The sequence below is a fragment of the Mediterraneibacter agrestimuris genome, assembly GCF_943193195.1.
Taxonomy (GTDB): domain Bacteria; phylum Bacillota; class Clostridia; order Lachnospirales; family Lachnospiraceae; genus Schaedlerella; species Schaedlerella agrestimuris.
In genome coordinates this window covers 1-53,131 of record NZ_CALPDG010000027.1, presented here as the reverse complement: position 1 = coordinate 53,131, position 53,131 = coordinate 1, and the positions used below count along the sequence as shown (strand labels likewise).

At 41.6% G+C, this 53,131-nt stretch carries 49 protein-coding genes, 1 rRNA gene and 1 pseudogene; 7 read left to right on the top strand and 44 right to left on the bottom strand.

The features are described 5' to 3' along the window. The 6 genes from NFS18_RS12840 to NFS18_RS12815 form a co-directional block, all read right to left on the bottom strand. Positions 1-153, bottom strand: a 16S ribosomal RNA gene (locus NFS18_RS12840); the annotation flags it as partial. Between the two features lie 420 nt (positions 154-573). After that, positions 574-747: a hypothetical protein gene (locus tag NFS18_RS12835; protein ID WP_251390729.1), complete on the bottom strand. Its 174-nt coding sequence runs from the start codon at positions 745-747 to the stop codon at positions 574-576. A gap of 122 nt (positions 748-869) precedes the next feature. Beyond that, positions 870-3,293: a glycoside hydrolase family 2 protein gene (locus NFS18_RS12830; protein ID WP_251390727.1), complete on the bottom strand. Its 2,424-nt coding sequence runs from the start codon at positions 3,291-3,293 to the stop codon at positions 870-872. A gap of 13 nt (positions 3,294-3,306) precedes the next feature. Next, positions 3,307-4,674, bottom strand: a complete 1,368-nt coding sequence (locus NFS18_RS12825) for an MFS transporter (RefSeq protein WP_251390725.1) — start codon at positions 4,672-4,674, stop codon at positions 3,307-3,309. Between the two features lie 55 nt (positions 4,675-4,729). After that, positions 4,730-6,103: an alpha-glucosidase/alpha-galactosidase gene (melA, locus tag NFS18_RS12820; RefSeq protein WP_251390723.1), complete on the bottom strand. Its 1,374-nt coding sequence runs from the start codon at positions 6,101-6,103 to the stop codon at positions 4,730-4,732. A gap of 154 nt (positions 6,104-6,257) precedes the next feature. Further along, positions 6,258-7,295: a helix-turn-helix domain-containing protein gene (locus NFS18_RS12815; RefSeq protein WP_251390721.1), complete on the bottom strand. Its 1,038-nt coding sequence runs from the start codon at positions 7,293-7,295 to the stop codon at positions 6,258-6,260. Between the two features lie 215 nt (positions 7,296-7,510). Between NFS18_RS12815 and NFS18_RS12810 the strand changes: the two genes are divergently transcribed. Then, on the top strand, positions 7,511-8,800 hold the full coding sequence (locus tag NFS18_RS12810; RefSeq protein ID WP_251390719.1) for a dihydroorotase: 1,290 nt from the start codon (positions 7,511-7,513) through the stop codon (positions 8,798-8,800). Positions 8,801-8,931: 131 nt separating this feature from the next. On the opposite strand, the gene NFS18_RS12805 is transcribed toward NFS18_RS12810, so the two are convergent. The 8 genes from NFS18_RS12805 to NFS18_RS12770 form a co-directional block, all read right to left on the bottom strand. Further along, complete coding sequence (locus NFS18_RS12805) at positions 8,932-12,591, bottom strand: chitobiase/beta-hexosaminidase C-terminal domain-containing protein (protein WP_251390717.1); 3,660 nt, start codon at positions 12,589-12,591, stop codon at positions 8,932-8,934. Between the two features lie 323 nt (positions 12,592-12,914). Continuing rightward, positions 12,915-13,622, bottom strand: coding sequence for a hypothetical protein (locus tag NFS18_RS12800; protein ID WP_251390715.1), 708 nt, complete (start codon positions 13,620-13,622; stop codon positions 12,915-12,917). After that, positions 13,582-14,397 (bottom strand): ImmA/IrrE family metallo-endopeptidase, encoded by an 816-nt coding sequence (locus NFS18_RS12795; protein ID WP_251390713.1) that lies wholly within the window; start codon positions 14,395-14,397, stop codon positions 13,582-13,584. Before NFS18_RS12795 ends, NFS18_RS12800 begins: the two co-directional genes overlap by 41 nt. A gap of 12 nt (positions 14,398-14,409) precedes the next feature. After that, on the bottom strand, positions 14,410-14,778 hold the full coding sequence (locus tag NFS18_RS12790; RefSeq protein ID WP_251390711.1) for a helix-turn-helix domain-containing protein: 369 nt from the start codon (positions 14,776-14,778) through the stop codon (positions 14,410-14,412). Between the two features lie 206 nt (positions 14,779-14,984). Further along, on the bottom strand, positions 14,985-15,170 hold the full coding sequence (locus tag NFS18_RS12785; protein WP_251390709.1) for a hypothetical protein: 186 nt from the start codon (positions 15,168-15,170) through the stop codon (positions 14,985-14,987). A gap of 199 nt (positions 15,171-15,369) precedes the next feature. Continuing rightward, positions 15,370-15,525 carry a hypothetical protein gene (locus NFS18_RS12780; RefSeq protein WP_251390737.1) on the bottom strand — a complete coding sequence of 52 codons (156 nt, stop codon included), beginning with the start codon at positions 15,523-15,525 and terminating at the stop codon, positions 15,370-15,372. Between the two features lies 1 nt (position 15,526). Next, a complete protein-coding gene (locus NFS18_RS12775; RefSeq protein ID WP_251390707.1) occupies positions 15,527-15,814 on the bottom strand; it encodes a hypothetical protein in 288 nt (95 codons plus the stop codon). 15 nt (positions 15,815-15,829) lie between these two features. Beyond that, positions 15,830-16,282, bottom strand: coding sequence for a hypothetical protein (locus tag NFS18_RS12770; protein ID WP_251390735.1), 453 nt, complete (start codon positions 16,280-16,282; stop codon positions 15,830-15,832). On the opposite strand from NFS18_RS12770, the pseudogene NFS18_RS19755 reads away from it, so the two are divergent. Further along, positions 16,224-16,478, top strand: a pseudogene (locus NFS18_RS19755) (GNAT family N-acetyltransferase); the annotation flags it as partial. The gene NFS18_RS12770 and the pseudogene NFS18_RS19755 sit on opposite strands and share 59 nt — an antisense overlap. Positions 16,479-16,540: 62 nt before the next feature. Here NFS18_RS19755 and NFS18_RS12760 read toward each other — a convergent pair. The 4 genes from NFS18_RS12760 to nudC form a co-directional block, all read right to left on the bottom strand. Next, positions 16,541-17,395 (bottom strand): YitT family protein, encoded by an 855-nt coding sequence (locus tag NFS18_RS12760; RefSeq protein ID WP_251390705.1) that lies wholly within the window; start codon positions 17,393-17,395, stop codon positions 16,541-16,543. A 596-nt stretch (positions 17,396-17,991) separates the two neighbouring features. After that, the gene (locus NFS18_RS12755) at positions 17,992-18,414 is read right to left on the bottom strand and encodes a bacteriohemerythrin (protein ID WP_251390703.1); all 423 of its coding nucleotides are present in this window, start codon (positions 18,412-18,414) and stop codon (positions 17,992-17,994) included. Between the two features lie 321 nt (positions 18,415-18,735). Further along, on the bottom strand, positions 18,736-19,359 hold the full coding sequence (locus NFS18_RS12750; RefSeq protein ID WP_251390701.1) for an alpha/beta fold hydrolase: 624 nt from the start codon (positions 19,357-19,359) through the stop codon (positions 18,736-18,738). Further along, the gene (gene nudC, locus NFS18_RS12745; protein WP_251390699.1) at positions 19,359-20,198 is read right to left on the bottom strand and encodes an NAD(+) diphosphatase; all 840 of its coding nucleotides are present in this window, start codon (positions 20,196-20,198) and stop codon (positions 19,359-19,361) included. Before nudC ends, NFS18_RS12750 begins: the two co-directional genes overlap by 1 nt. A 77-nt stretch (positions 20,199-20,275) precedes the next feature. Here nudC and NFS18_RS12740 point away from each other — a divergent pair, with 77 nt between their 5' ends. Continuing rightward, positions 20,276-21,211, top strand: a complete 936-nt coding sequence (locus NFS18_RS12740; RefSeq protein ID WP_251390697.1) for a D-2-hydroxyacid dehydrogenase — start codon at positions 20,276-20,278, stop codon at positions 21,209-21,211. A gap of 123 nt (positions 21,212-21,334) precedes the next feature. Here NFS18_RS12740 and NFS18_RS12735 read toward each other — a convergent pair whose 3' ends face one another. After that, positions 21,335-21,808: a signal peptidase II gene (locus NFS18_RS12735; protein ID WP_251390695.1), complete on the bottom strand. Its 474-nt coding sequence runs from the start codon at positions 21,806-21,808 to the stop codon at positions 21,335-21,337. Positions 21,809-21,830: 22 nt separating this feature from the next. Then, entirely contained in the window at positions 21,831-22,415 is a 585-nt protein-coding gene (locus tag NFS18_RS12730; RefSeq protein ID WP_251390693.1) for a zinc ribbon domain-containing protein, read from the bottom strand. A gap of 153 nt (positions 22,416-22,568) precedes the next feature. On the opposite strand from NFS18_RS12730, the gene NFS18_RS12725 reads away from it, so the two are divergent. After that, on the top strand, positions 22,569-24,275 hold the full coding sequence (locus tag NFS18_RS12725) for a S8 family peptidase (RefSeq protein ID WP_251390691.1): 1,707 nt from the start codon (positions 22,569-22,571) through the stop codon (positions 24,273-24,275). 11 nt (positions 24,276-24,286) lie between these two features. On the opposite strand, the gene NFS18_RS12720 is transcribed toward NFS18_RS12725, so the two are convergent. The 8 genes from NFS18_RS12720 to NFS18_RS12685 all read right to left on the bottom strand — a co-directional run bounded on the left by NFS18_RS12720 (position 24,287) and on the right by NFS18_RS12685 (position 33,857). Beyond that, entirely contained in the window at positions 24,287-25,384 is a 1,098-nt protein-coding gene (locus NFS18_RS12720) for an aldo/keto reductase (protein ID WP_251390689.1), read from the bottom strand. Positions 25,385-25,434: 50 nt separating this feature from the next. Continuing rightward, positions 25,435-26,862, bottom strand: a complete 1,428-nt coding sequence (gene clpX, locus NFS18_RS12715) for an ATP-dependent Clp protease ATP-binding subunit ClpX (RefSeq protein ID WP_408631558.1) — start codon at positions 26,860-26,862, stop codon at positions 25,435-25,437. A 374-nt stretch (positions 26,863-27,236) separates the two neighbouring features. Then, positions 27,237-29,189, bottom strand: coding sequence for an NAD-dependent DNA ligase LigA (ligA, locus tag NFS18_RS12710; protein ID WP_251390686.1), 1,953 nt, complete (start codon positions 29,187-29,189; stop codon positions 27,237-27,239). A gap of 3 nt (positions 29,190-29,192) precedes the next feature. After that, positions 29,193-29,975, bottom strand: coding sequence for a pseudouridine synthase (locus tag NFS18_RS12705; RefSeq protein WP_251390684.1), 783 nt, complete (start codon positions 29,973-29,975; stop codon positions 29,193-29,195). Then, the gene (locus NFS18_RS12700) at positions 29,965-31,146 is read right to left on the bottom strand and encodes a DHHW family protein (RefSeq protein WP_251390682.1); all 1,182 of its coding nucleotides are present in this window, start codon (positions 31,144-31,146) and stop codon (positions 29,965-29,967) included. The genes NFS18_RS12705 and NFS18_RS12700 overlap by 11 nt, the downstream gene beginning before the upstream one ends. A gap of 14 nt (positions 31,147-31,160) precedes the next feature. Beyond that, a complete protein-coding gene (locus NFS18_RS12695) occupies positions 31,161-32,573 on the bottom strand; it encodes an MBOAT family O-acyltransferase (protein WP_251390679.1) in 1,413 nt (470 codons plus the stop codon). A 13-nt stretch (positions 32,574-32,586) separates the two neighbouring features. Then, entirely contained in the window at positions 32,587-33,117 is a 531-nt protein-coding gene (locus tag NFS18_RS12690; protein ID WP_251390677.1) for a DUF4358 domain-containing protein, read from the bottom strand. Next, a complete protein-coding gene (locus NFS18_RS12685; RefSeq protein WP_251390675.1) occupies positions 33,114-33,857 on the bottom strand; it encodes a GDSL-type esterase/lipase family protein in 744 nt (247 codons plus the stop codon). Before NFS18_RS12685 ends, NFS18_RS12690 begins: the two co-directional genes overlap by 4 nt. A gap of 223 nt (positions 33,858-34,080) precedes the next feature. On the opposite strand from NFS18_RS12685, the gene NFS18_RS12680 reads away from it, so the two are divergent. After that, the gene (locus NFS18_RS12680; RefSeq protein ID WP_251390673.1) at positions 34,081-34,407 is read left to right on the top strand and encodes a PadR family transcriptional regulator; all 327 of its coding nucleotides are present in this window, start codon (positions 34,081-34,083) and stop codon (positions 34,405-34,407) included. Continuing rightward, the gene (locus NFS18_RS12675; RefSeq protein WP_251390671.1) at positions 34,404-34,895 is read left to right on the top strand and encodes a DUF5721 family protein; all 492 of its coding nucleotides are present in this window, start codon (positions 34,404-34,406) and stop codon (positions 34,893-34,895) included. Before NFS18_RS12680 ends, NFS18_RS12675 begins: the two co-directional genes overlap by 4 nt. 68 nt (positions 34,896-34,963) lie before the next feature. Here NFS18_RS12675 and NFS18_RS12670 read toward each other — a convergent pair whose 3' ends face one another. From NFS18_RS12670 to NFS18_RS12635, 8 genes are all read right to left on the bottom strand, one after another. Next, the gene (locus NFS18_RS12670; protein WP_251390669.1) at positions 34,964-36,619 is read right to left on the bottom strand and encodes a methyl-accepting chemotaxis protein; all 1,656 of its coding nucleotides are present in this window, start codon (positions 36,617-36,619) and stop codon (positions 34,964-34,966) included. Between the two features lie 189 nt (positions 36,620-36,808). Continuing rightward, complete coding sequence (locus tag NFS18_RS12665; protein WP_251390667.1) at positions 36,809-38,218, bottom strand: ABC transporter permease; 1,410 nt, start codon at positions 38,216-38,218, stop codon at positions 36,809-36,811. Then, a complete protein-coding gene (locus tag NFS18_RS12660; RefSeq protein WP_251390664.1) occupies positions 38,187-39,803 on the bottom strand; it encodes a COG1361 S-layer family protein in 1,617 nt (538 codons plus the stop codon). The genes NFS18_RS12665 and NFS18_RS12660 overlap by 32 nt, the downstream gene beginning before the upstream one ends. Before the next feature lie 2 nt (positions 39,804-39,805). After that, positions 39,806-40,588, bottom strand: a complete 783-nt coding sequence (locus NFS18_RS12655; protein WP_251390662.1) for an ABC transporter ATP-binding protein — start codon at positions 40,586-40,588, stop codon at positions 39,806-39,808. A gap of 312 nt (positions 40,589-40,900) precedes the next feature. After that, entirely contained in the window at positions 40,901-41,812 is a 912-nt protein-coding gene (locus NFS18_RS12650) for an N-acetylmuramoyl-L-alanine amidase (protein ID WP_251390660.1), read from the bottom strand. Positions 41,813-41,904: 92 nt separating this feature from the next. Beyond that, a complete protein-coding gene (locus NFS18_RS12645; RefSeq protein ID WP_251390658.1) occupies positions 41,905-42,240 on the bottom strand; it encodes a hypothetical protein in 336 nt (111 codons plus the stop codon). Between the two features lies 1 nt (position 42,241). Next, positions 42,242-43,060, bottom strand: a complete 819-nt coding sequence (locus NFS18_RS12640; RefSeq protein WP_251390656.1) for a BRO-N domain-containing protein — start codon at positions 43,058-43,060, stop codon at positions 42,242-42,244. Positions 43,061-43,187: 127 nt separating this feature from the next. After that, positions 43,188-43,307: a toxin-antitoxin system HicB family antitoxin gene (locus tag NFS18_RS12635; RefSeq protein ID WP_277613624.1), complete on the bottom strand. Its 120-nt coding sequence runs from the start codon at positions 43,305-43,307 to the stop codon at positions 43,188-43,190. Between the two features lie 199 nt (positions 43,308-43,506). On the opposite strand from NFS18_RS12635, the gene NFS18_RS12630 reads away from it, so the two are divergent. Further along, positions 43,507-43,953, top strand: a complete 447-nt coding sequence (locus tag NFS18_RS12630) for a helix-turn-helix domain-containing protein (protein ID WP_251390654.1) — start codon at positions 43,507-43,509, stop codon at positions 43,951-43,953. Positions 43,954-44,172: 219 nt separating this feature from the next. Here the strand turns inward: NFS18_RS12630 and NFS18_RS12625 are convergent, their stop codons facing one another. The 8 genes from NFS18_RS12625 to NFS18_RS12590 form a co-directional block, all read right to left on the bottom strand. Next, complete coding sequence (locus NFS18_RS12625; protein ID WP_331477690.1) at positions 44,173-44,607, bottom strand: phage holin family protein; 435 nt, start codon at positions 44,605-44,607, stop codon at positions 44,173-44,175. Positions 44,608-44,612: 5 nt separating this feature from the next. Beyond that, positions 44,613-44,726 carry a CD1375 family protein gene (locus NFS18_RS12620; protein ID WP_251390652.1) on the bottom strand — a complete coding sequence of 38 codons (114 nt, stop codon included), beginning with the start codon at positions 44,724-44,726 and terminating at the stop codon, positions 44,613-44,615. A gap of 1 nt (position 44,727) precedes the next feature. Further along, positions 44,728-45,138: a hypothetical protein gene (locus tag NFS18_RS12615; RefSeq protein ID WP_251390650.1), complete on the bottom strand. Its 411-nt coding sequence runs from the start codon at positions 45,136-45,138 to the stop codon at positions 44,728-44,730. 205 nt (positions 45,139-45,343) lie between these two features. Continuing rightward, positions 45,344-46,357: a hypothetical protein gene (locus NFS18_RS12610; protein ID WP_251390648.1), complete on the bottom strand. Its 1,014-nt coding sequence runs from the start codon at positions 46,355-46,357 to the stop codon at positions 45,344-45,346. 1 nt (position 46,358) lies between these two features. Beyond that, positions 46,359-47,396: a siphovirus ReqiPepy6 Gp37-like family protein gene (locus tag NFS18_RS12605; protein ID WP_251390646.1), complete on the bottom strand. Its 1,038-nt coding sequence runs from the start codon at positions 47,394-47,396 to the stop codon at positions 46,359-46,361. After that, on the bottom strand, positions 47,372-48,205 hold the full coding sequence (locus tag NFS18_RS12600; RefSeq protein ID WP_251390644.1) for a hypothetical protein: 834 nt from the start codon (positions 48,203-48,205) through the stop codon (positions 47,372-47,374). The genes NFS18_RS12605 and NFS18_RS12600 overlap by 25 nt, the downstream gene beginning before the upstream one ends. Further along, positions 48,202-52,371 (bottom strand): phage tail tape measure protein, encoded by a 4,170-nt coding sequence (locus tag NFS18_RS12595; RefSeq protein WP_251390642.1) that lies wholly within the window; start codon positions 52,369-52,371, stop codon positions 48,202-48,204. Before NFS18_RS12595 ends, NFS18_RS12600 begins: the two co-directional genes overlap by 4 nt. Before the next feature lie 47 nt (positions 52,372-52,418). Then, positions 52,419-53,033: a bacteriophage Gp15 family protein gene (locus NFS18_RS12590; RefSeq protein ID WP_251390640.1), complete on the bottom strand. Its 615-nt coding sequence runs from the start codon at positions 53,031-53,033 to the stop codon at positions 52,419-52,421. Positions 53,034-53,131: the final 98 nt, after the last annotated feature.

The window sequence follows — 53,131 nt, the reverse complement described above, 5'->3', positions numbered from 1 at the left end:
TATGAGGCAGGTTACCCACGCGTTACTCACCCGTCCGCCGCTCAGTCACAATACTTTCCTTCCGAAGAATTCAAGTATAGCGCTTCGCTCGACTTGCATGTGTTAGGCACGCCGCCAGCGTTCATCCTGAGCCAGGATCAAACTCTCGCATAAAGAACTTGGATTTGGTCTTTTCAAATCCTATGTTCGTTTGCGCTTCGTGTGTTCTTGGTGAGGTTCTTCCGAACCCAGAACCATCGAAGCTTCTTTGTTTGTCCAGTCAAGAATCACTGCTAGCAATTCTTTTCCTTTTTACTGTTTGGCATTGAACACTTAATGAGGTCTTTCACGAATTTAGTGTAAAAACCATTCGACATTGTCGAATATCATCTTGTGCCAATGTAGTTCTTAAAAATTTTCTCATAAGAAATTTTCAAGGGTTGTTGTCTATTGTTCAGTTATCAATGTTCTTGTCGTTCTCTTCATGCGACAGCTTTAAAATTTTATCAAAAAGCTTTTTCATTGTCAAGAACTTTTTTATTTTTCTTTGCTGTCTGTTCAAGCGACAGCTTATTTAGATTATCACACCGCTTCTTATTTGTCAACAACTTTTTTCAAGTTTTTTCGACATATTTTCAACAGTTCTTTCGGCAAGATTCCCGGATGCTCTCCAATCCCCTGCGGCTTCCGCTCGTCTGTACCAGCCTTCGTAAGACTGCCGTTTTCAGCGACAAAGACTATATTAACATTGTCGAATGAAATTGTCAACGTTTTTTCTACTTTTTACATATTTCGCACAATTCAGACAATTTTCAGCTAAAGAGAGTATCCTCTGACATCTGTTTTATCAAAAGATACTCTCAATGTTATAATACTATATCTTCTTTTACTTACTGTTTCTTCATGGAAATTCTGCACACGCCTTTATGGTACATGCCCTTTACTTCAATTTCCGCATCCTGTTCTTCTCCTAATGTCCGAACCCAAAAGGCTGACGTTCCCCCTGAGAGTACAAACCTAGAAGGTCCCATAAGCTGCATTGCTCCATGAATTTCCACTTCCACACACTCCTGTACAAACGGCATGATATTTCCGTTTTCATCTAATGCACTTACAGCAACTCTTGTTGCATCATATGTTTCCCCATCTACTATCAACTGAAGATCGTCCGGCTGCACCACAAGTTTTTCATAATGTTTGTCTTCGCCGATTCTGCGGGTACATACACATTTCCCCTGGACATATCCTTCCAGTTCAAAGTTATTCGCAATTTCTCCCCAGCCGCCGGCTGCCTTCACAGCTTCACCATATAACGCTTTCACATTGAGGTTATATTTCTGAGCTTTTTCATTAATAAACATGAGATCCTGCGGAGACATATCCAAAAGTTTTCTTGTCACCACCTTCTGCAGCAAGAACTGTCTAAACTCCCGAGCATCCTCCTGATCCATACCAAAGTCCAGACTCTGTTCCATCAGATGTGACACAATAACTGGCGGGTGCTGCAAATATGGAAACATTTCTCTTTCCGGATAAAAATCATCAATATGCTCTCCGTTTTTATATACTCTGACATAATCACAGTTTGTCAATATATAGAAAGGAACTGTTCCTCCTTTATCTCTTTCGCCCCTGCTCGCCGCAGTAATCGGTTCCAACACTGCTCCGTCTTCAAAAGGTTTTTGGGAGCTATATGAAAATGCCGCAAATTTGGGATTACGAAACATATCATATACTCCATGATAACAGACCTTGTCCCCAGATCCAAAGCAGCTATGTGTATTATAATCAAACGCACACCAACTGATTCCGCCGGATATATCCTCTCGTTTCATAACTTCATTGATTACTTTCAAGTGTCTCATGGCATGCTCAACCACTCTCGACTCCTGATCGAATTTTTTAGTGGGATACATATGGCCATTGCTCTCGGTTACCAATAGCGGAACATCTTTTTCAAGTCCTGTTGTTTCTTTTTGCGGACGGAACACATCGCCGCTTCCGTCATATGTGAAATCATTATATGTATATACATCCTCGAGAAATTCACTTCTTTGAATATAACGTGTACCACCGGTCTGCCTGTATGGATCCATTTCCTTTGCAATTTGATTCGTCCTCGTATAGAAGTCATGATGATCTTGAGATTCGTTGATTCGCACGCCCCATAAAACCACGGATGGACGATTGAAGTCTCTTTGAATCATTCCCTTAAGTTCTTCACAGGAATGTTCCTGCCACAGTTCATCCCCAATGTGCTGCCACCCTGCAATCTCTTCCATTACAAGCAGTCCCATTTCATCACATGCGTCAAGAAAATGTCTGGATTGCGGATAATGACTTGTTCTCACAATATTGCATCCCATATTCTTTCTTATAAGCTCCGCATCCTTCTTCTGGATGCGTTTCGGCATGGCATATCCATTATACGGCCAGCTCTGATGCCGGTTCAGTCCGATCAGTTGTACATGTTTTTCATTTAAGAAAAATCCATCTTCTTTAAATTCTGCTTTCCGAAAACCAAACCGTTCTCTTAGAACATCTCTTTTCTTCTCTAGTTCAACAACTGCTTCTATTATATAAAGCTGAGGATTCTCTATATCCCAAAGTTGAATTTCCCGTAATCCGCCCAGATAAATTTCACAGGAAGATTTCCCCTTTTGTACATTAATTTCTTGGCACACTTCCTCTATAACTACCTCAGGCCTTTTTGTATCTATGCAGGAAATCCTCAAGGTTCCCTTCGCTTCTTCATCTGACCGCAGGTCACAAACACACTTTAATGTCTTTTCCTGCTCTAACGGATTTTCACAACTAATCCACAATTTTTCCAATTTTAACCCATCTGATATGTTCAGCCAGACCTCTCTGTAAATCCCTCCGTATGTAAGATAATCCACTACATTTCCAAACGGCGGAATATCCTTTCTCTCTGTGGAATCAACCTTTACCACCACTACATTTTCCGCGTCATATTTGACATACGGAGTTAATTCTACTGTAAATGGTAAATATCCGCCTTCATGCTTTCCTGCCAAAGAACCATTGCAGTATATTTCACAGGCAATCATTACTCCCTCAAATTCCAGAGATATCTCTTTGTTTTCTGCAAGGTCAGACAGTTCAAATTTCTTCTTATAGCAACTGATAAACTGATATTCCTGCTCACAAAATCCATTGAACGGAAGTTCCTTATTGGTATGCGGAAGTTCTATTTTCTGAAACCCTTCTACTGTGTTATCACAGCTTTTATCTTCATCTTTAAATCTCGGTTTATAGAACCAGTCCCTATTCCACGCAATTTTTTTTTGCATTGTCACCCTTCCTTTATTTTTCTTCTTTCTCTCTTCTCTTTGCCAGTTCTTCCATAATTTCTTCATGCTTACTTTCTGTCAGACTATAGAAGAAAATCGGAACTGCACCGATCATCATTACGATTCCCGGGAGGAAAGAAATTACAAAATGAAATGCACCCATAGTTTCTGCGCTCTGTTCTACATTTGGAACGTATCCGGTCATCGTAAGCACCACCGCAACTGCAACGCCTACCAATGCAGATGCTATTTTTGTGATCAGCGTTCTTGTTGATGTAATGATTCCTTCATTACGCTGTCCTGTCTTCCACTCTCCATATTCGATTGTATCTGCTGTCATAGATGTCAGCATTACAAATGCCGCACCAACACACAGAATCTGAAGCGCGCCCATAACCAGCACGAACGGTACGCTTGAATATCCTCCAACAAAAAAGATTCCGCTAATGATCAGGTTGGCGATCATTAATGCAAGAAGCGTTCTTTTTTTCCCTAATTTTTTTGCTAACAACGGAGCAATGCAGGTACCTAAAATAATACTCGGCAAGGTAACAAGACTCATTACCGACATCAGTTTTACATTTCCCAATGTATAAGTTGTATAATAATAATTTAATGTCATTTTCATAATAAATGCAAGATTAATGACCAGATTTGTAATCATAACACAGAATAACGGTTTATTGACTACTAATGACTTCAATGCCAGACGGAAGCTGAACTCCTGTGTCGGCGGCTGTACATGTTCCTTTGTCAGTGCAAAGCATGTAAAATATAATGTAGCTCCTATGATCGCAAATATTACTGCTGTCATAAAATATGCATGCGCACTGTTCGTTCCTCCAAAATTCACAAGTAAAATCGGGATCAGCATATTTCCAACTGTGCTTGCAATATTGGTTCCCAAATTAGCCGTCGTAAATATTTTTGTCCGTTCTCCCGGATCACTTGTCATAGCTGCCGGCATACTCCAATACGGAATGTCCACGCTTGTGAACGCCATGCCCATTAATATATAGGTTACTGCCGCATAAACTGTATTGCCGACACTGCCAAAACCAGGAACTGTAAAGTTCAATATAAGACATGTTGCCACAACTGCCGGCATCCTCAGCAGCCAACAGCGGTATCTTCCGAATTTGCTTTTTGACCTGTCTGCCAATATTCCCATCATCGGATCATTAAATGCATCCCACACACGCGCAATCACAAAAATAGTTGCCATAACTGCCGGATTCATCCCAAAAATATCTGTATAAAATGCAGTAATAAATCCACTCCACAATGCATATACCATGTTCTGTCCCACACCGCCAAGTGCATGTCCGAAGATTTCTATTCCCCGTACCTGTTGAGACTGTACTTTATTTTTTTCGCTCATTTTCCATTCCTCCTTGATTACCTATCGTTTTTCTTTTGCACATTTCCAGATGTAATTAATGATATTTCGGCAGCCATGTTCCATGTGCTTCTATCATCTCATCAACCATGCTGCGGATTTCATCAATTGTTAATTCTGAAGATGTATGCGGATCCAGCATTGCAGCCTGATAAATGTACTCTTTCTTTCCAGTCAAAGCTGCATCTACTGTCAACTGCTGCATTCCAATATTTCCCATATTTAATGCCGCAAGCTGATGCGGAAGGCTTCCGACAACACATGGCTGAATCTTTCCCTGATCCGCTACGCATGTAACCTCAACACAACAATCCTGCGGAAGATTATCTATTAAACCGTGATTCATTACATTTCCCGCAAATGTAAATGGTTTTCCTGTTTCCAGTGCTTCCAGAATATAAGACGGATACTCATGTGTGCGCCCATGCGTCAGATTCACATCACATACAAGCTTATCTCTTAACGAATTCCAGTGTTCGATCTGTATTTTGCACCGGCGCAGATACTCATTGAGCGGAATCTGATATTTCTCGATTAATTCCGGATGATTTTTCTTAATAAAATACGGCATAAATTCAGCATTATGTTCACTGGATTCTGTCACATAGTATCCAAACTGTTTCATAATCTCAAACCGAACCAAATCATCATGTTTTTCTGGTGTAAATTCATATTCCGGGTAAAGAAGCTGTGGATAATCTTTCAGCATATCTTTTGTATATGGTTTGATAATTGGTCCTGTTTCTGCCCGTTTCTTAATTTCCGGATAATAATCTTCCCCGTTCCTTGTAACTTCAAGCAGCCAAGCCATATGATTGATCCCCGCAATCTTGTAGCGGACCCCATCCTGCGGAAGTCCCAGGCGATATAGAAGCTGCGGTACACATACCTGTACAGAATGACAAATTCCTATGGTACGGACAGGTGACGATTTCAGCATCGCCATAGTCAGCATTGCCATCGGATTCGTATAGTTTAAAAACAATGCATCCGGACAAACCTTTTCCATATCTCTGACAAATTCTAACATAACCGGAATCGTTCTCAACGCTCTGAAAATTCCGCCGATCCCCACTGTGTCTCCGATTGTCTGGCGCAAGCCATATTTCTCGGGAATTTTAAAATCTGTGATGGTACATGGATCATACCCGCCGACCTGAATCGCATTAATTACATACTTTGCGCCGCGCAATGCCTCTATCCGGTCTGTGTATTTTTTAATCTTTGCCTTTCCTGAATTTATATTCTTATTCAGAATAGACAGCATTTGGTATGACTCATCCAGGCGTATTTCGTCAATATCATACAATGCATACTCAAATTCTCTCAAAGCATCTGTCTGCATGCAATCTCCCAATACATTCTTTGCAAAGACTGTACTTCCTGCACCTAAAAACGTGATTTTGTCCATTTTTTCTCTTCTTCCTTTCTCCTTTTTATTTATTTTGCACAACTCTTGTGGTTAGTATAGCAAATACACATACACACATCAGTTACCCATTTCGATAAAAAAACAGCAGTTGGTTACCATTTCCGACCTTTGGTTCCAACTACTGTCTTTGATACTATCTTAATTTTTGATTTCTATATTCCCCGGGTAACATCCCATAATATTTTTTAAACATTTTATTAAAATGTCCTTTATTGGAAAATCCCAGCTTCTGTATAACTGAATTGACGCTTTCCCCCTCATACAGTAATTCAACTGCCCGTTTCATTCTCATATTGTTCAGATTTTCACTATATGTATTACCTGTCTTTCTTAAGAGAAAACGACCTAAGTAATCCGCATTAAAATGAAAATATTCTCCCAATTGATTTTTTGTCACCGTGGTTAAATGCTGTTCCATATAGCACAGAATTTCTTTTGTCAAATTGTCCTCCGTCTCTTCATGGGACTGTTTAAAGCAATTCCATTCAGTATTGCTGCTTAATTCCTTGATCAGCCGAATAAGATATCCTTTTATTACCATATGATGCCCAGACTCTTTGAGCTTATCTTCTTCCATAATATTGAGCAGTACTGTTTGTATTTTTTTGTTATCTTTTATAGAGAACACAAAAAACTGATGATCGTACTGGCTCTTCTTTTTAGAATACAGTATTTCCAGCAATAGTTTGTTTATCCTTGAGTACAATTCGTTTTCAAAAAAATCTGTATTGATACCAATGAACAGAATCCGGTCTTCCCACCCCTGTAATTCCTCTCTATGTAAAGTTCCCGGCGGCAGCAGGCACACTTGTCCTTCTTCATGTTCATAGCAGCTTCCATTGACAAACTGTTTATACCTTCCTCTAAGTACAACTACTAATTCATAGTGATCATGCGCATGATATCCTGACGCATATATTGGAGCTGCCCCATCTGTTCCCATTTTACAAGGAACTGCCGGATTCAGAAAATAATCCCCTCTCATAGTACTTACCCAATTGCTGCCACGTTCTGTGCTCGGTAATTTCTGAAATGTACGGATATTTTTCAAGTATGACAGATGTGCAATATTATTTATTATGCTCTCCCTTTCTTCGTCTGCTGCCATCTTCAATTTCCACAAAGCTTCCCCAAATTCTAATGCATCAACAAAATATTCCTCAACTTCCATCTCTCGTTCCGCCTTCCACCCAATGCAAAACCACCTTTTGAATAATTTCAGAATAGCATAATCAGCTAAAAATCACAACCTTCTGTCTAGTCTTTGGTGTGTTTTCTATTCTCTTTCTTTTCTATCTATGCTATCTATGCTAAAATAAATACACACGATTCCGGTTACTAAATAATAAAACAAATCTATCAATACAATATCAGGAGGTTTTACTCATGCTTATCAAAAACGGAACACTTATTGACCCCAAAACAAAAACATCAAAAAAAACAGATATTTATATAGAAGAAGGAATCATTCAAAAGATTGCCCCCGAACTGTCCACTGCTGCCGAATACACCAATAAAACTGTTATCGATGCCGAAGGTCTGATTATTGCACCGGGACTGATTGACACTCATATTCATTTTCGCGACCCGGGCTTTACTTATAAAGAAGATCTGCATACTGGCTCACTTGCCGCCGCAAAAGGCGGCGTCACTTCTGTCATCTGTATGGCGAACACATCCCCAAGCGTAGATTCTGTTTCCGTATTAGAAGATATTTTAGCCCGCTCTAAAAAAGAGGATATCCGAATCTTTCAGGCAGCAGCAATTTCCCATTCTTTAAAAGGGGAAGAGATGACTGACATGCATGAATTAAAAGAAGCTGGTGCCTGTGGATTTACAGATGATGGTATCCCATTGAAAAATGCGGCTTTCTGTTTTGAAGCAATGCAGAAAGCGGCGGAGCTTGATATGCCAGTCAGTCTTCATGAAGAAGATCCTGCTTTTATCCAGAATAATGGCATCAATCACGGAGCTGTTTCAGAAAAATGCGGCATCTATGGCTCTCCTTCTATCGCAGAAGAATCCCTTGTTGCCCGTGATTGCATGCTCGCACTACGTTCCGGCGCTCATGTAGTAATTCAACACATCAGTTCCGGCGTCTCCGTTGATCTGGTACGAATGTTTAAGGCATGCGGAGCAAACCTACACGCCGAGGCAACACCACATCACTTCACATTGACAGAAGACGCAGTGCTTGAACATGGAACTCTGGCAAAAATGAATCCCCCTCTTCGTACCGAATCAGACCGCATGGCAATTATTAAAGGACTAAAAGACGGCACCATCGATTTGATCGCGACAGACCATGCACCGCATAGCATAGAAGAAAAAGCAAAATCACTGACTGAAGCTCCAAGTGGAATCATCGGGCTTGAAACGTCTCTTGCACTGGGTATTACCTCTCTTGTGCGCCCAGGGCACTTGACTATGATGGAACTTCTGGAAAAGATGACGATCAATCCGGCAGAACTTTATCATCTTCCTTGTGGCAAAATTATAGAAAATGCTCCGGCTGATCTGGTTATTTTCAATCCTGACGAGATATGGACACCTACAGAATATTTGTCCAAATCCTGCAATTCACCGTTTACCGGACAGAATCTTTATGGAAAAGTAAAATTCACTATCTGCCGCGGTAAGATTATTTATGCAGATACAGACATTTTAGAATATTGATATGCTAATAGAGCAGGAGACGGTTAACCACCGCCTCCTGCTTGATTAAATATAGACATCAACAGTTAAGTCTTTCCATTAATGCTTCAAACACAACCGCCATATTTTTAGTCTTTTAGTTCATTTTTAATTTAGCGGCGTTTCTTTATAACTACTGTAATTATAGCAGCCACACTTATTGCGATTAATACAATCCACGGAATAAATGATGCAGGATCTCCGGTTTTCGGCATAATAGATGAAAGCAGGTTCTGAGCTTTGGATTGAGTTCCGGTTCCATTAGCATCTGTTCCATTTGTTCCGGTTGCGTTCGTTCCATTATTATTGGTTCCGTTCGTTCCATTATTATTGGTTCCGTTCGCTCCATTGTTATTATTTCCGTTATTATCGGTTCCATTGCTATTATTTCCGTTATTATTGTTTCCGTTATTATCGGTCCCATCGTTATTATTGTTTCCGTTATTACCGGTTCCGTTGTTGTCTCCACCCCCGGTTCCATTGTTTGCGGCAACTTCTTTCCATGCAATTGCGATCGGAGATGTACTTTTCACCGTAAATTTAGCCCCTTCTTCCGTTTTTGTCACTGGCGGCTCTTCTGTATCGCCTGCTGTTACCCCAAGTCTTTCCGAGGATTCTGTAAACATATGGCTCACAACAAAGTCATGGGTTTTTGCCCCTGTTCCTTCTGGATACGGCAGTGTGATTGATACTCCGTTTTTCGGGAAATTATCTATAGTTGCCGGCTCCCATGTCTCCCCGTCAAGACTGATCTCCAGAGTAACATCGTAGTATGCTATATTGTCATAGGTGTAACCTTTCTGCGATGTCAGTATACGGCTTAACTGGACCATAATATTTTCCGGAGTATTAAATTCTGTGTCTTTCAGTCCTTCCGGTACCTCCGACTCCTCCGTAAATTCTACAATATCAAGCTTTGACTTCACTGAATCGCCCGATGCTTTTACAAATTGAGCGGCTGCCATTGCGCTGTCCTTCATTCCGTCCTTCACTGCAATCGCTTTCACTGTTGTCGTGGCATCAATAGTAAATGGTTTCTCATATCTCATACTTGATGTAGTAGGATTCTTCCCGTCTGTCGTATAGTAAATAACTGCATCAGTTGTTTCACAACTAATCTTCACTTCCTGAGAGCTGATAAACTGACCGCCGTCTGGTGTGATAACAGGAAGTTCAACAGTCGCCATCGGTGTTGCCTGTGTATCTGAAACTGGTTCACTTGCTTCATAAACAGCAGTTTCTGCAAACCGCACATATCCGGTATACTCTGTATTCGGTACACAGTTTTCTTTTATATTATTTGTTGTATATTCTTCGCCCGCGCTAAACTTGTACTCACCGTTTACAAGTATCGGAATAATTGCGGTATATGTCACTTTATCCTCGTTCAACGTATATTTCATCGTAAAACTTTTCGGAGGATCCTGGGGCAGTTTTTTGAAGATAATCTTTCCTGTACTTCCTATTTCACCAGTATCTACATTCTCTGTCCACTTCGTGCGTGCCTCAAATGTATGCTCGCTCTCCGGGATAATGCCGTCAAAGATATTATTATCCGTCCACGCTCCATCATCCATTCTGTATTCGTACTGTACGTCTTCTATCTTATCTTCAATTTCGACAGTATACACAAATGTATTGCCATCATTCAGACTTACTTTGTATACATCAACATCCTTAAACTGGGGAGCCGCCGGTCCTTTCGCCTGTATGATCTCTACACTTTCTTTCAGTGTCACTTTTCCTTCCGGCATCGTTAAGATATAATTGCCCGCCTTAGCTCCGGTAAGTGTCAGATTTTCAAAAGAAACATCTGCATAAGTACCAATATTCGGGCTGTCAACGATACCTTGCAGATCCGCCGTATCTACCTGAACATCTTGTTCATCGCCAGTCAAAATTCCTGACAGGTTTACCGTTGAAACAGATACTCTGTCTGTGCCGTCATATTCTCGTTTAAGAGGATCAGCCTCTGCTCCGGTCACTGTTAACGGTAAGGCTTGAATATCATATTCTATGTCTACCTTTCCACCATAATTACCCTTCCCAGTCACCGTTATAATCTTCTTTCCAGCGCTTGTCGAGTCCCCAGGATATACCAGATCGTAATTTGTTCCCTCTACCAGTGTTGTTCCTTCTATACTCACAGTAACGACAGGTTTATGTTCCGCTCCATCATATGTATAAGTGTCCTGATCTATTGCTACATCGTCCCGTCCAATCAATGCCGGAACGATGGTAAATGTTACAGTCTTTTTTTTGTCAACATCAAACTTGATGTTTCCGCCTACCACTCCCTGTACATTCACCGTTGCCGATCCCGGAATAATATTATTTTCATACATTACTATATAGTCTTCGCCCTTAGTCTGTACAACATTACCAACCTTTACTGTAATAGTCGGTTCGATTGATTTACCTGTATATGTCTGATTTGGAATATTCTGAATTGTAATAGCCGAATCTAAAATATCAATTGGATTCACTGTTACCTTCTTCGTTATAGGTTGATGTATTGGATGGTTATATGTTATCGTGTATTCCCCCGCATCTATGATACGCCCAGCTTCCCATGGTGTTCCATCAATTGTTTTCGTCCACCCAATTTGCGCATCAACGCTATCTGAATTGGTAATTGTTAATGCAAGTTCTTTCAAATCTATACCCTTATAAGGCAATGTATTAGTTGTAATGTCCGTTTCTTTTAAAACACTTTTCTTGGTAACTCCTTCAATACCTTGAAGATTTGATAGTGCCTCATCAGCTATAAGCGTACCCCCTACTATTACATCGCCTGGCTTTGTTTCTCCTTTTATTGTTCCACGCATATCAGTATATCCCAACAAACTACTAGGTTTTAATGTCAATGAACTGTTTTCCGGAATCACCATTGTCTGGTTTTCTGCTAATTTAAATGTGTCTCCAATCACTGCATTTCCGTACACCTTACACTGGTTTGTACCTTGATTCCATACAACACCATTGAAATTTTCTGCATTTTGCAAATTCCCCTTAGTAGTAACTACAACTTCTTCCCCATATTCTGAAGAAAGCTCACCCACAATTCCGGCTCCTGCACCTGTTCCCGGAGTGGCTGTGATATCTCCGCCGTTAAGCTGAATCTTGGCGCCTTTTCCTCCGATTCCAGGCGCTTTGTTTCCCCCTGTCGCTACAATGGTTCCGCTCTCAACGATAATCTCGCCTGCCTGCCCATCACTGGTGCTATATGCATCTCCGCCGATTCCGGCCCCATTGTCCTTGGAAGCAGCTATTAACTTACCTTCCTCTCCGGAAATAGTTAACTTAGCTCCCTCTGAAACATGAATCCCCGCTCTGTTTGTCGCACTAGTCAACTTATTATCTGACTTTCCCTCTAATGTCAGCTCCACCTCTGCACCCTTCGCAATATCAAATGCACACTCAGCTGTACCGTAGCTTGAAAAATCAATATCAACACCATCAAAAATAATCTTATGCTTACCACTTACTACTTTTATCCCATTTTCCTCAGACTTTCCTCTAATCGTATGCCCCTGACAATTGTCTTTACATCCGTTATCCCCATCATATGACAGCGTTATAGGACTCTTCGAAATATCCATATTATAAAACGTTCCTTCTCCTTCCGCCCCCACAGTCATCGGCGCCGTACATAACATCGCAAGTGTGCCTAATACTGTCGTCCATCTTTTCATGATTTTCATTCTCGTTTTTTTCATAGCAGTCCCTTCTTTTACAACTTTCGTCTCTATGTTATCTATATAACCTGCCATAGAGTTTCCTATTATATTTTATCGTCATTTTATATATATAGATTAAGTATATCACACGAATTAATTTATCGTAAAGACAATTTTCAAGTTAGTACTGCTGTTGTAACAATTCAGCATAGGAGTTTGCACTTGCTGCAAACTCCGTAAAAATGCATGATGGGAAAATAGAACCCGCCCTTTCACCGCAGGTGAACTTAAAATAGGGCGGATTCAGAGTTCATCGGTAGCTACGCCTAAGTGGACTTTCACCACAGAACACGGGCATGCCCGTCATACCAAAAAAAGCACCAGTTTCCTGATGCTTTAAAAACTATGTGTATTTACTAAAAAATAATATGAACCGATGTATCCTGAATTAGCTCTAAAAACAGATCATTATCAACCACTTCCGTTACTAAAATCACGGAATGATCATCCTGTACCTTACTGTAAGTAATCTTACGAATATCCTTCCTGTAATCTCCCAGATTTTCAATGCTTATTTTTCCATCACGGAAAAGCTGGCAAAGAATAGCATCATTGCTCTTATACGAAACCGGTACCGGTGTCCTTGAAGTAAACATTTCTCTTAAACTGGCCTCGGCTTTGCGCTGGAACTCATAAGTATCACTATCTTGTGAATATATAGTCAGCGCCTCTGTTTCCAGATAATACCAAGAAACCACTTCTGCCAAAATTGTGATAGAAACCTCTCCTGCATTCTTCTTTTTTATTCTGCCCGAAGATAACATTTGACCTGGTATCGGCCACTCGTCATAAAGCTTATTAATCCAGTCTTTATATGCATCCATATCAAGTACATCTGACTTTTCCACAAATCGACGCAAATAACTTTTAATTCTTCCAATCTGATATGTTGAAGCAAGAACAATCTGATAAAGATTACCTTCCTCATTATTTGTAAGATTCGAGTAATCTTCTTCTGCGATACTATGTATCGGATATCCAAGCTCGATCAGTTTTTGCAAATAATTTGCTCTGCCTTCAGCATCATTGATTTCCACCAGTACCCATTCTGGAATAAGAATCACCCTTCCTCGTAATCATTGAAATTTCTTTCATAATATTTTTCAAAAACGCTTCATTATCTTTATGGTAATTAAGTTCCGGATTCGTGGCTTTGCTTCTTCTTATCCGTTCCTGCAAGGACGATGCGTTGACTACATAAGATGGTTTTACCAGACTATCGTCCAAACCAAGGTTCTGAAATCTCTGTGGCATATCTTCAAATTCCAAGTCAAAAACTTCCTCTATTCTTTTCGCCAGTGTTTCATTTTCGCTCTGAATTGCATATTCATAAAGAGAAACCAACACAGCTTTATACGGAGCCTGAAATGCTGACATACAGAGAAATATTTTTGAAACAAAATCCATCTCAGGAAGTTCTATAAAATATCTGTCAATGCCCGCTAACAACATACTTGCTGCAAAGCATTCAGCCTTTCGTTCCTCCATCGTATTATCTCTTTCAATAAAATGATCAAATGACACTTTATCAAAAATAAGATGATAGATTTCATGCCATGCTGCAAAATATTGATTTGCACGTGGCAGTGCTGTATTAAGGACGGGAATTATTTTCCCGTTTTTTACAAAAATTGCTCCACTCCAAAATTTGTCTTCAATAGGCATCTGAATCAAACCAAATCCCTGTAAAATCAGCAAAGCAAGCTGCGGTCTTGATGCAACCTTCATAATTGCAGGATTCATCTGCAATTTCATTGTCTGCGCCAACACTTCATCTCTAATTTCATTATTCTTTTTTATAACTAAATGTATATTCGCAGCAGTTATTAATTCACTCATACATGCACATCCTTAATAATATATTTCACACAAATCAATAACATCAAGAAGCAGGTTATACTGTTTTTTCGCTGTTTCGCTCATTTCATGTTCCAAAGGGGCATTCTGTGAAAACACTGTTGCGGTAACCAGCTTAGCAGATACAGAATGGTAAAACAACAACTCTTCTACTGACATATTCAACACTTTCAAAATCTTCTGCAGATGACGATCAAATGTACTTTTGTTATCAACAGCACCATTTAACAATCTATCTAGGGTCGGACGTGATATATCCGCCTTACCGGCAAAGGACACTTTCGTGTAACCTTTATCTCTGATACACTCTTTTAACTTTGAAGCCACCAGACTTCTTTGTTCAAATAATTCATCAAACCTCATTATGATGACCTCCTTCTATTTTCTCACCATTATTATATGCCAAAATGAAGGATTTATCAATATGATTGTAAAATATTTTTTTACATTTTAACACTTTCTATATTGCCAATTCATCCTGCATCGTTCTTCCGTCTTCTTTGGCTTGATTATTCAATCTGTCCCTTACTGATATTGCACTTATCATACAAGTACCTCCAGATATGTTTTCATAACTTCTCCGCACTTAAGCAACTCCGCATAACGCAGCAATCTGTTGAGATTTCTATTGCATAATAATACACAGACAGTGTTGGCCAATCTGGCATAGTAGAAATCTTAGCTTTTCTCTGAATAGCCACATCTATAGAATCTGGTCTGTAGGTCGTCAGATTATAATAAGATGCTGCACTCATAAGACAAACTACACCTTGTGGAGCATATGCCGGAACCTAGTAGAAATCTGATTCTTCACCTTGATAGCTTGTATTCTCATAATATTTCCTATTTAGTTTTAGCAGTGTCCCATCCTCAACCAGCTGATTGATTTTGCAATGGGAAAAGCCTGTAACCATTTGGCTTAATCGTTCCAAACACATCCCTGATAATCTGTTCCTACCGGTCAATCAGTTCAAATGGCTTGCCTGCCCATGTTCCTTTTGTGTGACACAGGCACTCGATAAAGGAAACTGCATAGTCTGCCAGTTCCTGACTGTACACAGAATCCTCAGCCATGAACTTTGTTGGCTTATATTTTTTCAGCTTCCTCACACTACTCCTCTATTTCTACCATATGATCTGCGTATTCGCTCCAGTATTCGGCTGTTTGATATGCTTCCAGACATCCTTTCGGAACATGAATCTTGCATATCTCTGAAATTCCAGTAAAAGTACTCACATTTTCAAGTGTTGGTGGTATTGTAAGCATCATGTAATAATGTTCAATTGCACTGCATCCGCTAAACACACTTCCTTGAGAAGGTATCATCTCCTGCCACATCAGAAGTTTCCAGCGGACTACCATCTCCCCAATCGGGGCTGTCGGGAAATAGATAGTCATGAACAGGGGACTGTCTCAGGCATTTTCCTCAATCTGTATCATAATCTTCGTAATATAATCATTAGGATCAGAAATCACAAAATCATTGAGCCCGGCTTCATAAGCATACCCAGTGAGTCTTAAGCTATGCTTTTCGGTATAATCCAGCATTTTTTTATATATTACCGGTAATTTATCCCATGTTCCCTTTTGATAACCACATAAATACTTTCCCCCAGGTTTTATAATGCAGTCTGAAACCTGTTTATTGTTTAACGCGATGGTATAAAGTCCACCATATTCAGAAAAATTCATATTATATACATGATCAAGAGAAATGAAACTTCCTATTCCCATGCGTATTTGTTCTATTCCCCATGTTTCTTTTAGATGTGGAAATATCCGTGATATATCATCTTCTGCAAAATCATTGTATAGTTCCAAAGAAGGGCGGAATGTATCAAAGATCTTTAAAAGTGTAAATGGCATAGATAAGAAATTACTGAGTGATAATATCAAGACTTATCCGGCAGAACTTGCACTTTTTGCAGTAAGTTCTTCCTGTCAGGGTAAAGGTATCGGCAAAATGCTTTTTGAATCCGCACTTGAGCATATGAAAAATGTAAATTTAAAAGAATTTTATTTATTCACGGATACAAGCTGCAATTATGGATTCTACGAACATCAGGGAATGAAGTTTCCTGTATTGAAAATGCATTCCCTTATCTGTTATGACACAAAGAACTCTTACTCATCTTTGAATCCTTCTCCTACTACTTCGTTGGATTCCATCACAACTATAAATGCTTTTTTATCCACTTCTTTTATCATCTTCTTAATGATATACATCTGCTTGTTATTGCAGGCACACATGACAATTTCCTTATCCTGCTTGGTGTAACTTCCGTACCCGTGAAGAATCGTTGCGCCGCGCTCAATATATTGATCGATCACATCTACCACAGCCTGTCCATTCTCTGTGATAATAAATGTCATCTTGCCTGCGTCAATACCATACATGATCTTATCAATTACATAAGTCAGCAGATAGGTAATGATCAATCCGTAAATCGTTGCGTCCACATCTTTAAAGACAACTCCTCCAATAAGTACAATAATAAAGTCTAATACAAATACAATCTTGCCCAGAGAAATATGCGGTTTTTTCGTCTGAATTGCAACTGACACAAAGTCCATTCCTGCAGTTGAAGAGTTATTCATAAATATCAGCGCATATCCCAGCCCGGAAACAATTCCCGTACAGATAGCAGCCAGCATACGGTCTCCTGAATATGCCGGAAACAGCGGGGCTATATAATCTGTTAAAAATGATGTAATCAAAAGCGAACGCATGGAACGCAAAAAAAATTCTTTCCCCAATGTTTTATAACAGCCAAGTATAATCGGTATATTCAACAATATGCTTCCCAAACCAATCGGTATACCAACCAGCCGATAAAAAATCAACGCAATACCAGACACCCCTGCAAGCGGAAATCCTGAATTTGCCGCAAAGTTATATACACCGATACCAATCAGTACTCCGGCAATAATATCGATCATCAGGTCATATGCAAGTCGTTTCCAATTTATAGTCTTCATTCTCAATCCTTCTTTCCTTTCAAAATTTAACTAAAACCATTTTCACCGTATGCCCGGTAACATAAGAAAGAGCACTTACCAATTATATAAATATAATTCGCAAATGCTCTTTCCTTTATCCAGTTTATTTGATTTTCCTGCTTTTGTCAATGAAAATCCATAATTACCGCTTATAGCTGGTAACAGTTCATGTTACTTTTCACGGGGTGGGGAAAACCCTTTTTTGATTGAGTATTAGCTCTCTGTATGCTATAATTCGATTGTATAGTTGAAAAGAAAGTTGGATGCGATTTTTCGATGATGACCCTCTAGTCTTACGAAAGAGGGTGATGCCCTATGAGTATAATGGAAGTTTTGACATTATTACTTGTGTTGTTCGCGGCTCTGTCTTACATAGACAATCATAAAAAGAAATAAGCATCCCTACCCGTCCAAAAGTGAGGATGCTTAAATTCTTGTAATTTTTGCTTTTTACTGAGGGTATATCGGAACTTCGTGTCCGATTAACCTTTCTAAGTAGATTATACATCAGAGCCGCTTGATTTTCAAGCGGCTCTTTTAAATCTTCCCCCCGTGAAAAGTAACACAGTTCATTACTACAGCATTTCACTGTTTCCACGCATATTCTTGTACTCTGCAACAGAACGGTCAAAACCTTTGATGTGTCTGTACAGCCACTGAATCACATTTTCATTGACCTGTGCAACAAACGCATCTGTCGGTCCTTCTTCCTCTTCCAGCATCTCATGCAGCTCTTCTACGACCTTAATCAGTTTCTTGTGTTCTTCCTTGTGTTCCTTGATTCCCGGATAGTCAATCTCTTCCTGCAGCTTTTCCTCCTCGCCAAAATGAAAATCTGTATAGTCCGCCAGATATTCCAATGTCTTTACTGCCGCAATTTTATCCTTGCCCAGTTCACAACTCTCCAAAAGTCCGTTGATCTTATCAATCAGTTCCTTATGCTGGGAATCAATCATCTCATTACCTGTTACTAAAGAATCATCAAATTCTGCTCTCATTGTCTATACCTCCTGCCATTATATTAGCATGTTCACTGTATGTTAAAACCACTTCTTATTTTACCCTATCTCATACTAATTTACAACAATTTACTGCTTCTTTTATTTTGCTATCGTAACAGTTCAGCCTTTCGGCTGCACTGTTACTCAAAACAGTCCGCCGGACTGTTTTATCGCATGCTTGGCAACTAATCCGCCCTATTTTAAGTTCACCTGTGGTGAAAGGGCGGATTCTATTTTCCCATCACGCATTTTTACGGAGTTTACAGCAAGTGCAAACTCCTATGCTGAATTGTTACTTGCTATCATACATTCTGTTACTTATAGTCCCGAATAAAACCTATTAATAATCTTTGCAAGCTCAACTGGATTTTCTTTATTTATCTCATGCCCCGCATGAGGAACAATTTTGAATTCTGCATTACTTATCTGTTGTTCCAACTCTATGGAAGCAGACTTATTTACCTTATCCTTTTCACCGCATAATATTAAAACCTTGCAGTTTATTTTTGGTAAATCCTTTTTAAAATTTAAATCCATCATAGATTTCGTCAAACTGATAAAATCCTTTTTCCCAAATCCCATCTTCCAAAAGGTCTTATCCGGCATTAGATAAAATATCATATTTTGAAATCTCAACATTCGTTTCGGCATGGTATACTGTGTTCCCATCAGTACCAGCGAAGCAACTTTCTCTGGATGTTCCAAGGTATAATGCAATGCAAGGATTCCTCCCAGTGAAAGTCCGCTTAAATGTATAGGTTCTTTCTGCTGTTCACAATAAGTTTCCATTGCATGATACAAATTAAAATAGCTGGCTTTTTTTCCTGAAAGCCACTCAGACAAATTGGGACACAAAATATCCATCTCATTATCCAATCCCTCAATCATATCGCTCCAGTCTGAATGTACTTGTCCAAGACCATGTAAAAATATGTATTTCATTAAACTGACCCCTCTCGCTTAAACTTCATCATCATTTCATTTGTCAGACTTTCATGTGAAGCTACTTCCGGAATATCGCGCCTGTCAAACCACTCTGCCAACGCCAGTTCTTCCTGATCCAACGTAATTTTATCCCCGCCATCCAGCTCACAGTAAAATCCCATAAGCAGTGTATCACTGAACGACCATGGCTGGCTCTTATAATAACGGATATTCTTTACTTTCAAACCGACTTCTTCCATCACTTCCCGTCTCACTGTTTCCTCCACAGTCTCCCCGATTTCCACAAACCCCGCAAGCAGTGCATATTTCTTATAGACTCTTCCGGCGTACTTGGACATCAAAATTCTGTCTCCATCTGTCACCGCAATAATCACCGCCGGACAAATCTTCGGATATTCCATGCTGCCGCACTTTTCGCAATACAGCATTCTCTCTTTTTTGTCCATTCTGGTTCTTGAGCCACATTTTCCACAAAAACGCCGGCTCTGATACCAGCGATATAACTGGTATCCAGTGATCCCTGCAAATGCCCGGTATCTTGGCGCTTCATGCCGGAAAATCTCTGTATTTTCCATATTATAATTTGACAACAGCTCCGGATTTAAATCTGTTATCAAATAATATTTTTGATGGTCAATTGAAAATAAATATGTATACTCTTCATATATTTCCGGTTTGATTTTTTCCATCTCTGCAAATGTCGGAAATCGTATCTCATCCTGACTTAAATCTGCCAGACATTTCCCCTCCTCATAGTATAGGGCAACACTTTTCCGATCCGGCGCTTCCGGTTTATACGCATTATCATATTGATGCGGCGCAATATCTTGTATCATGATCTCACCTCATTCTTCTTGTCTCATTCATAAGGATACTATATAATAAAATTATTGTAAAGCAAGGAGGAACCTTTATGAAACTTGTATTTCTGGACAGAAAATCCATTGGAGAAGATATTGACTTTTCTCCATTTCACGCACTCGGTGATGTTGACATCTATTCTTTTACCACCCCTGAGGAGGTACCGGAACGAATCAAAGATGCCGATGTTATTGTTGTTAACAAAATCCCCATCAATGAGCAGACTATCGGAAGCGCAGAACGCTTAAAGCTGGTCTGTGTCACTGCAACCGGAACTAACAATCTGGACAAAGATTATCTGGAAAAACGTGGAATCGCATGGCGCAATGTAGCCGGATATTCTACAGAATCCGTTGCACAGCACACTTTCGCCATGCTCTTTTATCTGCTGGAACACTTACGTTATTATGATGATTATGTAAAAAACAAGCATTATCTGAATGATACCTTATTCACACACTTTGATAAAAAATTCCGTCAGATCAGCAAAATGACATGGGGCATTATCGGGCTTGGCGCTATCGGCCGCCGTGTTGCTGACATCGCCTCCTTCTTCGGAGCAGATGTCATCTACTATTCCGCTTCCGGCGCAAGTCCGCAGGAAGGATATCATCAGGTCGATTTGCACACCCTGCTTACTACTTCTGATATCATTTCCATCCATGCGCCCCTCAATGAGCACACGGAAGGATTAATTAATGAAGAAACACTAAGCCAAATGCAACCTCATACAATCCTGTTAAATCTGGGCCGCGGACCGATCATTAATGAAGCTGCGCTGGCTTCCGCACTAAAAGAACACAAAATTGCCGCTGCCGGGCTTGACGTACTGGCAAAAGAACCGATGTCAAATTCCTGCCCGCTTTCAGAACTACTAGATTATGAAAATCTTCTTATCACGCCGCACATTGCATGGGCAAGTATTGAAGCAAGAACACGATTAATGAAAATTATCGAAGAACAGATAAAAGAGTTTTTTGGGAGATGAACTCTTCCGGTATAAAAATAAATATGTCAAAGAAAATCGGACAAAGACAGTGGATATATACTATAATCCCCGAACTGTGCCGGAACATGGTTCGGGGATTTCATTCTTTGTTCACATGAAATTTTATTTCTTTTTTCGCCTAAATATGGATGCCAGCAGCACCATCATGCCTCCTGCTCCGATCAGAAAATCTGCAAGGTTAAATGTCATCGCCGTCACTTTTTTCCATTTTGTCTGGAAACCGACATAATCAATCACATATCCCCGGAACCACCGGTCGAAAGTATTGCTCCATGCGCCTGCAGTCATAAGGGACAGCCCCCACTTTTTCAGGTAATGCTTTTTCTGAAGCAATGTTATCAACTGCCAGATTGTCAAAATCACAGTTGCATACGCAGAACCGTATTTGACAGCCTCTCTCTTCTCCTCCAACAGGTTAAAGCTAAAACCTTTGTTATAGACCTTTCTGAGAATCACCTTACCCCCGCAGGCGGTACGCTCTTCCTTGCGGGTCATATAACCTTCAATGGTAGACTTCAGCGCAATATCTGCCAGCGCCAGACAAACTGTAAGACATATTAAAACCAGAATTCCCATATTATTCCTCGATTCCCGTTATCTAGTTATCCTCACCCTCTGCTTTTTCTTTCAGCTTATCGGCTGCTTCTTCTACTTTCTGAGCAGCTTTTTCCGCCATGTCACCGGCTTTATCTGCTGCCTTCTCTGCTGCTTCGCCGACTTTCTCTGCCGCATCAGCTGCTTTTTCTGCCAGATTCTCGGCTGCTTCAGCCGCTTTCTCTTTCAGCTCCTCAGCATATTCTGCTGCCTTCTCTTTAAACTCATCCGGTGTCTTCACACCGCAATATGGACAATATGACATTCCCTTTGCAACCTTTTTGCCGCAGGATCCACATTCAAAATCGCCCTTTACATCAGCAATCTGCTTTTCATATTCTCCAATGCTTTCTTCTCTGCTCTGGATTGCCTCGCACAGTCCGGTCACTTCCGTACTCATGGTTTCTCCCTGCTGGAACTGCTCATAAACCATACGTCCGAGGTCGATAAAATCGCTTTCATTCCCTCTTTCCAATGCACGAATCTGATTCTTCAGCTTCTGTATCTCCATTACTTCTCCGGCTTTATTTGTTACAGTTTCGGCAGTCTCTCCAAATTTTTTACCTAAATCTTCCCAAAAAGTTCCCATAGTATATTTCTCCCTTCATGATAAATTCTATTGTTATTTTATCACATTCTTTTCCCACTTCAAAGAATTTCTTCCATGTTTATGTTTATTTAATAGATTGTGCTTTTTCCTTTATAGCATACATATACTGAAAGAAAAAAGGCAGAATATTTTATGATTGATCCTGTACTTTGCAAAGAACGAATCCTTTCCGAGGATTATTTTGATTTTATAGTAAATGATATCCGTACACCGTTTTTGTCCGGTCTCCCTCTTGAAAATGTCTGTGAGCAGCAGGCTGGTTTTGACTATCGCTGTGTCTATCTGTCCCGCTTGCAAACAGAACCCATTACCCTGGAAAAATTCAACTATAATTCTATACCCAACTGCTATGCTCCCACCAGTATGGACACTATGAATCAGACGGGGATTCTTCCTTTACAGACATACCCTACACTCCAACTGACCGGAAAAGGTGTCTTAATCGGATTTCTGGACAGCGGCATTGACTATCAAAATCCCATTTTCCGGAATCTGGATGGAAGCACCCGGATTGCCGCTATATGGGATCAGACTATTCAAAGCGGAACACCTCCGGAACATTTTGCCTATGGAAGTGAATATACAAGAGAAATGATCGATGAAGCTCTGAGCCTTGACGATCCATTGGAACTGGTTCCTTCTTCAGATACCGATGGACACGGTACTTTTACCGCAAGCCTTGCAGCCGGAAGCGGCAATCCATCTGAAGCATTTCTGGGCGCCGCACCAGATTCCGTCATTGCTGTTGTGAAATTAAAACAGGCAAAAAAGTATCTTCGCGACTTTTACTTTATCCCGGAAACTGCTGTCTGCTATCAGGAAAATGACATTCTTCTCGGTCTGCATTACCTGACTCTTCTGGCAGAAAAGCTGAATCTCCCGCTTGTATTCTGTATCAGCGTAGGAACGAATGCCGGCGGTCACGTTGGAGCTCTTCCACTCCCTCAAGTATTAAATTCCTACGGTTCATCCGCAAACCGGATTCCCGTTGTGGGTACTGGCAATGAATCTGATAAGCGGCATCATTATTATAACGAAATTCCAGATGACCATACAACACAGACTGTTGAAATCCGTGTAGGGGAAAATGTTTCTGGATTTACAATGGAATTGTGGACTTGTATTCCTAATATCGTATCTATCTCATTGACCTCCCCCTCTGGTGAAAACACTACGAAGATTCCAATCCGGGCAAACGCCAGCACAACTTTTGATTTTCTCTTTGACAGGACACAGGTTGTCATTGATTATCGGCTGATTGTAGAAAAGGAACACTCAGAACTGATTTTCTTTCGCTTTAACGCACCTTCCCCCGGCATCTGGAAAGTCAATGTAGAGCCAGTCCGCATCATAGACGGAAGGTATCATATCTGGCTTCCGGTCACAGAATTTATAGACGGTGAGGTCTTTTTCCTGACTCCAGATCCTTACTATACATTCACTAATCCCGGAGACGCTTTAAGCGCCATTACCGTTTCCTACTATGACGGTAATACCAACGCTATAGCGCTTGCCTCCGGAAGGGGAAATGGACGCAGCGGACAGATTGAACCTACTATTACTGCTCCCGGAATCAATGTCAAAGGAGCTCTTCCGAACGGGCGCTATGCTGTCCGCTCTGGCGGCAGTATTTCCGCCGCAGTGACTTCCGGCGCAGTTGCCCTGCTGCTGGAATGGATTATCTATCAGCTTGGCAATCCATCCATTGATTCTTTCCAGATCAAAAGCATTCTCATCCTCGGAGCTGTCCGGTCTCCGGAGATGAATTTCCCTAACAGAGAATGGGGATATGGGCAGCTAAATGTGTATAATACCCTCGAAGAAATCAGGCAGCTTTAACTATTTATTTTTTAGTTTTCAAACTTGTATGCAGCAGCACTGAGAAGATCTCTGATCTTCAAGTGCTGCGGGCATGCTTCTTCACATTTGCCGCACTTGATACAATCAGATGCCTTACTCTCTTTCGTTGCCTCATGATATCTTTCCACACTCCAGTTCTGATAAATCTTCTGGTTATTCATACATTTGAAAACCGACGGAATCTGAATTGCTTTCGGACATCCCGCCACACAATATTCACACCCCGTACATGGAATCAGATTCAGGGATTTGAAGATTCCCTGCACTTTCTGGATTGCCCCCATTTCTTTCTCTGTCAACGGCTGAAACCCTTTCATAAAGCTGATGTTATCATTCATCTGCTCCATATTGCTCATACCGGACAATACCATAAACATTCCTTCAAATCCTGCTGCATAGCGAATTGCATAGCTTGCCGGGCTTCCGCTTCCATCTTCTTCCAATATATCCAGCGCCTCCTGACGAAAATTGACCAGACTGCCGCCCCGGACAGGCTCCATAACAATAATCGGTTTCTTATATTTACGGCAGATTTCATAACATTTCCGTGCCTCTACCACCGGATCTTCATAATCCACATAGTTGAACTGAATCTGTACCACTTCAATCTGCGGGTATTCTTTCAATATCTGCTCCAGTACCGCTGCTTTATCATGAAAAGAAATTCCCATATGGCGGATTTTTCCTTCTTTTTTCAATTCCAGGGCAGTTTCATATGCCCGGCACTTTTTATAGTTCTCAAATCGCTTTGCACTCTGTGCATGCATGAGATAAAAATCAAAATAGTCCACTCCGCATGCTTGTAACTGACTTTCAAAAAACGGACGGATATCTTCCTGACTCTTAAAAAACGGCGTGCTTAACTTATTAGTCAATATGTAAGACTCCCTTGGATGCCTGCTGGTCAGACATTCTTTCAGCGCCAGTTCACTTTTCCCTTCCAAATAACCATGCGCTGTATCAAAATAATTAAAACCAGCCTCCAGAAATGTATCAACCATCGCTGAAAACTCTTTTGTATCTACATTCTCTCCGTTCATCGGAAGTCTCATACAGCCAAAACCAAAGTTCTTCTTTACTCGTTCCATTCTATTGTCCTCCTGTTACTTATTCAGACAAACCTCTGTTTTATTTCCTTTTATGACAGCAACGGCACACCCTGTCCCCTCAGTTCGATTACAGGACCCCCGGTGCCTTCAATGTACTCCCTGGTAATCGTCACCTGCCCGATACTATCATCTTTTGGAATCTCATACATAATATCCAGCATAAACTCTTCAATAATCGCACGAAGTGCTCTTGCTCCCGTATCCTTCTTCATGGCCTTCTCAGCAATCGCCTCCAGGGCACCCTCATCGAATTTCAGACACACTTCATCTAATGCCAGCAGCTTTTGATACTGTTTTAAAATTGCGTTTTTAGGCTCTTTTAATATCTGAACCAGACTATCCTTATTCAGCCCTTTTAAGGTAAAGATAATCGGCAGTCTGCCAATAAACTCAGGAATCATTCCGAAGTTCCGCAAATCTTCTATTGTTACTTTACTCAAGATATTTTTCTCATTGTCATACTTATCTTTCAATTCTGCATTAAAACCCATAGATGCCTTATTCGTCAGACGTTCTTTGATAATACCTTCCAAATCTGGAAATGCTCCGCCGCAGATAAACAAAATATTCTTTGTATTTACAGTTGTCAATGGAACCATCGCATTTTTACTGTTAGCTCCAACCGGAACCTCTACTTCACTTCCTTCCAGAAGTTTCAGCATTCCCTGCTGCACCGATTCTCCGCTGACATCACGCTGGCTGGAATTTTTCTTCTTGGCAATCTTATCTATCTCATCAATAAAGATAATTCCCTTCTCTGCACGCTCCACATCATTATCCGCAGCAGCAAGCAGCTTAGAAACAACACTTTCAATATCATCGCCTATGTATCCTGCCTCTGTCAGAGAGGTTGCATCCGTAATCGCCAACGGTACATCCAGCAGCTTCGCCAGTGTCTTAACCAGATAAGTCTTACCGCTTCCTGTAGGTCCGATCATCAGCATATTGGACTTTTCAATCTCAATGTCATCCATTGTATTTGACAGCACACGCTTGTAATGATTGTAAACTGCAACAGACATTGCTTTTTTTGCATATTCCTGTCCGACTACATATTCATCCAAACGTGCCTTAATTTTGTGCGGCGCCGGAATATCTTTGATATCCAGCTTTTTCACTGGTTTTTCCGATGCCTGTTTTTTCTTTTTAATTTTCTGCCTCTTCGGAACACTGTTTTCCAAATCTGACAGATTCAAAAACTGTACCCCCGGCATGTTCATCATCTTACTAAAGTCAATCGGCATATTATTCATTGCGTCAAAACTTCTCTGCAGACAATCTTTGCATATCGTAATATTACTTGGCATCTCTACCATCTTTCCCGCAGCACTCTCCGGGCGGTGGCAGATAATACACACTTTCTCATATTCATCGTCATCAGAAGATTCCTGCTCCTTTTCTTCCTGCACTGCAACCTCTGCTTTCTCTTCTGAAATATTATTATCTTCAGCTTTCATTTCAGATGTGATTTCTTCTGTACTATCCACATTCACTTCTTTAAAATCTATTGTTTTCCCCTCAGAAGTATCCTGCTCCTTTTCTTCCTCATCAACTATAATAAAATCATTATCTGACATAACTATTCCTCCACAATTCATTCTTACGATATTCTTTCATGTCCAGAGACAGTAACTACTTATAATACCTGATCTATTTACATAACATGTAAGAAATCTCCCCATATATTTTATAATTATACCGAAACTCCCCCGCTTAGTAAAGAAATATTAAAGGCTTTCTATTTTCCCATCACACACTTTTACGGAATTTGCAGCAAGTGCAAACTCCTATGCTGAACTATTACTATTTGTTACTGTGCACACGGCATCTTTTATAGCATTTTCAAAAATTCCTCTTCTGATATGATCGGCACTCCTAATTCCCTTGCCTTTTTATTTTTTGATGAAGCAGACTCTACATCGTTATTGATCAGATAGTCTGTCTTAGTAGTCACACTTCCGGTCACCTTGCCTCCTTTGCTTTCAATCAACTCCTTCACTTCCCCGCGATTGGCAAAATGGTTCACACTGCCGGTAATAACGAAATTCTTTCCTTCAAAAATCTGCTCCTCTGCTGTTTCTGCCTCTGGGGGAATCTCCACCTCCTCTAACAGCTTCCTGAACAATTCCTGATGTGTATCTTCTGCAAAATAGTCTACATAAGTCTGTGCAATGATCTCACCCACACCTGAAATTCCGCTCAGATCTTCTACTGTCGCATGTAAGATTTTTTCCACATCATTTCCAAAAGCTTTACAGATTACTTTCGCATTTGCCAGACCGATATTAGCAATTCCCAAGCTATATAAAAGTTTTGGCATTGTGGTCTGTCTCGCCTGCTCGACACTGTTAATCAAATTCACATATGATTTTTCACCAAAACCTTCCATAGTCTTAATTGCCTCTTCATGCTGCTTCAGATGAAAAATGTCCGTGAAATCTTTGATAAATCCCCGGTCTATAAATTTCTCCAGCGTTGCCTCGGAAAGTCCCTCAATATTCAATGCATCCCGGCTCACAAACAAAGCAAAAGATTTCACCTGCTTTGCCTGACACTGAGGATTTGTACAATACAACGTCTTGGTATCATTCTCCATAGAAATCCGGGTCAGTCCGCCGCAGACCGGACAATGCTCCGGTGCACGGCAATTTCCGCTTCTTGTCAGATTTTCTGCAATCTGCGGAATAATCATATTTGCCTTGTAGACCTGAATCGTATCCCCCACACCCAGGTCCAGTTCTTCCATAATGCTGATGTTATGAACACTGGCACGGCTCACAGTTGTTCCTTCCAGTTCCACCGGTTCAAAGATTGCCACCGGATTGATCAGACCTGTCCGTGACGGACTCCACTCAATTTCCTTTAATGTTGTTTCCCGAATCTCATCCGCCCATTTAAAGGCTATGGAATCCCGGGGGAACTTTGCCGTTGTTCCCAATGACTGTCCATATGCAATATCATCATACACAAGCACCAGTCCATCAGACGGAAAGGCATTTTCCGTAATCTTTTTTGAAAACCATTCTACCTCAGACTCAACTGTATCTGCTGTTACCATGTGATGTTCCACGACTTCAAATCCCTGGTCACTTAGCCAGCCAAACTGTTTTGTCCTTGAATTCCCAAAATCCACCCCTTCTGCACGGACAAGAGAAAATGCAAAGAACCGTACATTTCTCTTAGCAGTCACCTCATTGCTCAACTGTCTGACAGAACCGCTGCACAGGTTCCTGGGATTTTTATATTTTGCGTCTACATCTTCGATTTCCGCATTGATCCGTTCAAAATCCTCATAGCCGATCACTGCTTCTCCACGCAAGACCAATTCACCTTTATATGCAATTTGCAGCGGTATATTTTTAAATACTTTTGCATTGTTGGTAATAACCTCGCCTACTTCTCCATTTCCACGGGTAACTGCCTTCTGCAATGTACCTTCCCTGTAAGTCAGCACGATTGTCAGACCATCCAGTTTCCACGAAATGACTGCCTGCTGGTTTCCAAGAAATTCTTTCAGACCAGACACCTCTTTGGTCTTGTCCAGGGAAAGCATCGATCGCTCATGACGTTCTTTTGGTAATTCACTTAACACTTCATATCCCACATTAACAGTCGGACTGGATGCAAGAATTGTTCCCAATTCCTGTTCCAGTCCTTGAAGCTCGTCATATAACTTATCATACTCGTAATTGTTCATTATTTCTGTGTCTTCCTGTTCATAAACACGGCGCGCATGATTCAAAAGCTCTACTAGTTCCAGCATTCGTTTCTTTTTTATGTCCATTCTCTATCTCCCAATTTCTAATTTTCTTCCCCATACGGTATGATTAGATGAGTCCTTAATCTGCTCATACAGACAATCCAACTCGCTGTCGGTCAATTTTCGGTATTCGCCCTCTCTCAGACTCCCCAGTTCAATATTCATGATGCGTATCCGTATCAAATCCTTTACCTGATATCCCAGCGCTTCGCACATTCGCCGGATCTGACGATTCAGTCCCTGTGTCAGTATAATAGAAAAAGTATACTTTCCGATTTTTTCTGCCTGACAGGGTCTTGTCACTGTATCAAGAATCGGAATGCCTTCTGCTATCCGACGCAAAAATTCCGGTGTCACTGCCTTATCCACGGTCACCCTATATTCCTTCTCATGGCAGTTGCCGGCACGCATCATTTTATTAATAATGTCCCCATTATTCGTCATCAAAAGAAGCCCCCGGGAATCTTTGTCCAGCCTTCCTACATAAGTCACCCGGACAGGATAATTCAAAAACCTTACAATGCTGTTTCTCTCCCTGCGTTCCTCCGTGCAGACAATCCCTGCCGGTTTGTTTACTGCAAGAACAACCATTTCATCCTGCTTTGATACCACTTTTTTCCCTACACGAACAACCTGTCCCGGTATCACCTTCATTCCGGTTTCTGCCCGCTTTCCGTCAACAGTCACCCGTCCGCTCTCAATCAGACGGTCCGCCTCCCTCCGGGAGCACACACCCGCCTCGCTCAAATATTTATTCAGACGTACAGCCTCCTGTTTCTCTTTGTACTCCTGTTCAATCTTATTGCCCACTGCTCAACACTCCACTGATATTATTATCCTGAAAAAAAGTATTTCCGCCATACAAAAACAACGTATCTGTAATCCGGTATGTGTCCATAATATCCTTGATAGTTCCGCCGTAATATTTCGGATCTACCACCACGATTTCACGGTAATAGGGTGTCAGGAACGGAATAAAACTATTGGCAAAAGAATCCTTGATCACAAGCAGCCTGTCTGAATTCTCTGAAACAGTCTTAATGTCGATCACTGATGTATCTCCGCCCAAAAACACCTCATACTGATTGGAGTTCTTCAATTTTGAAGAATCATAAAGGGACGCAGTTTTTCTTTGCTCGTCCACATAGTTGACAACTACATCTGTATCCCCTTCAGTCTGGGCATAAATATCAATAACTTCTTTTACATTCTGTTTATATCCGCTTCTAGATGACAGATTCCCATTAAATGTTGCTGTAATGGGATATGTTGCGAACTTACCTGCTGAACTCTTCCGGATTCCCAGTTGATCTGCAGATTCCTCAAATACATAGTATGCTCCCAATGATGTCCAGTGTTTATCTGTCTTATAGTATATCTCTTCATCTGCATGCTTGCTCAGAATGCTCTCCACGTCAATCCAGTTCACACTCTCTTCCAATTCTCGCTTCACCTGTGCGATCATACGCTTCTGATCTGTCACAGAATACAATGCCGGAAGTTCCTCATTCAATATATTTGCCGCATCAGGAACTAACATCATACTGACTGTCATGTTCTTGTGGCTCTTTATAAACTTCTCGATTGCTTCTAAATTTGCCGTCAATGACTCTTGCTCCGGTATCGCAATTGTTTCCAGCAATTGACCGCCTTTTCCCAGCAGCACTCCATTTTCTTCCCGGCTTCCGCCCAGACGGTTTAACGTCAGTCTCAAATTCCGAAGCAGATCCCTTCCTGCAAACTGGTCTTTCAGATAGACCTCATATTTTTCCATATAATCACCTGAAACCAGACTGTCCCAGTAAAATTCCGGTCTTCCGGCAAGCCGCCGGTCTTCATCAGGAGACATTTCTTTATCCGGTGTCAAAATATTGACCGCCATAAGCAGAACAATAACAATACAAAATACAACAGCAAAAATACTCCCTGTCTGTTGTTTCACCCTTCTGTTCCGTCTGCTTCTCTTCCTGTTTTTCTGCATGTCCTCACCTAATATCAAAACTGTATGATCAGCCCGCTTTCACCAGTACCCGTCACCAGAAATGCAAGACTGACAATAAAAATTATCATATATACAACACATGCCGCTATCTTCTTTCCCTGAAGAGACTGAGGTACTTCAATAATGGAATGAAGTACTGCTGTTCCCCTTGATGAAGAGCCGACAATACAAAACACTAGCAATAACCAGTGGCTTATCAGAAAGTACAGTGTCTGCGTATCCGCAATTCCACTCGCTCCTACTCCGAACATGACACCAATGTAATCCAGCGCTAACCCCAAATCTGGGCTGAAAAACCAAGCCCATCCGATAAAAATCACTATAACTGCATAAATATGCTGAACTGCCTTTGGCAGCCTTACAAGCAACTTTCCCCAGACAAACCGCTCTGCCGACAGCAATACGCCGAAATAAATACCCCACCAGAGAAACTGCCATCTGGCACCGTACCAGAATCCGGTCAATATCCCTAAAAGCAATAGATTCCACATCTGACGGAACGAATCTGTCCGGTCACCTCCCAGCGGTTCATACACATAAATGTGGAACCATGACGCCACCGAAATATTCCATCTTTTCCAGAATTCTGTCACACTCCGGGAAATATACGGATAATTGAAGTTTCTGCGAAACTCAAAGCCAAACATCCGTCCAAGACCTGCTGCCATATCTGCAAATCCGCTCAATTCAAAATATAACCGAAAGGCAAATGCCGCGCATCCAATCCATGCCGTCAACATAGAAAAAGTGCCTATCTGCATTCCTGTAATCTGTTCCTGAAAAATTCCCAAGGAATCTGCCAGAACCACTTTCTTTGCCAGCCCGCACACAAACAACATTGCCCCGTTTCCGAACCGCTGCGGAGAAACCATTCTCTTTTCCAGCTGGACGTTCAACTCTGCATAACGCTCCACCGGTCCCGCCGGCAGTGTTGGGAACATTGTAAGGTACAGTGCGAAACTAACAAACCTTTTTTGCGCCCCGGCTTCCCCTCTGTAAATATCAATCAGATAAGAAAGTACCCGCAGCATATAGAAAGAAATCCCCGCCGGCAGCGCAAACTCCCGATAAGGAATCTCCGCTGGTGAAACCGCATTGACACTTTCCATCAGCAGCGCATAATATTTGAAAAACCCCAGAATCAGAAGATTGATAACAATTGCAAATGCCAGGCTTTTCTTTGCTCTTACCGGATTGTCCCGCCGATCCTCGATATCCTGTCCGCAAAAATAATTAAACATCGCAGACAATAACAGAAGAACTACATATATCGGCTCGCCCCATGCATAAAATACAAGGCTGGCTGTCAGAAGCACAGTATTTTTCTTTTTAGGAGACGCCAAAAGATAAACCAATACCGTAACCGGCAAAAAAATAAATATAAATGAAATGTTGCTAAACAGCATAAGTTACCCTTTCTTATAAACTTTCCGTAAATAATTCAGCATATTCCTGCGCATTTTTAGATACAGCAAAAAATACAAAACGCCCTCTCACCAATATCCGTGCCTTATCCAACAGCTTTACCTGCTCCGGAGACACATTTTCTAAACTGTTCTTACGGCTGTTAACACGATCTCTGACGGCATCCTGAATAATATGCACCTGCTGGTCATTTTTTACCTTCACCATCAGAATTTCTTCTACAGAGATGCTGTCCTCCGCCATATACAAAACTGCGCCTTCATAATCTGCACCATTCAGACCATAATGCCTTTTCAGCGCCTGCGCATTTTGCTTAACCAGACTGTCTGTTTGAATACCCGCTTCCACATTTCCCGCTGCCTCTTCAAAAGACTTAGTGCTTCCACTTGAATAAATTAAAAGTAATACTATATAGAGCAGAAGTGCAAAAGCCATAATATATTTATAAATTTCAGCACGGCTTACACTTCTGTTTACTGCCGCCATATCTGTCTGGTCTCTTCTTTTTCTTTGCTTTCTTTTCATAACGAAGCTACCTCCGCCATCCGCTCTGCCCAAACCGGATAAAATCCGGATTTAAAATGAATTCCGTCTTCTTCGTAATATTGTGTGAGCGTAAGTGCAGAATTATCAGTAAATCCAATCTGCATCTTATCACACATTTCCCTAAGCTCCTGATTGTAATCCTCCAGCTTTTTATATTGCTTTTCAACGGATACTGCCGCAGAATTGACGTCCAGCAAAGAATTCACGAAAATTGACGCGTCCGGCAGTGCTTCCCGAATCTCTTCAACCCGTTTTCTGTACTTTTTGATGTATGCTTCTGTATCTCCTTCACTGTCCAGAATGTCATTTGCACAGTATGCCACAAAAACAACCTTAGGGTTAACTTCTTTTAATTTTGCAACCTGTTCTTTCCATTCCATACCCGTTCCGGAAATCACACTGGAAACATTCAGCACATCGTACTCTATAAATCCTTCTGTAACTTCATCGCCAAATACTGCTGTACTGGCAAACCTCTCTTTCAGACTACGTGTTTCTTCTCCCGAGGATTCTTTTTTCTCCAGCTTCTGAATCTTCGTCTCAATTGCAGTTACATTAGAATCTTCCGCCTTATGGATGATCTCGAGTCCTTCAGATGTATCGATCTTCTTCCCTGAGACACCTGTAACGATCTCGCTTCCCACGATCACAGCAAATAATAGCGCCGCTGATGCAAGACAGCCAATCACCACATTTCGTTTTCTTGTATTCTTATTCAAATCTATATACTTACCTTTCAAAATCTTTTATTAACAATCAACTTTATTTTCCCATCGCACATTTTATCACAAATTATTGTTATTCCTATATAATAATACTTTTTTTCATATGAAAAGTCAATGTAAGAGCACACCTTCACTAAGGTAAACATAACGTTTATTGACTTAAATTTCCATTTCTGATATGATCTAATTACAGTAAACGTAATAATGAGGTGAAATTATGAGAGAATGTGGATCTGAAACACTCACAGAAATCACATATTTAGTATTGGCTGCTTTTTGTCAGCCTAACCATGGATACGGCGCACTAAAATTTATTAGTGAAAATACAAATAATCGTGTAATACCAGGCGCAGGCACATTATACGGAGCAATTAATTCTTTAGTAAAAAAAGAATGGATATCTTTATATGAACAGAATGACAGAAAAAAAATATATTTAATTACGGACGAAGGAAGAGAAATACTAAACAAGGAAGTAAATCGATTAAAGGAATGTTATGTTTTGGGTAAGGAAGTTTTAAAATCAGGGGGAGAAGATTTATGATTTCATTAAAGTTAACAAACCGAAAGGTATTCATGAAACACTTGCTGCTTATGGAAACATTTGATCACTTTCTTTTTATTGAAAGTGAGATTACTACATTTAACAAATTCTCCATTAATGGTTATCTCCAGAAAGATTTTTTTGAAGGTGAAGAAAAACCCGCTCTGGAATTTGCTTTCTGGAAACAAGTACGAGAATTCTGCTTTTCCATTATCAAAGGAAAACAGACACCACTGAATTTCAAGATTATATTCAGCCTGTCACCTGAAAATATTGCAAGACTGATTTCACAATGTCAACTGGACTTTCATCCCGAAAATGTACAAGGATTGTATCTCAACATTCGTTTTGACGGAAATGCTTTACAATGTATCACAGGAACCTCCTTGAAGACATTTTCCATGGATAAGTCTCTGGAGCAGGCATGGGATAAGATGGTACAAAGATTTTTTACCCAAAAAGGGATTGATTTTGAGTCATATATATAAAAAAGACTTAACAAATATAAAAAGACTGCCGCACATCATGGGACAGTCTTTTTATATTTGTTTATGTCTTAATTTCCTGATTTTACACGGAATCTCTCGGTCTGCCGCTGCAGTAAACGTACCTGTTCAAAAAGCTCGTTGCTGACAGCTGCTGACTCCTCGCTGCTTGCCGAATTGCTCTGTACCACAGCAGAAATCTGACCGATTCCATCGGTCACCTGGGAAATTGCTTCAGCCTCATGCTCCACAGCTTTCGCAATATCGCCAATAGCGCCTCCTGACTGCATCACAAGCTCCATCGTCTTGTTCAGTGTCTCAGACACCTCTCCCACAATTTTACTTCCCCGTTCCACAGCCTGGATAGAATTCTCAATCAACTCTTTCGTTGCCTTTGCCGCCTGGTCAGACTGGGTAGCCAAACTTCGTACCTCACTGGATACCACCGCAAAACCTTTCCCTGCCGCTCCGGCTCTTGCCGCCTCTACTGCCGCATTCAAAGCTAATATATTAGTTTGGAATGCAATATTCTCAATGGTAGCGATAATCTTTCCAATCTCTTGAGATGATGCAGAAATATCCTGCATAGCTGCTACCATCTCTTCCATCTGCTGACTGCTTAAGGTTACCTGCTCTCCCGTAAGACGCGCCGTTTCCTGACTATTCAAAGCTGCCTTCACATTCTGAGCCGCACTCTTGGAGAGCTCATCCAGAGTTGCATACAACTCTTCTACCGCACTGGCCTGTTCCGTAGCCCCCTGTGCCAACGCCTGTGCACTACTTGAAAGCTGAGCTGCTCCTCCTGACACCTTTTGCTGTGCATTGTTAATATTGGAAATCGCCGAAGACATGGTGTCCGTAAAACTTGCAAGCGCCTGCTCAATAGTGCGGAAATCACCAATGTAAGGTTCAGAAACCTGAACATCAAAATTCCCTGCTGACAACTGTTCCATCATACGGTTAATGTCATTTACATAACCGCCGATCCGTTCCATCGAATGCTCCAGCGTTCCCGCCAGCTCGCCTAGCTCATCCTTCGACTTATAATTAAGCTCAAAATTCAAATGTCCCTCTTGTAAAGGCTTACTCTTCTTCGTAATCATCATCAAAGGCTTTACAATTTTTTTCACCACATAAAGCACCAGACTAATAAGAGCTGTGAGAGAAAGGAGTAATCCTACAATAGTAGAAATGTGCATTCTCACAAGAGTGCTCTCCATCTTCATCTTACTTTCCTCATTCAGAGCTGTTGCCCTTTCTACAACCTCCTCCAAATAACCTACCAGTGTGCTGAGATTACTCTGTATAGTTTCCTGGTAATAATTCTGTGCCTGCTCTGGATTGTTCGTTAACTGACCCAGAACCTCAGTGGCTGATTCATGCAGTTCTTTATGTAATGGCTCCAGCTGTGAACGCAGCGCTAAAATATCTGCATCTTCAGTACCAGCTTCACCATAAAGCCACTGTCCTAAAACACAAGTAGTCGGATCAATGCTTCCTGTAAATTCTGTTCCGGCATACAGCGCATTACTCAGATTACTTGCCCATTTATAATGCGCCGCCTCTGCCTTCTGGGCTTTATCCAGCACAGCATTAGCCTGAACTCCTTCTGTCTGTGTGCGATCCACAGATATAATATTGACGGTCATCATCACACTGAACAGAAATACAGCGACAAGTGCTACTGCCACACGAATTCCAACCATTTTTTTGATACTATTACGCATGACTGTCTACCTACCTTCCTTATTATCATTTGCTTTATAAAAACAGCATATCAAGCCAACAGAAGAAACCCACTAGATTTCTTCTCTCAGCTAATTGTTTTATATAGTTTATCACAAACTTTATTAAACTGCAATGGTGTAGTGACAGCTGTTGACCAGATTATATAAAATTTTTTCATCTCGTTTATTTCATCCATTTCGGATTGCTGCCAACGGACTTAACCTCATCGCCCGAAGCGCCGGAAAATATCCCGCTGCCATACCGACAAAGACAGCAAACAACATCGAAGCTCCTACAAGCCACAGTGGAATATACGAAATATTTCCATCCATTCCTATTGCACTGCCGTTTCCGGTAGCAAAATTGATTGCAAAGGACATCAGTAAGCTCAAAATATTACCAACTGCCCCGCCGATAAATCCAATAAATCCGGCTTCCATCAGAAACATCATTTTGATATTCTTAAGACTGCATCCTAATACTTTAATTACACCGATTTCTTTGGTCCGTTCGTAAATAGACATCATCATCGTATTGGCGATTCCAATTGCCGCTACAAAAAGGGATACAGCGCCGATTCCGCCAAGTACTGCCTGCACCATTGCAAATTGTTTCTGCATGCTCTTCAAATATTCTGCATTGGTACTGACTTTGTAACCCATTGTCTGAATTTCTGCCGCCAGAGATTCTACATTATCAATATCATCCGCCTGCACCATTGCGCTGCTATAGGCGAAAAAACGAAAAGGCTTCCCTGTCTTTGTCGTAGGCTGTCCCGGAATCGCCCGTCCCGCATACTCTTTTTGGAGCATACGTTTCAAAGCATTGATGTCACAGTATACGTTATAATAATTTGCATTGTAAGAATTAATATCGCCTGCTACCAGACCGCTGCCGTGCACGACATATTTCTTCGGCGGTTTCACCTGCTGTGTCTGTCCTTCCTGTCCATTTCCCTGCCCCATACCGGCGCCGTTATTATACAGAGAATCAAAATATGCCGCCTGATCCAGAATCAGGAACATCTGGTCATTCATGTAATCGATATCCGGTATTTGCTGTGTGTCCCAGTATCCTCTATCTGTTCCTTTTTCATAAAACATGGTTCCCACACCATTTCCAAATATCAGCTCCAAATTGGCAGCCCCTTCTTCTGGAAATTTACTGCCCTCCACCAGATTCATATTCTGCCGCTCGATTTCTTCAGGAGTCAAACCTACCAGCTGAATATAGCCATAATATTCTCCTGTTAATATAATAGAACTCATAGTCAAGGTTGGCGTAGCGCTTTTGACATGCCCTACCTCTGACAATTCCTGAATAGCCTCATCGGTAATATATTTGGTTGCCTCACCTTCCGAATCATCTCCCATATAAATCATCTGATTGCCAGCGTCCTTGCCCGTTACAGTAATTGCAGTCATACCGCCGGATTGCTCAATTTCCCGGTACAGCGACTGCTGCATACCAAGTCCCAGAGATATCATCACTACAATAGATGCGGTTCCGACTACCACACCGAGAACAGTCAAAAAAGTACGAAGCTTTCTGCGTCTTAGGTTACCGCTACTCATCCTCAGTAAGTCGATCCACCTCATCTGCCAAGTCCTCCTCTTCTGCCCATGCCTGTTTTTTCTTTTTTCTGCGAATCAAAAAGACCCCCGTTCCAACCGCTGCTATAACAATGACTCCAACTACAACCGGGATTACCGGAAATCCTTTTTCTGCCTCTATCGGCTCACTCACCACATTCATAGCGCTGTCCATTACTGCCGGAAGCACCTCTAGCTCAAACTGTTCTTCTTTTGTAGATACCTTTCCAGACTCATCTTCATAGCTGATTGTCATCTTGCACTTTGTTCCTGCCGGAACTTCACTTTCACCCATGATCATAGCATCGATGGTTCCTGTCGCACCAGAGTCTACATTTCCCACAAAAACGTCTTTCGCACTGATCCCATCTCCTGTGAATTGAATCTTTACATTATAAAGCTTGGTTCTTCCTGTATTATACAGACTGCACGTCAGATTTGCTTCCTCTCCCACCTGAATATTTCCCGGCGCCACTTCGATATCACTAAACTCAAACCGTGCCATCTGCTGTACCGGAACTGCAAGGCTAGAACTTCCCTCAAACTGAGTTGCATTGCTGTCTTCATATTTCATGCTCATAGCAATACTGTACGGCTTCTGTACCAGATCAGCCCTTGCATTCATTTGAATGGAAATATCCCTCGTTTCCCCTGCCGGAATCTGATCCAGATATATAGAGCTGGAACCGGATGCCGGAAGAAATGCCGGAGCTTCTGCTGCTGCCTCTGTTCCGGCTGACGGTGCCTGCAGATCAAAAAGCATATTGGACACTGCGGTTGCAGAAGATGTATTTTTCACATGAACCGTCAGTGTAAAATTACTGCCGGCAGTAACTGCTCCCGGGTTCGTACTAAATCCCGTTACAATCACACGAGGAACAGATTTATTGCCGGAATCTCCGCCGCCGGATACAAATGGATCCGCATTGTAGATACCTTCGCCCATAACCATGCCGCCGCCATCTTCTTCACCCGGCGCTGGTTCCGGGCTTGGTTCCGGATTCTCGGTTTCTTTAGCGGTTGTCATAACATAAACCTTCTTCTTCACCGTATATTCATTCACGTCATCCTGATAAGAAATATTAAAGAGCAGCTTATATGCTTTAGACTCTGCATCACCGCGCACTGTCCAAACCCACTTTACCTCTGCAAAAGAGCCTTCTGCCCCTGCTCCCGTAATTTCTCCTATCATTTGCTCCTCATTCAAATTCTTAAGTTCAAAAGGCCAGTCACCTGCATTGTCGATAATCGGACTAATACGGATATTTTTCGCCGGCATATTACCCTGATTTGTTAGTTTTAATTCAAGTGTAACCTCTTCACCTGCTTTATACTGCGGAACTGTCTGACCATCTCCTACTGACAGACGGATATTCGGTATTATCTTCCCGTCACTGCCTGCCGGCGGTGTCTGCACACCATTTTCTATATTATTGTTCTCTTCATCCACTGCAGCTCCACCGTCTTCCTGGACTAGCGGCTCCTGCCCTTCCTCTTCTGCATATACACTGACAGCCGGTATCGCCGGAAGCATTGCCGCCGACAATACCATTGCAAGAATTGCATGAATGATTCGTTTCCTCTGTTTCATAGTTACTGTTCCTCTCTTTCCTTGGTCTTTTTTACGCTGCTTACTGTTTTTGCGTCTTCCGTTTCCTGCTTGCCGCTCTGTATTTTCAACATTTTCTTGCGGTTATCCTCCACTTTTACAATTTCTCCGTCAATAATGTGAAATACCCTGTCTGCATATGCAGCCAGATGATCATCATGAGTTACCATCACAAGTGTACGCTTCTGCTCCTTTACAACCTTCTGCATCAGCTCCATTACTTCTTCAGAAGTATGGGAGTCCAAATTACCGGTAGGCTCATCGGCAAAGATGATCTTCGGTTCCATTACAAGTGCCCTTGCTACACCGACACGCTGCTGCTGTCCCCCTGACATCTGATTAGGCATATGCCTTTTATGTTTTTTCAAATTTACCAAATCCAGCATTTTATCTGCCTTCTTTAAACGGCTCGCCTTTCCTTCTCCCCGAAAGCTTAAAGGCAGCGCTACATTTTCCAGTGCGTTCATCGTTCCGATCAAATGGAAGGACTGAAAAATAAATCCTACATTCTCCCGGCGGAACCTGACCAAACCATCCTCATTTAACTGCTCCATATGCCGGCCGCTGATGATAACCTCCCCCTTCGTCGGTTTTTCTAAGCCTGCCAGCATATTTAAAAGGGTAGATTTGCCTGAACCAGATGTGCCAACGATTGCGCAAAACTCCCCTTTATATATCTCAAAATTCACCCCGTTTAAAGCACGGACACTAGAATCTCCTACACGATACAACTTGTAAAGATTCTTTACCTCTATGACTTTCTCCACGTCACACGCTCCCTTCTTGCTACAACACACAAGTATGTATTCCAAGCATACTTACATGTGCCATATACAGACTACATTCGTAAACCCTTTCACAAATTTTCCCGTCTGTAGTTTCTGATATGTTCTTATCATACATAAAAATATGAAATATTTCTATCATAAATTGATTAAGTTTTCCTTAAGATTTAAAACGTATTTATGCGCTTTATGCGAATTTTTGTTGTAAATGTGTTGTAAATAGATAGATTCTAATATACCGAAATGATACAATATCCCCTCCCCGGAACCGGACTGGCTCCGGGGAATTTTTTATTACTTTGCAGACACACACTTTCCAGAAAATGCATGGATGATCAATGTCCGTCCATCTGATTCTTCACGGATATAGAACTTCTGCTTCATGTTATGCAGATCTGTGTACAGTTTCAGATTGTTCTTTCCACCGTTACCATTGCTCTCCACAGACAAATACAGTCCTGGGGTTGCCACACACTCAAGCATTGTATAACGTGCATTTTTATATATCTTGTTAATAAGTTTCCATTCCTGATATTCTCCGCAGTCAAACCCACGGAAATCTACATTGGCATCCGCTTTATTCGCCGCTGCTGTAAGAAGATATCCATTCGCTTTGTCCCGGATTCTATAAATCCCATCTTCTGAATCAACAGCTTCAAATTTCAGGCGCATAAAATCGGCACCGCTGTTTTCCCGGATAGTTGCGTTTATGATCTGATTCCTGCCATCTCCCATATAATATTTAATCCTTTCAATAAAATGACGCTTTGTCGCAGCATCCCCACCGTGTATCTCAACAGAACGATGTGGACAGGACGTTCCATATACCTCTTTATGGAGCCGTATTGTACTTGTATTCGGCTCAATTCCATACTGCCTGCATTTCTGTGCCGCCAGCTTCAATGCGTTCTCTTCGTTCTGTTTAAATACTTCTAAATCCCCCATACTCTGGCAGATTTCTATGGAATAATAATTTGTATTCCCGTCTGTCTGTCCGCAGTGCCAAGCACAATAAGCATCGTCCTCAGCGTATAAGATGCCATCACTCGCAACATATGCATGCGCAAATCCGTTTTCTAGCGGATGTGTTGGAAGCCAGTTTCTATAAAATGCTGCATCTGCATTTTGACTTCCTGCATCATTGTGAATAAAGATCCCTTTCGGGTTTCTTCCCCTAAATCCTGCTGCTCCATTACATATACTCATATTCTTCTCCTTCCCTCCGGTATTTGCACCGGTGCAAAAATTTATTGTATAAAAAGAACACCTACCATTTCTGATAGATGTTCTGATTATCGTTATGCTGTTTTAAGCCATCTTCTTTTTTCGTACAATTTTTTTCTAATACGAATGATCTCGTTTAAAAATATAAAAAATCTCATTCCCATTTTCATAGATTCATCAGTTACCTTGCTTCTAGCCTGATTATCTAATTCCAAATATAATAATGTCAATTCCTTCAATCTCTCAAAATTCGGATTGCCTTCGTTTAATACAAGCCAATCCCTCTGATGTAAATAAAAAATATTCACATTTTCCGCCTTACAATACTTTAAAATGTATAAGGGAATATCTTCTTTGGAACAAGACGCAATACCATATTCTGCATTGATTATTTTTATTGACGCTCCCATCTTACGCCACCTCCTGATACACAACTTTGCATTTGTTGATATTACCATTCGATAGCCAATACTCAATCATAGTAGGATAACCATTCTCTTCAAGCCATTCCTTTGCTTTCTGTAATACAGAATCCTTATACTGTACTGTGACACCATCATGCCCATTTCTACTATAAGCAGTTTTTACAATCTCTTCTGTAAAAATATCCAGCTTCTGAATGATTGCACTTACGGCTTTATCATGCGGTCTTCCACTCTCAGAGAAAATACCGAGTTCTTTTGCCATCGTAGTGCAATCCCACAAGGCTGGAACATCCGAAAGCACTGGTACTTTCACTGGATAACCATTATCAGAATAAATACGGACAATCTCTGCTGCTATGTACTTGGAATCTACCCCTGCATCATGAAGAGCCCCTTTAATGTTCTTTACCATTTGATTTACTGATGGAAGTTTTTCTTTCCTATCTTCTTTCTTCTTTGGCATCTCATAAGAACCAGTCTTGCGGAGTGTTGGAAGAACTTCATCTGTAACCCAGTCTGTAAATTTCTCTGCATTTGGTTTTCGACTCTTGAATACCAATTTATAAACACCACTTTCTGTAAGGAAATTTTCTCCTGCATTATTCAATTTTCGGATGTTACTATTAGTCACATCCGAATTTTTAACCTTTATAACCTGCTTCCCATTCATACGTGTTATAGCTTTTCGTACAGCTTCATTTCCTAATTCTAAACACGCTCCTACATGATAAGGGTTGAATAAAACCTCTCCTTCTAATTCAAATGCTTCAACCTCTTGTCCTTCAAAAACCATTACTTTATTCATTGTAAATCATTCCCTTTCTATAAAATTTGACTTTTTTTAGGAAATAAGCTACAATACACTTAGAAATCAAGTGTATATAACTTATTTCCAGCAGTTGAGTAAACACGAACTTTGGTCGGTTGGGTGTTTACTCTTTTTCTTTTTCTAATTCTTTTTGAATGAGTTTCGTAATATATTCTTTAATAGGCACTCCTTTCTTTGCTGCCGCCATTTTCACTTGCTTATGAAACTCATCATTTACTTTAATAGCAATAGATTTCAGAATTTCTTCCTCCTTTCACTTTCTCATATTTGACTCCTTTCCAAATCAGATATCTCATTTATGAGATAACAATACTTTATCAGTTTCATAGTGTCTTGTCAACTCAAAAATGAGATATTTCAAAAGCAATATTTGTATTTTTGAGATTTTTATATTATACTTATTTTGAAAGGAGGTTTTCGCTATGTCCCAAAAGCATTTATCTGATTTTGATGAGGCATTGTGCCGTCGTCTATATCAAAGTAGAAAAGAGGCAAATCTCAGTCTTAAAGATTTAGAAGACCTTACTGGGATAAGTCGTTCTACGCTGCAACGTTATGAGTCTGGTGTTTCCACCAAGATAACAAGCTCTAAGTTGCAAATTATAGCTAAAGCTCTAAACGTAACTCCAGCTTACTTAATGGGATGGGAAAGTAAAGAACTTCCTCTTAAATCTTACAGTTCTTTACTCCCCCTTTTAGACGAATTAGACTGTACTTTGCAATATAACGAAGAAACAGAACAATTTTCTTTAATTTATAATGATTTTCCAGTTCCTATTACCCCTGAACAAATTAATGAACTAAAAAATTTAATGCTTTCTTTTTTAGATTATCAGTTGTACACCTTTTTAAATCCCACCACCGAGTAATCGGTGGTTTTCTTTATTATAATCACTAATCTTCAATCTTTCAACCATCATATCTATAAATAGATTTACACTTATAAGCACCACTTATATTTTCATTTATAAACTCCTATATAAATTATCATAAGTCTGCATAACTTGATATGAAAAATATCCCAATTTTAATATATTAAAAATTGTTATAAGTCTCACCCTACCTATGGAATTGAAAAGAGGACGATGTTACTCGCCCTCTGAATCATCTTTGTTTTCCTCTTTATCTTCTTCCCGTAACTGTAATAACACATCCCTCAGCCTGTCCGGTATCGGGATAAACTCCGCTGCGTTCTCCAAAAGACTAAGCGCTTCATTTGCGATATAAAACATGATGACAATCTCCCTGAGCGGTACAGTCCCTCCAAGAAGCTCCTGGATCTGATACGCTACCGCTATCACGATGACCATAACGATCTTCTTTAGCAGTCCCCTGAACCCGGCTTCTGAAGACAACTTTCGTTTATATACCGCCTTAATGACTCCTGTGATATAATCAGTGATCATCAAAAACAGGATTGTCTTAAGCAGTACATCCCATCCGCCAAGCCAGTATGTAAAGAATCCGCCTACCACCCCTACGATAATGCTAAACTGGTTAAATACCTTGTCCATTTTCTTCATATACCTCACTTTCCTTTCCCTTTTGCAAGCTCCGCTTCAACCTTCGCTTTCCAGAGCTTCGGCACATCATCAATAGTGATTGTTCCGTCTTTGATTTTAGCAACGTAAAAAGCTACCATCTTACTCACCTCCGATCATTCCGGCAAGCTCCATAATCGCCCCGTCCTGGACGCTTTGCCCCGAGTTCGTTTCTGTCTGCTGCTGTTGTAATCCCTCCTGCTGTCTCTGCAGTTCTTCAATGGCAAGTTCCATCTCCGTTTTCTGCCGGATTGCAAATGTTGCGTGAATCTTTCCATCAGAAGCAATATCAACCGCCTGAAACAACGGAAACTCCAGCTTCATGTTCTCATACTCACCAGTTACATCTCCATCTGACGAAAAATTAACCTTGTCCAGATTACCAGCCGCCAGCAGTGCATCTGCAATACCTCCCAACGCTTTCCAGCCGCTGGCAACTGCCGTGATTGAATTCAGTCCGGCGCCTTCCTTAATTGATATTTCTGTGTTGTCGTTTAAAATCATTTTTTCCATTTTGTTTTTCTCCTTTTTTATAAAATCATATTTAAAAACACCTGATTACAGATACCTTTTATGATACATTTTTGTTTTCTAAATTCCGCTTTAAACTCCAAACCGTATGTGTTTTCCAATGGATGGTCTAAAAGCCTTAGAATCCGGAAAAGTATGTTCTGTCTAATTCAAGAATAGATTGTGCAATGGTTTATATCGGAAGGCTTTAAATCTTTATTAAATATATTCTTGTTGACCAGTTCCCTGAGTAGCCCCAATTTAAACAAACAGTTATTTTATTTCCGGTTGACGCCAGTTTAATCAACTTTACCCCGAAATATCCGCTGGGCGCATTTATTAGTTGTGCGGATATCGCCACATAACCAGTAGGCGGTGTATATTCTGCATAGCTTTCTTGCCCATCATTTATGTATTTCAATTCTGCGTTCACAAAAGTATGCTTATTAGCTAAAGCGGAGTTTAGTGTATTATACTTAGTCAGCAAATCATTAATCTTGCCCAACAAAGTCTTTCCCATGCGCCCGTCTAACACCGTATTCGCTGCCGTTGTTGTTCCATTGTTTACCACCGTTGAATACGCCCCGGATTTCAAATCTGCAAAAAATTTCATTATTTTTCCCAGTGACACCGACAGCTTTTCTCCTGATGTCAGCTGGTTTCTCGCCGTTGCCTGTGTAAAAGTATTGGTAACATTACTTGCGTTTCCGGTTTTATCCAGCTTATCTGCCAGCATACGCCCAACTGTGAACATCTTATCCACTCCGGCTACGCTAAGCCCGGTCAGGCGCACCCTCCACAATGGATAATCCCTCTGCACATCACCGTTATACAGATCCCCCTGTACTGTTGCCGGGTCTTTTGCTGTTGCCCCCGGAGTTCCCTGTACAACGACCAGACGGAAATCATCTGCGCCGGCTGTACCGCCGCTGATGAATCTTGCAACAATAAGGTCGTTCCTGTTCTGGCCGGACACACCGTTTGCGATCGTCATATCCTCGTAATCATATTTTACAATTCTGCCAACATGACCGCCAACTATAAGCATACCGTCACCGATACGGACGTTATTATTACTTGTTACAGATGCCGGAAACTGGCTCCCGACAGGGAGAACACAGTCGCCGCCGATAACCGCCCCGTATAATGTCGCGTCATCTTCCGCCAGGATATGCGCTTCTTCATCGACAGGCGTGTTCACCGTTAATGCCTTAAATCCCATTTCATTCCTCTCCTTTCAGTTTATATTCCACAGATACGTTTCCTTTCTCTACCCGCAGAATCTTATTTACAACAGGCTTCTGCAGCGACATCCCTGTAATCCTGTCACGACCGCCGACAATATCACCGATGTCTATATCCACATCCCTGATGAAAACGTCCATCTGTTTATAATTCATCAGCTCTTTTAAACGTTCCTCTCCGTCTTTTTTCAGCTGCTCCGCATCATCTACAGAAGTATAAGAGTAAAGCGCCTCCCGTTCTTCCAGCCCCGTGTAATACTGCTTCTCACCTATGCTGCCATCCTTTTGTACATACAAATGCAAAACAAGACGTTCTTCCCCTTCCCCTGATCCGGCACACACAAGGTGGTTGATCCCACGGCGGTATTCTTTTGTTGTAAAATTCAGCTTTCCGTCCTGGCTGCACTCCAGTTCATCAGACCAGTCCGTTACCCGTACGGCGCTTATGTTCACGGCGCCGCCGGGAATTCCCGGTTCGCCCTGTATGTACCGTATTTTTAACGCTGCCCCCACCGATGCAAGCATTTTCTCCAGACCGGACAGCACTGTACAGAACCGGTCAAACTTATAATTCCTGACCTGGATCCCGCTCTCCCCGGTTTCTGCATAAAAAAGAGAACCGAACCGGCTCCCTATGATGTCCCGTATGATCTTGTTTGCGTCCCCTGACACCGTGAGATGTGTCTGTCCCTCCGGCGGATGGATCAGCTTCTTTGCCAGAAGCCCCCTCCATGTATCGCCGCGCCATATGATCGTATCACTCGCTGTCTCCGTGCTGCGCTCTTCCAAAAGACCACCGTACTCTGTTCCCGGGATATAAAGCCTGTGTCCGTAGTTATATGCCCCACCATTCCACATCCCAGCCCCCATCTGTATTTCAAAATCATTGGTATCGCCAAGGTCCATATCAATGCTGCAGTCTTTCACATAACCGACTTCTATGCCATCCGGTTTGGATACTGTGAATTTCAGTGTCTTTGGAGGCTGTAACCCTATCCTGCTGCCCGGCTTCCCCATTTAGGCTCACTCCTTTCTTCATATAAGGTCAGGTCAAAATCAAACCGTCCGCTCCATCCGATCAGCTGCCTGCCCGGATGCACCGGTTCAAATACAGAATGGATGAACGACCTGTTGTGAAACGCGTTGACCCGTTCGCCGAATGCCGTCACTTTTACAACCGTTTCTGCTGCTGAATCAATCTCAAGGTATTCCCCCTCTGTCAGAATGATATTAACAAGATATGGGTGCCCTCCGATGTAAACCAGCGGATCCGTAATCGGACCATATACAACCATCTTAAAATTACAGTCCGTATAATGCTCGTTTATGACTGCGGTATTCATAAGACCGTTTGCGTACCTGTAAGCGTAACGGTACGCATATCTTTTGTTATTCGTCTGGGTCACGTCTTTTGTCTTAAAAGAATAAGCGTGTTCCTTAATCCAGAAGGGGTAGTCTGTTGTGATTGTTATTTCATTATCTAACAGCTCGATATCATTCTCCCAATCTGTTTTAGAAGATGCGGTAATATAACACTGCAGGTACATATCCCCTATGTACAATTTTCCATATTTTTGTTGCAGCACATCTTGTTCTGTTACTTCTGAAAAATGATTGATAGCATCATAATATGATTCCTTTCCGTAATTCAAAATGCTTAACAAGGCGGGTTTATCCTCTATTTCTTTTGAAAATGCACCAATTTTTTTCTCTTTTATATCATACGCCCATTTATAATCAAAGAATTCCCCTGTCTGGAGCATATAGGGTGGTGATAACAGATTCAATCTTTCACCCATGCTATTCTCGTAAAAAATATCCATCATACTTTACCCACCCCCTTTACTAATCTCCCAAACTCTCTTTCCCTGACTTTGAATGCCATACCTTCCATACTATCTGATACTGTTTTCCCTGCTGTCGAACCGAATATTTTTGCCAGCTTTATGATATCCTCATCTGAAAGATGCATCATATTGTCTATTTCCGAATGATTCAATATGCTCGCATTCGATTCCAATGCAAAGGATTTTGTCACCCTCCCGGTATTGACCGCCATAGCCTCCCGCATCCGCAATGAGATATCCGTCATATCCAATGAAGACACAGCTGTATCCGCAAGACTTTTGGATGCTTTTTGAACAACCTTTGTCTCATCCTCTATTCCAAGTGCAAGACCTTCGCCAAAAAACTTGCCGACTTCCCTCGTCTTTCTTGATGGGGAATGCTCATCCAATGCCCTCTTTGCCGCATTGTAAGCAGCATTTGCCAGATTCCATCCGGCATTTGACGCATTTGAAAGCCAGCTGCTAATACCATTCACAAAACCGGCGCCAAAGTTTGATCCGGCACGGTATCCATCCAGATAAGACGCGCCAGCATCTGCGGAATCCGCAAGCATCCTGCCGTTTGACTCAGATTCCCCATACGCACTTCCTACACCGGAAGCATACTGCGACCCCTGTGCATATCCTGTACCCGCAGTATTCGCAGATCCCATCCCGGAATCCGCCACTTCGGATAAGAACCTTGCTGTCGAATCAATGACACCGCTGTTGCTCCCAAGACCGGAATTATACTCCCCCGACTTCCGGGACCCTGTCCCGCCCGTATTCGCAGATCCGAGATATCTATCCGAAGAATCTGCTATATTTTTTGATGTGGCGTCAATATTGCCTTTATTGCTTCCAACCCCGGCATTATATTCACTGCCCTTTCTCGTACCGGTCCCTCTGGTGTCTGCGCTTCCTAACTTCTGGTTAGAAGAATCAGCAATGTCCTTGGAAGTTTTATCAATGTTTCCTTTTTGGCTTTTTACACCGTTATCATATTCCGATGCCTTTTTTGACCCCGTCCCTTTGGTGTCTGCGCTTCCTAACTTCTGGTTAGAAGAATCAGCAATGTCTTTGGAAGTTTTGTCTATATTATTTTTATTACTTCCGATACCTGCATTGTACTCACTCGCCTTTTTCGTTCCAGTTGCTAACGTATCAGCCGAGCCAAGTTGAGTGTTCATCGTTTCGGATATCTCTGCAGACGTAGAAGAGACTTCACCTTTTTTTTCACGAAGCCCGGAAATAAAACTTTCCATCCCTGCCCGTGCTTCAACACTTAAAGTTCCACTTATTTCTGCTTCTTCCATTGCGGATACGAGCAGTTCTGCTCCATCCTTGCCAGCCGATGCAAGCACCTGCTCCATTTCTTCCGCACCGGATCCAACTTGATTCAACGCAATGCCAAGAGATTCTATCAGGGATGATTTTGTCTGATCCTGCAATTGATACAGCCCATCTTTCTCACCCTGTAAAATGTTTACCAACTGATCCGCTACTTCACCCGCCTGCTTAACTGCTGCCTCCGAACCGGCTTGCAAAGTTGTATCTATGCCGCTCTGAATCTTTGCAAGAGCTGAATTAATCTGATCTGTACTTCCGCTCATTACGGCTTCTGTAAGCATTCCGTAATCAGAAATCACTTTCTGATTATCTTGCATAGCTGCATTTGCACTGTCAAATTCTGCCTGAAGCGCTTCTAATTCTCCAGCGGAAGACTTCAATTGATTTTTCAATTCTTTATATCTTTCGGAATGATATTCTACTGCGTCCCCGGTAAGAGTATGCCCAACAGTTACATTTTCTGCTTCTACAGCAAGCTCAGCTTCTAACTCAGCAAGCTCAGCTTTTTTTTCATTTAGCTTTCCATATGTATCAGCTAATACAGAAGCTTTGTCCGCCTGTTCCTTCATTGCGGCTGCATAATCCGATTCCATTACATCAAGTACAGCCTGCGCTTTTTTTGCGGTAATTACATCGTATATAGACGTTTCCAGTTCCTGATAGTTTGTTACTACACCATCTACAAGACCTATTTCAATACCAAGTGCATTAGCAAGTTCCCCCGTAATGTACTTTGCCCTTGCTTCATAGCCGTCTTTTACTTTCCCATTTGCGTCTACAATCCTTGACAACTCCGACCACAAAGCCTGGGCGCTATCTATCTCAGTTGTAGCTGCCGCTAGATTCTTCTGCCTTGCTTCTGCTTCTTGCTCTATGCTTTCAATTGTTTCTTTCGATGCACTGATACGCTCTTTTTGTTTATCAGTCAACCTCTCAGTAGACTCTGCCTCTTTATCCGTCATTAGCACAGACATCCCAAGCGCAGCAGCCAACGACCCAATCAATGTGATCAGCAGACCTATCGGGTTTGCATTCATGACGCCATTCAGCAGACTCTGGGTCTTTGCCCAAAGACCCGTAAGGGCCGTTGTAATCGTAATCTGACCGTTATACACCCCCATGATCATCTGGCGCATTGTCAAGCCGCCGTTCGATGCAACCAGCTGCAAGGTATTCGCTTTCTCCATAGCAATAAGGGCTGCTGTAGCGGCTGCATTTGCTTTTGTCGTAGCAGATACCGCTTTCATTGTAATGTCATAAGCTTTAAAGGCTGCTTTTCCGGAAACCATAACCGGAATAATGACATTCATGTTATCCGCAAGGAGGTCAACCGCTTTTACCAATGGCGGCAACGCAACTTTTGCAAGCTCTCCGACAACACTGATCGCATTGTCGAATGTATTTACAAAAGTCTTTCCCGCGCTTTTCAATCCCCCAGAATTCAATGATTTTGATATCGCCTTTATCGCAGTATCTACCGGCTTTTGCATCTTTGACGGCAGCAACTTCGCAAGCCCTCCGGTGATCGCTTCAGCTACGTCTCCAGCCGCATGAAACAGCCTCCCCTTATTTCTGATAATCCCAGAAGCAAAAGACTCTATAAAATCAACTGCGGCATCTACCATATCTGGTGCATGCTCCGCAACCTCAACTGCCAGATTCGCGAACTCATCACCGGCTGCGCTGACAGCCTCATCAATACCTCCACTTTCCAGCGCGTCTGTGATACGATCCACACTTTCCGTTGCCGCAACCGCGGCGTCTTTCATGCTGTCAGCTATATTCTCGTAAACCGCAACTCCAAAACCTTCCAATCCGGACTTTAAAATGGTGAGCTTACCTGAAAGATTATCCTGCATGGTCTCAGCCATATCAGCAGCAGCCCCGTCACATTCGTATATAGAGTCCCGTAACTTCTCAAAATCTCCGTCAGAAGCATTTACAATAGCAAGAAGACCGGACATTGCTTCTTGTCCACCAATCGTAGCTGCCATCTGCGCTTTCTCCGCATCTGTAAGATTAGCGAATCCACCACGTAGGTCCAGCATGATATCATTCAGCGACCGCATGGATCCGTCACTATTTGTAACGGATATCCCCAGATCATCCATTGCCGCCTGCACTTCATTTGTAGGGTCAGAAAGCCTTGTAAAGATACTACGCAAGGATGTACCTGCTTGTCCGGCTTTGATTCCGGAATTTGCCATCAGCCCGATTGCAACTGCGCAGTCTTCCGCACTGAATCCCAAAGCCCCAGCAACAGGGGCGACATATTTGAATGTCTCGCCCATCATACCTACATTAGTATTGGCATTAGACGAAGCAGCCGCGAGAACATCCGCAAAATGCGTGGAATCCTTTGCGGACAGCCCGAATGCCGTCAACGCGTCTGTTACGATATCACTTGTCACGGCAAGATTTTCACCGGATGCCGCCGCAAGGTTCATGACTCCCTCTATACCATCCAGCATATCAGAAGTCTTCCAGCCAGCCATTGCCATATACCCAAAAGCCTCGGCTGATTCTGATGCGGAGAATTTTGTCTTTTTTCCCATCTCCTTTGCCTTATCCGTGAGAGCTTCCAGATCTTTTCCTGTCGCTCCGGATATAGCAGCTACATTCGACATAGAATACTCAAAAACAGAACCTGCTTTAACAGCCGCAGCAGCTACGCCACCAAGTGCCGCCCCCACCCCTGCAATTGTAGTTGTGGCAACTTTCAGCCCTTTTGCCGCTATGCCACCTATCTTTGACAGACCTTTTTCTATCCCGGAAGAATCTAAATCTGTTTCAATTGTAACTTTTCCATCTGCCATCACCATCACCTGCCTTATAAAACAATGCAAAATAGGCTTGGATGCTTTTAATCACCTTCCAGTAACCTGCTTACATCCCCACCATTCAACAATGCCTCTTCAATCTGTCTTATCTTCTCGCTCTTTTCCGGTTTTCTATCCAGGCTGTAGTATCTCTGCATCGCTTTGTAAAAATCTTTTTCCTTTTTGGAAAGCTCATCATTTCCTGTATCAATGGTCCGGTATTCCATCACCTTCTGCAATCTTGTACCCGTTCCAAGATTCTCCAACAGGATCATAAACTTCCACCAATGCATATTGACTTCCTGTAGGTCAATCCCATACTGCTGCATGAAACCGGCATAAATCAACTCCGCGTCCTCTTCAAAGTCAAACGGCTGATTGTTATTGATCCCGGCGATCTTTCTCGGGAACCGCTTTTTTTCTTTCCCTTTCCCACAGGAAAAGAACCAGAACATTTGATCGATATGCTTTTCTGTTATAACGAACTCCTTTGATTGGTAAAACATCTGGACCATTTTCACAAGTTCGTCCGGTGATATTACTTCCTTCACACCTTGTATCTCAAAACAACGCAAAACGGTGCGGAAATCCGAATTTATCAGATATTCCGCACCGTCTACCAATACCGTTTCCGGAAAATGGTTCGTTAAAATACTCATAGCCCCGCCATCGGCATTTTCCCGATATTTCTGATACCGTCCATAACCTTTTCATATTCCTGGTTCTGATGTATCTGTTCAGTTACGAGCTGCTCATA

Bases quoted from the DNA above. Each gene is read 5' to 3' on its own strand.
- NFS18_RS12660 (WP_251390664.1), bottom strand. From the start codon at position 39,803: ATGAAACAGAGGAAACGAATCATTCATGCAATTCTTGCAATGGTATTG.
- NFS18_RS12645 (WP_251390658.1), bottom strand. From the start codon at position 42,240: ATGGGAGCGTCAATAAAAATAATCAATGCAGAATATGGTATTGCGTCT.
- NFS18_RS12730 (WP_251390693.1), bottom strand. From the start codon at position 22,415: ATGGGAACTTTTTGGGAAGATTTAGGTAAAAAATTTGGAGAGACTGCC.
- NFS18_RS12610 (WP_251390648.1), bottom strand. From the start codon at position 46,357: ATGGGATTTAAGGCATTAACGGTGAACACGCCTGTCGATGAAGAAGCG.
- NFS18_RS12625 (WP_331477690.1), bottom strand. From the start codon at position 44,607: ATGAAGAAAATGGACAAGGTATTTAACCAGTTTAGCATTATCGTAGGG.
- NFS18_RS12615 (WP_251390650.1), bottom strand. From the start codon at position 45,138: ATGGAAAAAATGATTTTAAACGACAACACAGAAATATCAATTAAGGAA.
- NFS18_RS12805 (WP_251390717.1), bottom strand. From the start codon at position 12,591: ATGGCAGGTTATATAGATAACATAGAGACGAAAGTTGTAAAAGAAGGG.
- melA (WP_251390723.1), bottom strand. From the start codon at position 6,103: ATGGACAAAATCACGTTTTTAGGTGCAGGAAGTACAGTCTTTGCAAAG.
- NFS18_RS12770 (WP_251390735.1), bottom strand. From the start codon at position 16,282: ATGCCATTTACACTTTTAAAGATCTTTGATACATTCCGCCCTTCTTTG.
- NFS18_RS12640 (WP_251390656.1), bottom strand. From the start codon at position 43,060: ATGAATAAAGTAATGGTTTTTGAAGGACAAGAGGTTGAAGCATTTGAA.
- NFS18_RS12595 (WP_251390642.1), bottom strand. From the start codon at position 52,371: ATGGCAGATGGAAAAGTTACAATTGAAACAGATTTAGATTCTTCCGGG.
- NFS18_RS12830 (WP_251390727.1), bottom strand. From the start codon at position 3,293: ATGCAAAAAAAAATTGCGTGGAATAGGGACTGGTTCTATAAACCGAGA.
- NFS18_RS12785 (WP_251390709.1), bottom strand. From the start codon at position 15,170: ATGAGTGCAGCATCTTATTATAATCTGACGACCTACAGACCAGATTCT.
- NFS18_RS12735 (WP_251390695.1), bottom strand. From the start codon at position 21,808: ATGGGAATTCTGGTTTTAATATGTCTTACAGTTTGTCTGGCGCTGGCA.
- NFS18_RS12695 (WP_251390679.1), bottom strand. From the start codon at position 32,573: ATGCTGTTTAGCAACATTTCATTTATATTTATTTTTTTGCCGGTTACG.
- NFS18_RS12810 (WP_251390719.1), top strand. From the start codon at position 7,511: ATGCTTATCAAAAACGGAACACTTATTGACCCCAAAACAAAAACATCA.
- NFS18_RS12630 (WP_251390654.1), top strand. From the start codon at position 43,507: ATGTCCCAAAAGCATTTATCTGATTTTGATGAGGCATTGTGCCGTCGT.
- NFS18_RS12700 (WP_251390682.1), bottom strand. From the start codon at position 31,146: ATGCAGAAAAACAGGAAGAGAAGCAGACGGAACAGAAGGGTGAAACAA.
- NFS18_RS12760 (WP_251390705.1), bottom strand. From the start codon at position 17,395: ATGAAGACTATAAATTGGAAACGACTTGCATATGACCTGATGATCGAT.
- clpX (WP_408631558.1), bottom strand. From the start codon at position 26,862: ATGAAAGCTGAAGATAATAATATTTCAGAAGAGAAAGCAGAGGTTGCA.
- NFS18_RS12590 (WP_251390640.1), bottom strand. From the start codon at position 53,033: ATGAGTATTTTAACGAACCATTTTCCGGAAACGGTATTGGTAGACGGT.
- NFS18_RS12795 (WP_251390713.1), bottom strand. From the start codon at position 14,397: ATGAGTGAATTAATAACTGCTGCGAATATACATTTAGTTATAAAAAAG.
- NFS18_RS12680 (WP_251390673.1), top strand. From the start codon at position 34,081: ATGAGAGAATGTGGATCTGAAACACTCACAGAAATCACATATTTAGTA.
- NFS18_RS12600 (WP_251390644.1), bottom strand. From the start codon at position 48,205: ATGATGGATATTTTTTACGAGAATAGCATGGGTGAAAGATTGAATCTG.
- NFS18_RS12620 (WP_251390652.1), bottom strand. From the start codon at position 44,726: ATGGTAGCTTTTTACGTTGCTAAAATCAAAGACGGAACAATCACTATT.
- nudC (WP_251390699.1), bottom strand. From the start codon at position 20,198: ATGATACAAGATATTGCGCCGCATCAATATGATAATGCGTATAAACCG.
- NFS18_RS12725 (WP_251390691.1), top strand. From the start codon at position 22,569: ATGATTGATCCTGTACTTTGCAAAGAACGAATCCTTTCCGAGGATTAT.
- NFS18_RS12690 (WP_251390677.1), bottom strand. From the start codon at position 33,117: ATGAAAAGAAAGCAAAGAAAAAGAAGAGACCAGACAGATATGGCGGCA.
- NFS18_RS12740 (WP_251390697.1), top strand. From the start codon at position 20,276: ATGAAACTTGTATTTCTGGACAGAAAATCCATTGGAGAAGATATTGAC.
- NFS18_RS12815 (WP_251390721.1), bottom strand. From the start codon at position 7,295: ATGGAAGTTGAGGAATATTTTGTTGATGCATTAGAATTTGGGGAAGCT.
- ligA (WP_251390686.1), bottom strand. From the start codon at position 29,189: ATGGACATAAAAAAGAAACGAATGCTGGAACTAGTAGAGCTTTTGAAT.
- NFS18_RS12720 (WP_251390689.1), bottom strand. From the start codon at position 25,384: ATGGAACGAGTAAAGAAGAACTTTGGTTTTGGCTGTATGAGACTTCCG.
- NFS18_RS12790 (WP_251390711.1), bottom strand. From the start codon at position 14,778: ATGAGGTTTGATGAATTATTTGAACAAAGAAGTCTGGTGGCTTCAAAG.
- NFS18_RS12750 (WP_251390701.1), bottom strand. From the start codon at position 19,359: ATGAAATACATATTTTTACATGGTCTTGGACAAGTACATTCAGACTGG.
- NFS18_RS12825 (WP_251390725.1), bottom strand. From the start codon at position 4,674: ATGAGCGAAAAAAATAAAGTACAGTCTCAACAGGTACGGGGAATAGAA.
- NFS18_RS12650 (WP_251390660.1), bottom strand. From the start codon at position 41,812: ATGAGTATATGTAATGGAGCAGCAGGATTTAGGGGAAGAAACCCGAAA.
- NFS18_RS12665 (WP_251390667.1), bottom strand. From the start codon at position 38,218: ATGAGGTGGATCGACTTACTGAGGATGAGTAGCGGTAACCTAAGACGC.
- NFS18_RS12775 (WP_251390707.1), bottom strand. From the start codon at position 15,814: ATGACTATCTATTTCCCGACAGCCCCGATTGGGGAGATGGTAGTCCGC.
- NFS18_RS12605 (WP_251390646.1), bottom strand. From the start codon at position 47,396: ATGGGGAAGCCGGGCAGCAGGATAGGGTTACAGCCTCCAAAGACACTG.
- NFS18_RS12675 (WP_251390671.1), top strand. From the start codon at position 34,404: ATGATTTCATTAAAGTTAACAAACCGAAAGGTATTCATGAAACACTTG.
- NFS18_RS12670 (WP_251390669.1), bottom strand. From the start codon at position 36,619: ATGCGTAATAGTATCAAAAAAATGGTTGGAATTCGTGTGGCAGTAGCA.
- NFS18_RS12755 (WP_251390703.1), bottom strand. From the start codon at position 18,414: ATGAGAGCAGAATTTGATGATTCTTTAGTAACAGGTAATGAGATGATT.